We start from the raw sequence: 56,561 nt of genomic DNA on the forward strand, positions 1-56,561 counted from the left end.
AACAGACGAACCGAGGCCCGTGGAGTCACCGCTCCACGGGCCTCGGCCGTGCGGGGCGGGGGGGCCCCCCCCCCCACCCCCCCGCCCCGGGGGGGTGCGGCGGCGGCGCCCGGGCGTCGGCCGCGCCCGGGCCCCGGGCAACCCCCTCGCCCGTGCCCGGGCAGACCGTCCGGAGGGCCGGACGACACCGATCGAAACGCCCCTCACGGCCACGCGGCCACGCGATTAGACTCACCCCTGTGACCGAGAAGCCGCGCCTGTCCGCCCGTATCGCCGCCATCGCCGAGTCCGCGACCCTGAAGGTCGATGCGAAGGCGAAGGCGCTCCAGGCCGAGGGCCGCCCGGTCATCTCGTACGCCGCCGGCGAGCCCGACTTCGCGACCCCCGAGCACATCGTCGAGGCCGCCCTCGCGGCCACGCGCGACCCCAAGAACTACCGCTACACGCCCGCCGCGGGCCTGCCCGACCTGCGCGAGGCGATCGCGGCGAAGACCGCGCGCGACTCGGGCCTCGAGGCATCCGCATCGCAGGTGGTCGTGACCAACGGCGGCAAGCAGGCCGTCTACCAGGCCTTCCAGGTGCTGCTCGACGAGGGCGACGAGGCGCTCGTGCCCACCCCGTACTGGACCACCTACCCCGAGGCGATCAAGCTCGCGGGCGGCCGCCAGGTCGACGTGTTCGCGGGCAGCGACCAGGGCTACCTCGTCACGGTCGAGCAGCTCGAGGCCGCGCGCACCGAGCGTACGAAGGTGCTGCTGTTCGTCTCGCCGTCGAACCCGACCGGCGCGGTGTACGCGCCCGAGCAGGTGAAGGCGATCGGCGAGTGGGCGCTCGAGCACGGCATCTGGGTCATCGCCGACGAGATCTACCAGAACCTGACCTACGGCTCGCTCGACTCCGAGGTCGGCAGCCCCGCCCCGCGCGCCGTCTCGATCGTCGAGGCCGTGCCGGGGCTCGCGAACCAGGCGATCCTCGTCAACGGCGTCGCCAAGACCTACGCCATGACGGGGTGGCGCCTCGGCTGGATGGTCGGCCCCGCCGACGTGATCAAGGGCGCCGCGAACCTCCAGTCGCACCTCTCGTCGAACGTCTCGAACATCTCGCAGCGCGCCGCGATCGCCGCCCTCACCGGCCCGCAGGAGCCGGTGGAGGAGATGCGCCGCGCCTTCGACCGCCGACGCCGCCTGATCGTCGCCGAGCTCTCGAAGATCGACGGCATGACGGTGCCGGTGCCCGAGGGCGCGTTCTACGTCTACCCCGACGTGACCGGCCTCCTCGGCCGCGAGTGGGGCGGCGTCACGCCGACCTCGTCGCTGGAGCTCGCCGACCTCATCCTCGACCAGGCCGAGGTCGCCGCCGTTCCCGGCGAGGCGTTCGGGCCGTCCGGGTTCCTCCGCCTCAGCTACGCGCTCGGTGACGAGCCGCTGCTCGAGGGCGTGCAGCGCCTGCAGCGACTGTTCGGCTAGGCGGGATGCCTCGCGGCGACGCCCGGCTCGCACGCCTCGCAGCACGCAACAACGCGGAGTGGTGCCGAGCGGTCGCCGCGAGCCACGGGATCGCATCGGGCTTCGCCCTCGGCGGCGCCCTGTGGGTGGCGGAGGCGCCGACGCCGCTCGGCTATCCCGAGGCGGTGACCGTCGAACCCGGGCTCGACACGGCGACCGTGCTCGCGATGCTCGCGCCCGACGCGACGAGCCTGAAGGACTCGTTCGCCGACCTCGATCCGGGCGCCGCCGGCTGGGCGCCGCTGTTCGACGCGACCTGGATCGTCGCCGACGCGCACGACTCGTCGTCGAACGGCACCGATCCCGGCGACCCCGCACTCGTCACGGTGACGACGGCCGCCGGGCTCGCGCGGTGGGCGGGCGCCCACGGCCTCCCCGACGCGTTCGCCGAGCCGTTGCTCGGGGCAGCCGAGGTGGTGGTGCTCGGGTCGGCCGGGCCCGGGTCGAGTCGGGCGTCGGTGCAGGCCGCGGTCACCGCGGGCGGCGTGCTCAACCGCACGGGCGAGGTCGTCGGGCTCTCGAACGCCTTCGGCGGTGGCCAGGGACTGTACCGTGCGCTCCGACGCGAGGCCGGAGCACGGTGGCCGGGGCTGCCGGTCGTCGGCTACGAGTCGGATGGCGCCCTCGACGATGCGCTCGATGCGGGCTTCCGGCGCGTCGGCCCGCTGCGCGTCTGGGCGCGCCCGGCTCAACCCGGCCCGAGCACGACGTCGACGTTGCGCAGGTAGACGGCCCGCTCGAGGCCCACGACTCCCGCGGGGCCGGCGACACCGGCATGCAGGCCCGGCGGCTCCCGCCCGATCGGAGCCGCACCCGACGCTCCGGCCTGCACGCCGGCGAGCATGCCGACGCCGTAGGCGGCTGCGATCGCGGCGAGGGTCGCCGCTGCCACCAGGGCGGCGACCTCCCAGGTCTTCATGGGCCCCTCCCAGCCCCCGGTCGCACGCGACGCTAGCGGAGCCGCCGCCCCGGCCGCATGCGTGCCAGCACTGGAGAACGCCCGGGCGGCTCAGCCGAGCGCACGCCGCGCCTCGACGGCGAGCGCGTCGGCGACGGCGTCGAGCAGGGGCGAACTGAGGTTCCACTGCTGCCAGTGCAGCGGCACGTCGACGGGCGCCCCGCCGAGTCGCACGAGCTCGCCGCGGTCGAGTTCGGCGGACGACTGGAACTCGGGCAGCATGCCCCAGCCGAGCCCGAGCTTCACGGCGTTCGCGAAGTCGTTCGAGGCCGGAACGTAGTGGCGCGGGGCGCGCTCGGGGTCGAGGCCGGCCGCGCGCAGCGCGTCGTGCTGCAGGTGGTCGCGCCGGTCGAAGTCGACGAGTGGCGCACGGGCGATCCAGTCGGGCAGGGCGGATGCCTCGTGGCGGGCTCGGTCGCTCCAGCGGCCGACGAACCCCGGCGTGGCCACGGCCTCGTATCGCATGACGCCGAGCGGGCGCACGAGGCACCCCCCCACCGGGGTGGCCTGCGAGGTCACCGCCCCCATGACGGTGCCGGACTCGAGCAGCCCGGCGGTGAAGTCCTGGTCGTCGCGGTGCAGGTCGAAGACCACGGGATGCGTCTCGGCGACGCGCGCGAGCGCGGGCAGGAACCACGTGGCGAGCGAGTCGGCGTTGACCGCGAGCGGGATCGGAACGGGACGGAACGCCGTCGCGCCCGCCTCCCCGTCGGCCGTGGCGACGTCATCGGCGTCGAGCCCGAACTCGGCGAGCGCGTCGTGCTCGAGCAGGGCGAGCTGGCGCGCGAGCCGCACGACGGCCGCCCCGGCACCGGTCGCACGGGCCGGCTTCGAGCGCACGACGAGCACACGACCGAGCTGCTGCTCGAGCGTCTTCACGCGCTGCGACACGGCCGAGGGCGTGAGCCGCAGCCGACGGGCGGCCGCGTCGAAGGTGCCCTCGTCGATCACGGCGGCGAGGGTGCGGGCGAGGTCGAGTGGAATGTGCATCTGAAGCGATGCTAATGGTTCTGAAGGATCTTGAGCTGGATTGCAGCCTGACGCCGACGTACCGTCGAAAGGTGATCGCCTCCTCAGTGCTCGCGGGCCTCGGCCTCGGCCTCTCGCTCATCGTCGCCATCGGCGCGCAGAACGTGTTCGTGCTGCGCCAGGGCATCCGGCGCGAGCACGTGTTCGCCGTCGCCGCGATCTGCGCCGTGAGCGACCTCGTGCTCATCGTCGTCGGGGTCTCCGGCATCGGCCTCGTCATCGGCCAGGTGCCGTGGCTCATCGACGTGGTCCGGTGGGCGGGCGCGGCATTCCTCGTCGGCTACGGCGTGCTCGCCGCCCGCCGCGCGCTGCGCCCGACGGGCGAGGTGCTCGTCACGGGCGACGGCTGCGACTCGGCGGCGGACGTGCCGGGGCCGTCGGCGGACGGTGTGGGGACGCCCTCCGCCGACGGCCGCGGTGCGCCCGTCGCCGTCGAAGCACGACCGGCGATCGCCACGCGCACCACCCTCGCGAGCGCCGTGCTCACGTGCCTGGCCCTCACCTGGCTCAATCCGCACGTGTACCTCGACACCGTCTTCCTGCTGGGATCGGTGGCGAACAGCCACGGCCCCGAGGGCCGCTGGTGGTTCGCGCTGGGCGCCGGCGCGGCATCCCTCATCTGGTTCTTCGCCCTCGCCTACGGGGCGCGCCTGCTGGGCCGCGTGCTCTCGACCCCGCGCGCCTGGCGGGTGCTCGACGGCGTCATCGCCGTCGTCATGCTCGCCATCGCGGCCTCGCTCGTGCTGCCCCACTGATGGGGAATAGCCGGTCGCCGGCGACCGTGCTAGCGTTTCGGACATCGTGAGCACCCTCACCTGTCGCTGCTGTCGCCGCTAGGCGGTCGTCTCCCCGACGACCCCAGGGCGCGATTCCCCGCGCCGCCGACCGCAGCCCCGTGCTCACGCCGCATCCGACGCGTCCGCGTCAGTTCCGCGGCATCCGCCTCGAACCGATCTCGAATCGATCTCGAACACCGGATGCCACGCAGCCGACGTCAACGGATGCCGGGGCCGCCGCGTCGTCGGCGCACCACCCGGCACTCGAAAGGACCATCCCATGTCCGGCATCCCCGTTCTCGACCTCTCACTGCTCAACGGCACGACCGAGCAGCAAGCGCAGTTCCGCGACGACCTCCGCCGCGCGACGCACGAGGTCGGCTTCTTCTCGCTCATCGGCCACGGCGTGCCGACCGAGCTCGTCGATCGCGCGTATGCGGCGGCGCGGGCGTTCTTCGCCCTGCCCGAGTCGCACAAGCTCGCGATCGAGAACGTCACGAGCCCGCACTTCCGCGGGTACACCCGCATGGGCGGCGAGCGCACGCTCGGTCGCGTCGACATCCGCGAGCAGATCGACCTCGGCGCCGAGCGCCCGGCCGTGACCATGACGGCCGACACCCCGGACTACTGGATCCTCGAGGGGCCGAACCTGTGGCCCGAGGCGCTGCCCGAGTTCCGCGCGGTCGCCGAGGAGTGGATCGCCCGGCTCGACGAGGTCGGCACACGCCTCCTTCGCAGCTGGGCCGAGGCGCTCGGGGCCGCGCCCGACACCTTCGACGCCGCCTTCGAGCGCCCGTCGCCGTACCTCAAGGTCGTGCGCTACCCCGGCGTCTCGGCCGAGCAGCCCGCGCAGGGCGTCGGCGCCCACAAGGACCTGGGCGTGCTCACCCTGCTCTCGGTCGAGGACGGCAAGGCCGGCCTGCAGGTCGAGAAGGACGGCGAGTGGATCGACGTCGTCGCCCCGTCGGGCGCGTTCATAGTGAACATCGGCGAACTGCTCGAGATCGCGACCGACGGCTACCTCAAGGCGACGAAGCACCGAGTGGTCTCCCCCGCACCCGGCACCGAGCGCATCTCGATCCCGTACTTCCACGGGCCGGCACTCGACGCCGTGATCCCGACGATCGAGCTCGCACCCGAGCTCGCCGCCGAGGCGCCCGGCATCACCAGGGACCCCGCGAACCCGCTGCACGCCGTGTTCGGCGAGAACTGGCTGAAGAGCCGGCTCCGCGCCCACCCGAACGTGGTCGAGGCGCAGTACCCGAGGCTGCTCGTCGGCGCCTGACCGAGGGGCGGGTGCGCATCGAGCACGCCCGAGTCGGTGTGACCTGTCGAAAACGGTTGTCGCCGTTCGTCGTACCTGCGTAGCGTGACCGAGAGAGAGGATTCCGCCATGGAATACGCGCTGTTCTACGCCGCGGGCGACGACCCGATCGCCCCCGACCCCGCCGCCGACGACATCGGAGACTGGGTCGACGACCTCGAGGCGCGCGGCGTCTCCGAGTACGGCGAGCGGCTCCGCCCCGATCCCGATGCCACGGTGGTGCGCGTGCGCGGCGGGGAGCTGCTCGTGAGCGACGGGCCGTTCACCGAGGCGAAGGAGTCGATCGGCGGCTTCGACATCATCGACGTCGACGACCTCGACGCCGCGATCGAGATCGCGTCGCGGCATCCCGCCGCGTCATTCGGCCGCGTCGAGGTGCGCCCGTTCGTGCGGTGGCCCGACGCCGAGCCGGGCTCGCGCATCGTGCCGGCCGGCTTCGCCGAACGCGACGCGTCGGGGCGCCGCTACCTCATGCTCGTGGCGGTCGAGCCCGGCGGCGAGCGCGACGCCGATGCCGGCCCCGACGCGTGGGTGCGCGAGATGGACGGTCGCGGCACCCGGCTGTTCGGCGAGGTGCTGCGCGGGCCGGATGATGCGACCCATGTGCGCCGACGCGGCGGCGAGGTGCTCGTCGCCGACGGGCCGTTCGCCGAGGCGAAGGAGTGGATCGCCGGGTTCGACCTCATCGAGGTGGCCGGGCTCGCCGAGGCGATCGAGGTCGCGGCCGCGCACCCGATGGCGCGCGGCGGGGCGATCGAACTGCGCCCGCTGTGGCCGTTCGACGTGCACGACGACCACGTCGCGCGCGCCGAGCGCGAGGCCGACGAGTACGGGCGTCGAACGGAACCGCCGGCCGCCGAGGCCGCTGCCGCCGCCCGCGCCGGAGCCGCGGGGGTCGCGCACTGAGCCCGCGCGGGGCGTCGCCGTCGGCGAGCGGGCCGATCGGTCCGGTCGCCGATGCGGCGGCGTCCCGCCGCCCGGACACGCCGAGCGGAACCGCCGCGGTCGCCGCGGCGCCCCGTCATGCGGTCACGCCGAGCGGAACCGCCGCGGTCGCCGCGGCGCTGCGGGGTGCGGCAGGCGAGTGGGCGCGCATCGTCGCGACACTCATCCGCACGACGGGCGACTGGGACGTCGCCGAGGAGTCGGCGGCCGGCGCGGTCGAGCGTGCGGCCGAGACGTGGCCACGCGACGGCGTGCCCCGCAATCCCGGCGCCCGGCTCACGACCGCCGCCCGCAACCTCGCGCTCGACCGGCTGCGTCGGCGCGGTGTCGAGGCCGAGAAGCTGCGCGAGTGGGCCGACGCCGAACGCGACGCCGGCCGCACCGCGGGCCCACCCGACCCGGCCGAACTCGTCGCGCGCGACGAACCCTCGTGGGACGACCGACTGCGGCTCGTCTTCACGTGCGCCCACCCGGCGCTGCCGATGGAGGCGCGCGTGGCCCTCACGCTCCGCACCGTCTGCGGCCTCGAGACGCCCGAGATCGCGCGGGCCTTCCTCGTGCCCGAGTCGACGATGGCGCAGCGTCTCGTGCGGGCGAAGCGCAAGATCCGGCATGCGGCGATCCCGTACCGGGTGCCGCCTGCGGAGGCACTGTCCGAGCGGCTCGACGGGGTGCTCGCGGTGCTCTACCTCATCGCGAACGAGGGCTACCTCGCGTCGTCGGGAGATCACCTGCAGCGCCTCGACCTCGCGGCCGAGGCGATCAGGCTCGCGCGACTCGTCGTGTCGCTCATTCCCGACTCCGACGAGGCCCGGGCCCTGCTTGCACTGCTCCTGCTGCAGCACGCGCGTTCGGCCGCTCGGGTGGACGCCGCGGGCGACCTCGTGCCGCTCGCGGACCAGGACCGGACCCGGTGGGACGCCCGGGAGGTCGCCGAGGGCCTCGCGCTCCTCACGAGCCCGGGCAGCCGCTCGAGCCGGGCGGACGACGCGATCGCGGGCCCGTATCGGCTCCAGGCCGAGATCCAAGCGGTGCACGCTCGCGCGGCGACCGCCGTCGCGACCGAGTGGCCCGCGATCGTCGCCCGCTACGACGCGCTCGCGGCGCTCACCGATTCGCCGTTCGTGCGGTTCAACCGCGCGATCGCGGTCGGCGAGGCCGACGGACCCGCGGCCGGACTCGCCGCCCTCGCGGAGGTCGAGGCCGGCGGCCGCCTCGCCGGCTATCACCTCCTGCCTGCGGCGCAGGCCGAGTTCCTGCGCCGCGAGGGCCGGACCGCCGAGGCATCCGACCGCTATCGCGAGGCGATGGTCCTCGCGCCGACGGCGCCCGAGGTGCGATTCCTCGAGCGCCGACTGGCCGACCTCGACCGAGGGTGACGGCCTGCCGACCGGCGGGCCCATCCACCGATCGGTGGATGCCGGAATCGAACGGCCGGGGGCTGCCGCCGGCGCCCGGCCTCCGACACGCTCGGACTATGAAGACGACACGAACCGATGCCGCAGGCGGGCGCGAACCCGACGTCGCGGTGCGGGTGCGGGGACTCCGCAAGCAGTACGGCCACCGGGTCGCCGTCGACGGCATCGACCTCGACATCGCCCACGGCGAGACGTTCGCCCTGCTCGGCCCGAACGGCGCCGGGAAGTCGACGACCGTCGAGATCCTCGAGGGGTACCGCTCGCGCGCGGCGGGCGAGGTGTCGGTGCTCGGCGTCGATCCGGCCCGCGGCGGCCTCGACTGGAAGGCGCGGCTCGGCATCGTGCTGCAGTCGAGCGGCGAGACCGGCCAGTACACCGTGCGCGAACAGCTGCGTCAGTTCGCCGGGTACTACCCGAACCCGCGCGACGTCGACGAGGTGATCGCGGCGGTCGGGCTCGAGGCCCAGGCCGGCACGCGCCTGCAGAAGCTCTCGGGCGGCCAGCGCAGGCGGGTCGACGTGGCGCTCGGCATCGTCGGCCGCCCCGAGCTGCTCTTCCTCGACGAACCGACGACGGGCTTCGATCCGGCGGCGAGGCGCGAGTTCTGGGGGCTCGTGCGCGGGCTCAAGGCCGAGGGCACGACGATCGTGCTCACGACGCACTACCTCGACGAGGCGGCGCAGCTCGGCGACCGGGCCGGGGTCATCATCGGCGGCCGGCTCGTCGACGTCGCCCCCATCGACGTGCTCGGCGGCGAGGCCGCCCGGGTGCCGATCGTGCGGTGGCGCGACGCCAGGGGGCTCGTCCGGGAGACGCGCACCGACGCGCCGGCCCGGCTCGTGGCCTCCCTCGTCGCAGAACTCGGCGGCGAGCCCAGGGAGCTCGAGGTCATCCGCCCGAGCCTGGAGGACATCTACCTCGACCTCGTCGGCGACGCCGACGCGGCCGACGCCGACGGCGCGGCCGGCCCGGCGACCGAGACCGCGCCCGAGGAGGCACTGGCATGACTACCGTCACCACCCGTCCGATCGGCATCGCCCGCGTCGGCGGCTCGCGCGTCGCGTACGAGACGCGGGGCTACTTCCGCTCGCTCGACACGGTGTTCTTCACGTTCCTGTTCCCGCTCATCATGCTCGGCATCTTCACGACGGCGTTCAGCGCGTCGGGCGACGTCGGGCCCGTGGGCTCGCAGATCAGCGTCGGCGCGTTCTACCTGCCCGGCATGCTCGCCGCGGGCCTGCTGCTGTCGGGCCTGCAGAACCTCGCCGTCGACATCGCGACCGAGAAGGGCGACGGCACGCTCAAGCGGCTGGGCGGCACCCCGCTGTCGCCCGTCTCGTACTTCCTCGGCAAGATCGGGCAGGTGTTCGTCACGGGCGCGCTGCAGGCCGGGCTCATGCTCGTCGCCGCGGCGACCGTGTTCGGCATCGCCCTGCCGACCGACCCCGCGCAGTGGTTCACGTTCGCGTGGGTGTTCGTGCTCGGCCTCACGGCCTCGGCGCTGCTCGGCATCGCCCTGTCGTCGGTGCCGCGCAGCGGCCGGTCGGCGACGGCCGTCGTCATCCCGATCGTGCTCGTGCTGCAGTTCATCTCGGGCGTCTACCTCTCGTTCAACCAGCTGCCCGAGTGGATGCAGAACGTCGCGAGCCTCTTCCCGCTGAAGTGGATGGCGCAGGGCATGCGCGCCGCGTTCCTGCCCGAGGAGTTCGCCGCGCTCGAGCAGCACGGCGCCTGGGACCTCGGCTGGGTCGCGGTCGCGCTCGGCATCTGGCTCGTGGTCGGGCTCGTGCTCAGCCGGCTGACGTTCCGCTGGATCCGCCGCGATGCGTGACGTCGCAGCGTACGCGTCGCCCACGACCCGTGCGTGAGAGCATGGCGGCATGCTGAACCGCCGGTGGTGGGATGCCGCGGCGATCGCGGTCGCGGTCGTCACCGTGCTGTTCGGCCTGACCGATCCGCCGTACGGCCCGCCCGACTACGGGGCGTGGGCGGTCGCGGGGGTCTTCCTCGTCGTCTACTTCGCCTACCTGCGCGGCCGCCTCGACCGCGAGGATCCGACGCAGCACGTCGTCATCACGATCGTGCTCTCGGCCGTCGTCGGCGTCGGCGTCGCGTTCGACCCGGGCGCCTCGATCCTGCAGGCCTTCGCGTACCCGTTCCTCTGGGTCACCGCACCGTCGACCCGGCGCGCGATCGTCGCCAACGTCGGGCTCGCCATCGCACTGCTCGTCGGCTACGTCGTGCACTTCGGGTGGGGCGGGGTCGTCGCGGGCGTCGCAGTCGCCGGGCTCTCGCTCGGGTTCAGCCTCGCGCTCGGGCTCTGGATCACCCACATCGCCGCGATCGGCGAGGAGCGGGCCCGGCTGCTCGTGGAGCTGCAGTCGGCGCAGGGCCAGCTCGCCGCGCTGCACCGCGACGCCGGCGTCAGCGACGAACGCGCCCGGCTCGCCCGCGAGATCCACGACACGATCGCGCAGAGCCTCACCGGGCTCGTCATGGTCGCGCAGCGCGCGGGCAACCGGCTCGACGGGTCGGACGACGCATCGCAGGGCACCGCCGCCGCCCGCGCCGACATCGAGCTCATCGAGCAGATGGCGCGCGAGGCCCTCACCGAGGCGCGAGGGCTCGTCGCGACGCTCGCACCGGTCTCGGCCGACGGCGGCCTCACCGCCGCCCTCGGCCGGCTCGGCGCCGCGTTCGAACGCGAGACGGGCGTGCGGGTCGCCGTCGACGCGGATGCCTCGGGGCTCGACCGCGAACTCGAGGTCGTGCTGCTGCGGAGCGCCCAGGAGGGGCTCGCCAACGTGCGCAAGCACGCCGGTGCGAGCCGGGTGGCGATCACGGTCGCCGACCGCGGAGCGCACGAGGTCGTGCTGACCGTGCGCGACGACGGGGCGGGACCGTCGCCCGCCGCCCCGGGCGCGTCGTCGCCGGCCCCGGCCGGCTTCGGGCTCGCGGGCCTGCGCGACCGGGCGGCGCTCGTCGGCGGCACCCTGGAGTTCGGCCCCGCGAACGGCGGCGGCTCGCTGCTGCGCGTCACGGTGCCCAGGAAGGAGACCGCATGAACCCGATCCGCGTCGTCGTCGCCGACGACCACCCCATCGTGCGCGCCGGCATCGTCGGGCTCCTCGACACGGCGGCGGGCATCGAAGTCGTCGGCGAGGCGGCGAACGGCGCCGAGGCGATCGAGCTGGCCCGGTCGCGGCATCCCGATCTCGTGCTCATGGACCTGCGCATGCCGGGCATCGACGGCGCGGCCGCGACGGCCGAGATCGTCGCGACGGTGCCGGGCACGCGCGTGCTCGTGCTGACGACGTACGAGACCGACGAGCACATCCTCGCCGCGATCGAGGCGGGCGCCGGCGGCTACCTGCTGAAGGCTGCGCCGCAGGACGAGATCGTGGCCGGCATCACGGCGGTCGCAGGCGGCGAGACCGTGCTCGCCCCGTCGATCGCTGCGAAGCTCGTGTCGCGGGTGCGGGCCGAGGCCGCGGCGTCGGCCGCCCCGCCGTCGCCCGCGCCGTCGCCGCGCGAACTGGAGGTGCTGCGGCTCGTCGCGGCGGGCCGGTCGAATCCCGAGATCGCCGCAGAGCTCTTCATCGGCGAGGCGACCGTGAAGACCCACCTGCTGCACGTGTTCGAGAAGCTCGAGGTCAACGACCGTACGCGCGCGGTCACGCGCGCGATGGAGCTCGGGCTGCTGTAGCGAACCCGCCCGCACGACGATTCGCAACCCGTCGACGGTACGGCCGCCCGCGCCTACGATGACGGCGTGGGAGTTCGCGACGTGCGGGTCGCCGTGCAGCGCACGAGGATTCTGCCCGCCTGGGTGCGGCGAGCGGATGCTTCGGCGACGCGTCGCGTGAACGCCCGCCGCACTCACCCGCTCGTCGACCGCTTCTGGTCGCGCGTCTCCGGCTTCGCCGACCGCGGCGTGCTGTGGTGGACGATCGCCGGCGTGCTGGCCGTGACCGGGCGACGGCGGATCGCCGCGCGCGGGCTCGGATCACTGCTCGTCGCGAGCGCGCTCACGAACGTGATCGCGAAACGCGTGTTCGGCGGCGACCGGCCGCTGCTCGCGGACGTGCCGATCGCCCGGCGACTGCCGAAGCCGCCGATCACCCCCTCGTTCCCGTCGGGGCATTCGGCGAGCGCCGCGGCGTTCGTCACCGGCGTCGCGATCGAGTCGCCCCGACTCGGCGCCGCGCTGGCTCCGGCCGCCCTCGGCGTCGGCTACTCGCGTCTCCACACCGGGGCGCACTGGCTCTCCGACGTCGTCGGCGGGCTCGCCCTCGGTGCCGCCGTCGGCGGGCTCGGCGCGGTCGTCGTGCACCCGCATCGCCGGGCGGCAGGCGAGTCGACCGCCGCGAGCGGCACCGACCGCCGTCTTCCCGCGTCTTCCGACGGCGAGGGCGTCTTCATCGTGGTCAACCGGTCGTCGGGGACGAGCGTGCTCCGGAGCGATCCCGTGCGCGTGCTCGAGCGCCGGCTGCCGCGCGCCGAGCTGCACGTGCTCGAGGACGCCGCCGGCGACGATCCCGGCGCCGCCGCCCGCAGGGCACTCGCCCGCGCCGAGCCGCCGCGAATCCTCGGCGTCTGCGGCGGCGACGGCTCGGTCGCGGCGGTGGCCCACGAGGCGCGGGCCGCGGGCGTGCCGCTCCTCGTCGTGCCGGGCGGCACGTTCAACCACTTCGCGCGGGCCGCCGGCGCCGCCACGGTCGACCTCGCCGTCGACGCCCTGCAGCGCGGCGAAGGGGTGCGCGCCGATGTCGCCGAGCTCAGCTTCGCGGGCGGCCCGCCGATCACGGTGCTGAACACCGCGTCGGTCGGGCTCTACCCGGACTTCGTCGCCGAGCGCGAGCGCCGCGAGCACCGGTACGGCAAGTGGCTCGCCGCAGTCATCGCGGCGAACCGGGTGCTGCGCCGCTCCGCCCCCGTGAACGTCGCCGTCGGCGCCCGTCGTGCGCGCGTCTGGAGCCTCTACATCGGCGTCGGGCCGAACGACCCGGGCATACCCGCGCCGATGCGCCGGAGCAGGCTCGACGGCGGCGTGCTCGACGTGCGCGTCCTGCACGCGGGCTCGCGGTTCCGTGCAGCGGGCACGCTCGCCTTCGGCCGGCGCACGAGCGCGGTGCTCCGGCGAATGCGGCTGCTGCCGAAGCGCTTCGAGTCGTACACGACCGAGTCGATCGACGTGCTCGTGCGGCCCCGCCACGGACAGCCGCCGGGCTTCGCGCACGACGGGGAGGTCGCGATCGAGGCGACCGCCGACGCATCCGCCCGCACCGCCGCGCCAGGCTACCGCACGACGGTACGGATCGTCCCGGAGGCGCTCGACGTCTACCGCCCCGGCCGCGCGCACGAGAGCTGACGCCGGCTGCTCGGCGCAGGCGGCGGCCTCAGAGCAGGCGGCGGGCGTTCGCCCAGGCGGTGAGCTCGTGCCGGCTCGAGAGCTGCAGCTTGCGCAGCACGGCCGAGACGTGGGTCTCGACGGTCTTCGTCGAGATGTAGAGCTCGGCCGCCACCTCCTTGTAGGCGTAGCCGCGGGCGATGAGGCGCATGACCTCCTGCTCGCGCGCCGACAGCCGGTCGAGCTCGTCGCTCGCCTGCGCCGTCTCGCCGACGGCTGCGCCGAAGGCGTCGAGCACGAACCCCGCGAGCTTCGGCGAGAACACGGCATCGCCGCTCGCGACCGCGTGCACGGCACGGCTCACGTCGGCGCCCGACGAGCCCTTCGTGATGTAGCCCCGCGCGCCCGCGCGGATCACGCCGACCACGTCCTCGGCCTTGTCGGAGACCGAGAGCGCGAGGAACCGCGTGCCCGGCACCGCGGGCGCCGACCGCCGGATCACCTCGGCACCGCCGGTGGACCCCGCCGGCACGGCGGTTCCGGGTAGGTGAACGTCGAGGAGCACCACCTCGGGCGCGGCATCCGTGACGATCGCGACGGCGCTCTCGACGTCGTGGGCCTCGCCCACGACCTCGACGCTGTCGTCGAGGTCGGCCTTCAGGCCCGACCTGAAGATCGAGTGGTCGTCGACCACGACGACCCGCACCCGTTCAGCCATGCAGCGCCTCCGCTCCGTTGCGCTCGCCCGCGAAGCCGCGTTCGCCGGGGAACCGCAGTCGCACCTCGGTGCCGACGCCGCCCGCACCCGGGACGACCGTCGCCGAGCCGCCCGCCCGGCGCATGCGCCCGATGATCGACTGCCGCACGCCGAGCCGGTCGTCCGGCACCTCGGCGAGCGCGAACCCCGGTCCGCGGTCGCGAACGAACACCTCGACGGCCGCGGGCGTCGACTCGACGTAGACCGAGATCTCGCCGCCGGCGTGCCGGGCAGCGTTGAGCATCGCCTCGCGCGCGGCCGCGGCGAGCTCGCCGCTCGCCCGCTCGCGCTGCTCGCCGACCACCACGACGTCGACGGTCACGGGGAAGTCGATCTCGAGGTCGGCGGCGAACCCGCGCAGGTCGGTGCCGAGGTCGCTGTCGGCCGGCGCGTCGCCGGCGAACAGCCAGTCGCGCAGCTCCCGCTCCTGCGCACGGGCGATGCGGGCGACCTCGCTCGTCGCGCCGGCCCGGTTCTGGATGAGTGCGAGGGTCTGCAGCACCGAGTCGTGGAGGTGCGCGGCGATCTCGCTGCGCTGCTCCTCGCGGATGCGCTTGGTGCGCTCGTCGGTGAGCTCGCGCCACTTGGCGATGAGCGTCGGCACGTAGACGAGCAGGATGCCGAGCACGGCGGCGAGCGCCGCGACGAAGACGGCGACGGTGCTCATGCGTCCGTTCGCCTCGGGGTTCACCACGAAGACCAGCTCGAGCGCGGTCGCGGCGAGCACGACCGTGGCGATGCTGCGGATGACGAGTTCGTGGCGGGGGCCGCGTGCCGGGTCGGGACGATCGATGAGGGTCGCCCACGCCGACGCCGCGACCGCGAGCCCGATGCCGACGTAGGTGGCGGCGTACCACTGCCACCAGCTCGCCGCCGCGGTGAAGTACCACTGGCCGCTCTGCGTCCAGACCGCGACGAGCACCACCGTCGACGCGACCACGAGCAGCCATGCGACGGGCGCGCGGCGGGTCGGCCGGGCGTCGCCCTCGTCCCACGGGGTCAGCGCCCACAGCCAGAGGTAGAGCAGCAGCCCCGCGCCCCATGCGAAGCTCGTCACGACGAACGCGGCGCGCACGAGGGCCACGGGCCAGCCGAGGTGCGCCGCGAGCCCCGCCGCGACCCCGGTCGCCGCGCAGGCGCGCGGGCGGGTCATCCGGGGCGTCTCCATGCCAGCCATCAAACCAGACGAGGATGCCTCGGCCACGGGCCGAGGGACCGGCTCAGGGTCGAATCAGGGATCCACCCCATGGCGGGCGCCCCCGGCCGGCTGCCAGCATCGAAGCCATGGAGACGAATCAGACCGCCCCTGAGGCGGACTCGGAGACATCCGGGTCCGGCCCAGTGCCGGAGGACGCGATGGGCCCGGAGAACGCTGCGGGGGCGGCGGACTCGACGGGTCGGAGCGCGGCCGCCGGCCCGCACGCCGACGGGGCGGTCGGTTCGGCTCCTGACCCTTCGAGAGATGCGCACGGCGGCGACCCCGCCGATCGGGCTGCGGGGCCGGGCTTCTACGCCTGGCTCCGCCGGCTCGGCGTGCCGCGTCGGGCCGGGTGGCTCGGCGGCGTGTGCGCCGGCGTCGGCGCGAGGCTCGGCATCGACCCGATCGTCGTTCGCGGCATCGTGGTCGTGATCGCCGTGCTCGGCGCCCCGTTCGTGCTCGTCTACGCCGTCGCGTGGCTGCTGCTGCCCGACACCGAGGGCGAGATCCACTTCGAGCGGCTCACCCGCGGAATCGTCGACCCCGCCGTCGTGGGCATCGCGGTGATGGGCGTCATCGGCTTCATCCCGCTCGTGCAGGGCGGATGGCTCGGCTGGCGCTGGTGGCCCGAGTGGCCGGCGTACTCGTGGGCCGGCATCGACCTCGGCGGAGTGTTCCGCACGATCTGGGGCCTCATGATCGCAGCTGCGATCGTCGTCCTCGTCATCTGGCTCGTTCGCCGGGCCTCCCAGAACGCCCCGGCCGGCGGCGCGTCGCGCGAGGCTTCCGCGCCCGTCGCCGGCCCGGGGTATCCATCACCCGAACCGGACGGCGCGGCGAGTGCCGCGGGGTCCGCCGGCGCGACCGGTGCCGCCGGCGCCGCCGCGTTCACCGCCCTGGCTTCGACCCCGGTGTCCCCGGCTCCGGCTTCCGCCACGGCATCCCCGGCGCCCGCCGGTGAACCGCCGGTGCCCGCCGAGGGCGCCGACGCGGCGACGATCGCCGAGTGGCGCGCCCGGCACGAGGCGTGGCGCGAGTCGCACGCCGAATGGAAGGCCGGCCAGGCGGAGGCCCAGCGCGCCGCGCGCCAGCAGGCCGCCGAGGAGACGCGGGCGCGGGCGCTCGAGTTCCAGGCCGCCGCGGCGGCGGCACGTGAGGCACGGCGTGCGGCGCGCCCGCGGGCGAGCGCGGCGTTCGTGTTCACGATGCTCGGCCTCGCGCTCGTCGCCGGCGCGGGCGCCGCGATCTGGGCGCTCGGCGTTCCAGATGCGGCGCAGTACGCCGTCGCGATCGCCTTCGCCACGGCGACCCTCGTGCTCTCGGCGGCCATGATCGTGGCCGCCCTCTGGCGGCGACGCAGCGGCGCGCTCGCGACGCTCGCCTCGGTGAGCGTCGTCGCGATGCTGATCGCCACCAGCTCATCGGCGATGGCCCCGTTCGGCACGCTGCTCGCCCCCAGCGCGAGCGTGTCGCTCGGATACCCGCAGCAGCTCGTGCAGCCGGTCGGCGACGCGTGGATCTCGATCGGTGCGTACGACGGCTATCCGGACGAGGCCCAGACCGTCACCTTGACCCAGGTCCTCGGGAACGCCTATGTGACGATCGACCCGCACACGTCGATCGTGCTCGACGCGACCGACGCCGGCGACGTCACCGTCTTCACCTACGACGCCGACGGCTACGGGAGCGCCGAGGAGCTCACCGACTCCGACTCGCGGGTCTACACGATCACCTCCGAGGGGATCACCCGATCGGAGAGCGATGACGCCGATGCGCGCCTCGTGCTGCGGCAGACCTCCGGCTACGTGGAGGTCAACGTCTGGGAGGGACAGGAATGACCGGGAACGACGAGAACGTCGGCGCGCTGCCCGAGCGTGCCGGTGCGCCCGCCATCGACACCGAGGTCGTCGAGGCCGAGCTGCTCGACACCGAGGTGGCCCGGAGGGAGCCGGCCACCGGCCTCGAGCCGCCCGCACCCACCGAGGTGCTCACCCCGATCGCCGGGCCGGGCGACGACGACCGGCCCGCCGCCGCTCCGACGGCGCCGGCGGCCGCCGCGACCGCACCGCGTCCGACCATCCGCTGGGGCGCACTCGTCTGGGCGTTGATCTTCGGCTCCGTCGCCGGGCTCACCCTCTGGGTGCTCTCGAATCTGCAGCACCGCGACGACGCGCTCGCCTGGCTCGAGTCGATCCCGCTCGGGCTGCTGCCGCTCTACGGCCTGCTCGTGGTCGGCGTCATCGTCGCGCTCTTCGGAGGGGTCGGGCTCATCCGGCGCGGCGAGCGCAGGCGCCGAGCCGCCCGCGGGTGACGCGCCGAGGCATCCGCCCGTTCCGCCCCCTCACCAGGCGGGCAGCTCGCGATCGCCGAGCGGCGTGAGCTCGGGCGGCATCGGCCACCCGAGCTCGAACCGCATGAGCGGCACGTCGATCGCGCCGAAGTCGTCCTTCTTCACGACGATGCGGTCGGCGCTCACCTCGGTGATGCGCACCCGCAGCTCGGTGCCGTCGCCGAGCAGCAGCACGTACGGGTCGGCGAGATAGGCCAGACCGCGCGCTTCGAGCTGCTCCTCGCCCGTGAGCCAGTCGACAGAGTCGCCGAGCTCGCGGCCGAGCAGGTCGACGGGCACGAAGCCCTCGCCCTCGGGGCGCAGCCAGCCGACGAGCTCGCCGTCGGGGCGGCGGTGTTCGATGAGGTCGGGGCGGTTCACCCGTCCGACCCTAGCGCGGCGAGCTGTCACCGGCCCAGTACGATCCGGCGCGCGGAATGTAGGAAGTTCCTCCGCTTGCACGGCGCGTCGCGGAGCGGTCGGCGGCGTGTCGGGCGATTCTTCCTACATTGCGTGAACGTCACCGAACGCGCACAGCCGGCTGCTCGACCACGCGGCGGACTCCGGGTTCGTCGATGCCCGCAACCCGGCTACAGCTCGACGCCGACGAGCACCGGCTCGGGGTGCAGCACGATGCCGAACTCGGCCTGCACCCGCTGCTGCACGAAGCGCGCGAGCTGCACGAGCTCCTCGGCGCTCGCTCCCCCGCGGTTCGTGAGCGCGAGCGTGTGCTTCGACGAGATCGCCGCGCGCGAGCCCGGCAGCGCGAAGCCTCGCCGGATGCCCGCCTGCTCGATCAGCCACGCCGCCGAGAGCTTCACGAGCGGGCCCGGCACCGAGGCCTCCGCCGGGTTCTCGACCTCGGATGCCTCGAGCGAGGCCTGCAGCTCGAGGAACGCGTCGAGCGGGGTGCCCGAGGCGAGCGTCGACAGCGGCGTCACCTCGTCGGGCTCGTCGGGCTCGACGTACCAGCGCGGGGCGGCGGCGGGCATCGTGCGCGCCACCCGCTCGGTCACGATCGGGTTGGTGAAGAACGAGCCCGCGCTCACCGAGTCGGCGTCGTCGGGGTCGAGCACCATGCCCTTCGACGCGCGCAGCGCGAGCACCGTCTCGCGCACTCGCGCGATCGGCACGCGGTCGCCGAGCTGCACGCCGAGCGCGCCGGCGAGCTGGGCGTATGCGATGGGCTGCCCGATCGACTCGCCGAGCACCGCGTGCTCGGCCGACGTGTCGTGCAGGTCGAGCTCGACCGAGACGACGATGCCGCGAAGGCCCTGCTTCAGCACGGAGGTGCGGTAGCCGAGCTCGAGCTCGTCGGCCGCCATGCGGCGCGGGGCGTCGGCGCCCTCGTCGAGGAACTCGATCGCGACGAGCACGGCCTCGAGCTCCTGGCCGTAGGCGCCGATGTTCTGCACGGGCGCCGCCCCGACCGAGCCGGGGATGCCGGACAGCGCCTCGATGCCCGAGTAGCCCTGCTCGACCGTCCACGCGACGAGGTCGTCCCACGTCTCGCCGGCCTGCACGCGCAGGCGCACCGATCCCTCGGCGGGCGGGTGGTCTCGATACGCCCCTTCGTCGCTCCTCGACCCGAGCCTCGACCGACCGGTCGGCAGCACCTCGATGCCGCGCGTCGCGACGCGGATGACCGTGCCCTCGAACCCGCCGTCGCCGACGAGCAGGTTCGATCCGCCGCCGAGCGCGAGCCACGGGTCATCCGACTGCCAGGCTTCGCGCGCGAGGTCGACGAGGTCGCGCTGGGTCGTCGCGGTGACGAGGCGGGCGATCGGCCCGCCGACCTGCAGGGTCGTGAGCTCGGAGAAGCGGGGGGCGTCGGTCATGTCAGCCGAGCGCGACGCGGACCTGGGCCTTGCCGAGCACCGTCGCGCCGTCGTACGTCACGGTGAGATCGATGCGAGCAGCGGATGCCTCGGCGTCGAGCTGCCCGACCTTCGCGACCACCGACACGGCGGCGCCGTGCTCGGGGTCGACGACGACGGGGCGCGTGAAGCGCACCTGGTAGTCGACGACGCGGGCGGGGTCGCCGACCCAGTCGACGACCGGCTGCACGGCGAGGCCCATGGTCAGCATGCCGTGCGCGAGCACGCCCGGCAGGCCGACCGACGCGGCGACGTCGTCGCGGTAGTGGATCGGGTTGAAGTCGCCCGAGGCGCCGGCGTAGCGCACGAGCGAGTCGCGCGTGAGGTCGAAGGTCCGCTCGGCGACGACGTCGCCGACGGCGAGGGACGCGAGGTCGGGGGTCGGCATCAGTCTTCTCCTCGGATGACGAGCGTCGAGATCGCGGTGACGACGTGCGCGCCGCCTTCGTCGGTGATGACCGACTCGGCCGTGACCATCGAGTGGGCGCCGAGCGTCTTCACGCTCGAGACGGTGAGGGTCGCGGTGAGCAGGTCGCCCGCGACGATGGCGCGGGTCGACGTGAAGCGCTGGTCGCCGTGCACGACGCGCGAGAAGTCGATGCCCGCGTCGGGGTCGGCGAGCAGCTGGGCGAGGGTGTGCTCCTGCACGACGACGGCGAAGGTCGGCGGGGCGACCACGTCGGCGTGGCCCGCGGCGCGCGCAGCCTCGGGGTCGAGGTTGATCGGGTTCGTCGCGAACACGGCGCGGGCGAACTCGCGCACCTTCTCACGACCGACGAGGTACGGCTCGGTGGGCGGGAAGACCCGCCCCTGCAGCTCGGGGTTCACAGACACCCCGTCAGTCTATTCGGCGTGCGCGGTCGGGCTCGGCGGCGTCAGTCGTCGCGCAGGCGGGCCAGCCGCAGGCGCAGGGCGTCGAGCAGGAGCTCGAGGCCGAGCTCGAAGACCCGGTCGGAGCGCGCGTCGCCGCGTTCGGCCGAGGCGATGAGTCGGCCGAGGCTCTTCGTCGGCACGCCGGGCTGCCAGATGTCGTCGGGCGAGGCGTAGTCGAGCCCGAAGCCGAGGGCGAACGAGTCGAGCACGGCGACGACCGGCAGCACCTCGTCGTCGGGGAATCCGCCCTCGACGAGCGCCGTCGCGAGCGAGTCGTAGCCCTCGATGACGGTGTCGTCGGTGATCGTCTTGCCGACGAGCAGCGGCACGATCGCCGGGTGCTCGGCGTAGAGCCGTCGCATGCGCTGCATCGTGGCGACGACGACCTCGTCCCAGGTGCCGCCCGCCGTCTCGAGCAGGTAGCGGCGGCCGAGCCGACCGCGCATGAGCTCGATGATGCCGTCGCGCCCGTCGACGTGGTTGTACAGCGACGACGGCGTCACCCCGAGGCTGCGGGCGAGCGCGTTGACCCCGAACGGGGCGCCCGAGTCGACGAGGTCGATCGCCGCATCGGCGATGCGGTCGGCCGACAGGAGCGGCACCTTGGGCCTCGCCATGTGCTCCTCCTCGGGTCGGTCGTCCGTGATCGGACGTCATCGGGCAATCAGGTCAGCCTACGCGGATGCCTCGGGCCGAGGGTTGCGGATCGGGCCGCCCCGTGCATAATAAACGAACACCATTCATTTAAGCGGCTGCCCCCGGCCGCGTCATCCCCGGCACGCCGAAGTGCCCCGATCCCCCACCGGAGCCCCGATGTCGCACTCCGACCTCAGCGCACGCGTTCCGCTGCGCCCGCCCACCGCTACCGCGACCTTCGCGATCGCCATCGCCGGCTACCTCGGCGTCAACCTCTCGCCCTACATGATCACGGCGCTGCAGTCGGCGCTCGACGCCGACGTGCTCACCGCGAGCTGGATCGTCACGGGCGCCCTGCTGGCGACCGCGATCGTCGGCCTCGCTGCGGCGCCGCTCTGCGCCGGACCGCGCCGGCTGCTCGTCGCCCGCGCCGGGCTCGTGCTGGGCGTCGTCGGCTTCGGTGCAGCGGCGCTCGTGCCCGAGCCCGGCGTCGTCGTCGGCGGACTGCTCGTCGGCGGCGCCGGCGCCGGCGGCGCGGTCGCCGCGGCGGGCGCGGCCATCGCGGCCTTCCGCAACCCCGACCGGGTCGCGGGCTTCAACGGCCTCGCGAACCGCGGCGTCATCACGATCGTGCTCCTCGTCATCCCGCTCGTCGGGCTCGCCCCGATCGACGTGTTCGGCGCGCTCGCGCTCTTCAGCCTCGCCGCACTCGCGGTGAGCGGCTGGCTGCCCGCCGCGCCCGTGCACGCGCCGCAGGCCGGCGCCGCGGTCGCCGAGGCGGTGCCCGTCGAGGTGCCGCCGACCGGCGTCGTGCGCGCCCTGCCCGAGCGGAGCCCCGCGACGACGCGCCTCGTCACGATCGCCGGGTTCGTGCTGCTCGTGACGTTCGCGCTCTGGGCGGCGAGCGAGGACTCGCTCTGGGCGATGGCCGGCGTCATGGGCGCCGAGCAGGCCGGGCTCACCGACGCCGGTCTCGGCCTCGCACTCAGCGGCGCGACCGCGGGCGGGCTCGTCGGGTCGGTGCTGCTCATGATCGTCGGCGACCGCTTCGGACGCGCGCTCCCGCTCGGCATCCTGCTCGCACTCGGTGGCATCCTGAAGATCGTGGAGGGCTTCACGACCGACGAGACGAGCTTCATCGTCGTGTTCATCGCCTGGAACACGGTCTACGCCCTCGCCTTCATGTACTTCGTCTCGACCTCGGCCGCGCTCGACGCCGACGGCCGGTGGTCGGGACCCCTGCTCGCCGTCTACCTCGTCGGCTCGAGCCTGACCCCGGTCATCGGGGCCGCGCTCGTCGAGGCGCTCGGCTACCAGGGCTTCGTCGTCGCACTCGGCGTCGCGAGCTTCGTGCTCGCGGTTCCGGCGGTCGCCGTCGCCCGCCTGTCCACGCGCCTCCAGCGCGCAGAGGCCGGCCCGCCGGCCGGCGCGTCGCCCGAGGCATCCGCCCAGACCCAGGAGGTCACCGCGTGAGTCGCACGCTCGTCACCAATGCCCGCATCTTCACCGCGAACCGCCCCGGCGACGGGGCCGAGTGGGCCGAGGCGCTCGTCGTCGACGGCGAGTCGCTCGCCTTCGTCGGGGATGCCGCGACCGCCGCCTCGGCGGCAGGCCCCGACGCCGAGGTGCAGGATCTCGGCGGCCGGCTCGTCGTGCCCGGCTTCCTCGACGTGCACACCCACCTCCACATGCTCGGCGACGCCCTCGGCCGGGTGCAGCTGCGCGACGCCCGCGACCTCGGCGAGATCCAGGCGCGGCTGCGCGCCGCACGGGATGCCGTGCCCGACGCCCCTCGCCTGCTCGGCGTCTCGTGGCTGTTCGACTCGGTACCGGGCGGCTCGCCCACCCGGCAGATGATCGACGAGGTCGTCGCCGACGTGCCCGTCTACCTCGACGCGAACGACCTGCACTCGACCTGGGTCAACTCGGCCGCCCTCGCCGAGCTCGGCATCACGCGGAACACGCCCGATCCGCTCGGCGGCCGCATCGGCCGCGACGCCGACGGCGAGCCCGACGGCATGCTGTACGAGACCGCCTCGCAGTACTACGTCTGGGCCCACCTCGCCGAGGTCGCCACCGACGCCGACCGCGACGACGCCGTCGAGCGCGCGCTCGACGCCTACCTCGCGACGGGCGTCACCGGAGCGGCCGACATGGCGTTCGGGGAGCGCGAGCTCGCGTCGTTCGAACGCGTCGTCGCCCGCCGCGGCGGGCTGCCGTTCCACCTCGTCGGGTACTGGCTCATCGACAACACGGGCGACGACGCCGAGAACCTCGCGCAGGTCGCCCGCGCCGTGGAGCTCGCGCAGGGCGGCGGCAGCCCGTGGCTGCGCATCGCCGGCATCAAGCTCATCACCGACGGCGTGATCGACGCCTGCACGGCCGCCATGCAGTCGCCGTACGCCGACGGATCGAACGCCGACCCGATCTGGCCCTACGAGCAGATGGCCCCCGTGGTCGCCGCGGCCGACGCCGCGGGCCTGCAGGTCGCACTGCACGCCATCGGGGATGCCGCGAGCTCGTCGGCGCTCGACGCGATCGAGCACGCGATCGAGGTCAACGGCGACCGGCCCGGCGACCGCCCGCGCCGGCACCGCGTCGAGCACCTCGAGTACGCGGCGCGCGGCACGGCCGAGCGGATGGCGCGGCTCGGCGTCACCGCATCGATGCAGCCCGTGCACTGCGACCCGTCGATCATGGACAACTGGATGGCCCGCCTCGGCGACGACCGCGTCGACCGCGGCTTCGCGTGGCCCGAGTACCGCGACGCGGGCGCCCTGCTCGCGTTCTCGACCGACGCGCCGACCGCGCCGCACCTCGCGCTGCCGAACCTCTACATCGCGACGACCCGCAAGTCGGCGCTCGACCCGTCGCTGCCCGCGTACGCGCCCGAGTTCGCGCTGCCGCTCGCCGAGGCCCTCGGCCACGCGACGCGCGACGCCGCCGCGTCGATCCGCGAGGAGGACGAACGCGGCCGGCTCGCCGCAGGGCTCGCCGCCGACTTCGCCGTGCTCGACCTCGACCCGTTCGAGGCCGGCGCGCCCGCGCTGCTCGACGCCCGAGTCATCCGCACCGTCGTCGCCGGCCGCACCGCCTACGAGGCGTAGGGCGAACAGAACGAGGCCGCACCCTGGTGTCGCAGGGTGCGGCCTCGTCGTGCGCTCGGAGGAACCGGCTCGAGGGCGAGTCGAGTCAGTCCTCCGCGACCGCGCGCGAGAGCGTCTCGCCGCGGAAGTAGGCCGGGCGCTTCCAGCGCTGCCAGAACATGACGACGACGCCCGACAGCAGGATCACCATGCCGAGCACGAACACGAGGCCGAGGCCGAAGATGTTCGAGCCCGAGCCGTAGGCCGGGTCCATGCTGTCGATGAGCGTCGTGAAGAAGAGCACCGCGAGGATCGTGCCGCCGACGAGCGGGGCGATCAGCCGGAAGAACACGTTGCGCGCACTCGCGAAGAGCGTCCTGCGGAAGAACCACACGCACGCGAACGCCGTGATGCCGTAGTAGAAGCAGATCATCATGCCGAGCGTCTGGATCGTGTCCCACAGCACCTCGTCGCTGACGAACCGCATGATCGTGTAGAACACCGCCGCGACGATCGCCGCGACCACGGTCGCGTAGCCGGGTGTGAAGAAGCGGGGGCTGACGGTCGCGAACTTCTGCGGCAGTGCGCCGTAGTGGCCCATCGCGAGCAGCGTGCGCGCGGGCGAAACGAAGGTCGACTGCAGCGAGGCCGCCGAGCTCGACAGCACGGCGATCGACATGAAGATCGCGAGCGGGCCGAGGACGGGCCCCGCGAGGTAGAAGAACGCGTTCTCCTGGATCTCCTCGTTGCCGAGGCCGACGCCCGAGGTGCCGACACCGGCGAACGCGAGCGCGCCCATCGCGACGAACAGATAGATCGCGACGACGATCGAGACCGTGAGGGTCGCCGCCTTGCCCGGCGTCGTTCGCGAGCCCTTCGTCTCCTCGTTCATCGTGAGCGTGACGTCCCAGCCCCAGAACACGAACAGCGAGACCGACAGGCCCGCGACGACGGCCGAGAACGACCCGACCTCGAACGGGTTGAACCAGCTGAGCTCGACCGGCGTCGCATCGAACGCGGTGCCGTTCGCGACATGCCAGAACGCGGCGACGCCGAATCCGATCATCACGAGCAGCTGGAAGCCGACGAGCCAGTACTGCACCTTCTGCGTCGTCTGCATGTCGCGGTACGAGATGAGCGTCGCCCCGAGGATGAACACCAGGCAGGTGGCGACGTTGACGAACGGGTTGCCGACGAGGTCGGCGACCGCCGCGGCGTCCCCGCCGAAGAAGCCGACCACCTGCGAGACCGCGAGGTAGAAGAACTCGACCGCGATGCCCGCGAGGTTCGAGAGCACCACCACCGTCGCGGCGATGAGGCCCCAGCCGCCCATCCAGCCGAGCCACGGCCCGAAGGCCCGGGTCGCCCAGGTGAACGAGGTGCCCGAGTCGGGCATCGCGCTGTTGAGCTCCCGGTAGCCGAACGCGACGAGCAGCATCGGGATGAACCCGAGCAGGAAGATCGCGGGCAGCTGCGTGCCGACCTCCGCGACGGTCGGACCGAGCGCGCCGGTCAGCGTGTACGCCGGGGCGATGCACGAGATGCCGATGACGATCGCGCCGATCAGGCCCACCGAGCCGGCCGACAGGCCCTTCTTCGTGAGGCCCGGGTCGGTGCCGTCGACCATCGCGCTCGCGGTCGTGAGCGGCGCGTGCGGTTCGGTGTGGTGCTCGTGCGGGTGGGTGCTCGCGTGTGCGGGCGTGGCCGCCTGCGCTGCGCGCTCGTGCTGTTGGTGTTGCGACATACGGGGTCTCTCAGTCGGTGGGGCGCGGCACGACGATCATCGGCACCGGCAGTTCGCGGAGCATCTTCGAGCCGGTCGACCCGAGGAAGAGGCGGCTCGGGGTCGCGAGCCGGCTCGATCCGACGAGCACGATCTCGCCGGCGTGCCACTCGAGCGCGCGCACCGACTCCTCGATGCTCGAGCCCGTCGCGGTCGAGACGGTCGCGTCGACGCCGGCGGGCAGCGCCCGCTTCGCGGCGAGCAGCACCTCCTCGGCGTGGGCGGTCGACGTGAGGTCGGCGAGCTCCTCGTCCATGCCCGAGGGCAGGTCGATCGGCACGAGCGACACGAGGCGCAGCGGCGCGTGCGCGGCACGGCCCAGGCGAACGGATGCCTCGAGCACGGCGCTCGCCCCGGCGCGCAGTCCGATCGCGGCGGTGATGCGGGTGATGCCCTGGGCGGTCGCGACCTCGCGCGAGCCCGAGGGTGCGAGCGCGACGGGCACGTCGGAGGAGTGCAGCAGGGCGCTCGCGACCGAGCCGATGCGCGAGCGGCCGAGGAGGCCCCCGCGCGCGGCCCCGACGACGATGAGCGCCGCGCCGAACTCGTGCGCCGCGGCGAGCAGGCCCTCGGCGAACGAGTCCGCGTAGCGGATGTGCAGCGACTGGGCGATGTCGTCGCCGAGCCGCGCACTCGCCTCGGCGAGCCAGCCCTGCGACCGCTCCTTGACGTGGCGCTCGTACCCGGGGTCGCGGGGCACGACGCCGCCGCGGGCCTCGATCGGCAGCACCATGACGACCTCGAGGAACGCCTCGGTCGCCGCGGCGATGCGTGCGCCGAGCGCGAGCGCGTCGGCGCCCGAGTCGTCGGCCGTGTAGCCGACGACGATGCGCAGGGATTCGGTCATGCGGGTCTCCGCTTCAGTGTTGCTGCGCTCCGGGGCCTCGCGGCCCCGGAGCACGGGACGGCTCGGCGCTCAGGCCGCGAGGATCTGCTCGGCGACGAGGCGGCCCATGCGGATCGCGCCGTCGACGTGCTGGTAGCCCTTGCCGGCCAGGTCGGAGCACGCGAAGTGGATCGGCCCGACGTTCTTGCGGAGGTCGGCGCCGTAGCGGGCGAGACCGCCCATGTCGAAGCTCGCCGCGTAGGCGCCGCGGGTCCACTCCTCGCTGCCCCAGTCGCTCTCGTAGTAGACGACGGGGTTCAGGGCCTCTGGGCCGTAGTAGTGCGACAGCGACTCGAGGATCGCGGCCTTGCGCTCGTCGGCGCCGAGCTTGAACACGGCGTCGGCCTCCTCGTCGGAGACGAAGCCGACGAGCGTGCCGCGGGGGTCGCCGTGGTTCGTGTTGTCGTACGCCTCGTGGCACAGCTCGTAGGGGCTGAAGGCGGTGCCCGACAGGCCCTGCTCGCGCCAGAACGGGCGGTCGTAGACGGCGTGCACCTTGATGACGAAGCCCATCGAGATGTGCTGGTGCAGCTGGTGCTGGCGACGGGGCAGCGGCGGCTCGTACGAGATGCGGCTGTAGAGGATCGGCGGCACGGCGAGGATGACGCGCTTCGCGTGCACCTCGAGCGAGTCGGTCACGGCGACGACGCCCTGGTCGGGGTGCTCGGGGTTCCAGCGCAGCGTGCGCACGGCCTGGTTCAGGCGAACCCGGTCGCCGAGCTTCGCGGCGAGGCCGATCGGCACCTGCTGCAGGCCGCCCACGACGCGCTGGTCGAGGATGAAGTCGGCGTCGACGAGGTGCGAGAACGAGCCGGCCGAGGCGGCCATGAGGAGGGCCTGGAGCGCGGAGAACGCGTGCGCGGGCTTCGTGAGCATCGCACCGGCGATGAACATGCCGATGTTGAGCTTCGCCTCCTCGTCGTCGGTCTGGGTGCCGAGCCACTCGGCGAACGAGACCTCGTCGAGCTCCTTGGCGCGCGGGTGCGCCCACGGGGCGTCGGGGTCGATCTCGGCGACGAGCTCGTCGAGCTTCTCGATGAGGCCGACGATCTCGCCCTCGGTCTTCGCCGGCACGGGGAAGATCTCGCCCTCGAAGAGGCGGCGCTCGCCGTCCTCCGCGATGTAGACGTTCTCACCCTCGCGGTAGCGCGAGTAGGTCTCGAGGCCGAGCTCCTCGATCGTCTCGATCAGGGCGTCCTGGTCGGGCGAGACCCACTGGCCGCCGATCTCGAGCATGGCGCCGTCGATGTCGTCGGTCCAGAGGCGGCCGCCGATGCGATCGCGGGCCTCGAGCACGACGACCGACTCGCCGGCGTCCTTGAGCCTGTTCGCGGCGGTGAGGCCGGCCGCGCCGGCGCCCACGATGACCACGTCGGTATCGATGCGTTCCATGATGCTTCTTTCTTGCTCGCGCGAGACTCGCGCTGTGATCGCTGTTCAGAAGGAGGTGCGGGCACGCAGGGCGGAGACGCCCGTTTCCGGGCGCGGCTACGCCCACCTTCCCACACACGTCGCTGAAAAGTGAGGAAAATACGAAGGCGGATGCCGCAGCGCGAGGCCGCGGCATCCGCCCGCGTCGCTCAGCCCACCGGGATGAGCGTGTACTTCGTGTCGAGGTACTCGTGGATGCCCTCGAGGCCGCCCTCGCGGCCGATGCCCGACTGCTTGATGCCGCCGAAGGGGGCGGCCGCGTTCGACACGAGGCCCGTGTTGAGGCCCATCATGCCGGTCGCCAGGCGGTCGATCATGCGGTGGCCGCGTGCGAGGTCCTGCGTGAACACGTAGGAGACGAGGCCGTACTCGGTGTTGTTGGCGAGGTGCACCGCCTCGTCCTCGGTCGAGAACGTCGTGATGCCGAGCACCGGCCCGAAGATCTCCTCGCGCAGCAGTCGCGCGTCGGCCGACACGTCGCCGAGCACGGTGGGCGCGTAGAACGAGCCCGCACCGTCGATGACGGTGCCGCCGGTGAGGACCTTCGCGCCCTTGCCGACCGCGTCCTGGACGAGCTCGTCGGTCGAGGCGACCGCCTTGTCGTCGATGAGCGGGCCGATGCCCACGCCGTCCTCGGTGCCGCGGCCGACCTTGAAGGCGGCCACGCGCTCGGCGACGCGCTTCGAGAACTCGGCGGCGACCGACTCGTGCACGATGAAGCGGTTCGCCGCGGTGCAGGCCTGGCCGATGTTGCGGAACTTCGCGAGCATCGCGCCGTCGACCGCCTTGTCGAGGTCGGCGTCCTCGAAGACGACGAACGGCGCGTTGCCGCCGAGCTCCATCGAGGTGCGGAGGATGCCCTGGGCGGCCTCCTTCATGAGGCTGCGGCCGACCTCGGTCGACCCCGTGAAGGAGAGCTTGCGCAGGCGCGGGTCGGCGATGATCGGGCCCGAGACCTTCGACGAGGTCGACGTCGCGATGACGTTGACGACGCCGGCCGGCAGGCCGACCTCCTCGAGCAGTTGCACGAACGCGATGGTCGTGAGCGGCGTGAGTGCCGGGGGCTTGATCACGACGGTGCAGCCGGCCGCGAGCGCGGGCGCGATCTTGCGGGTCGCCATCGCGAGCGGGAAGTTCCACGGCGTGATGAAGAACGACGGTCCGACCGGGCGCTGCGAGACGATCATGCGACCGGTGCCCTCGGGGTTCAGGCCGTAGCGGCCCGAGATGCGCACGGCCTCCTCGCTGAACCAGCGGAGGAACTCGCCGCCGTAGGCGACCTCGCCGCGCGCCTCGGCGAGCGGCTTGCCCATCTCGAGCGTCATGAGGAGCGCGAACTCCTCCTTGCGCTCCTGGAGCAGGTCGAAGGCGCGGCGCAGCAGCTCGCCACGCTCGCGGGGGGCGGTCGCCGCCCACGCGTCCTGCGCGGCGACGGCCGCGTCGAGGGCCTTCTTGCCGTCGGCGACCGAGGCGTCGGCGATCTCCTTGATGGTCTCACCGGTGGCCGGGTCGGCGACCGCGAGGGTCTTGCCGCCCTCGGCCTCGACCCACTGGCCGCCGATGAAGAGCCGGGCCTCGACCTTGTCGAGCACCGAGGCTTCGAGCGTTGCGTTCGTCATGTGTGTGCTTTCCGTTCGATGATTGCGTGGCGTGGGCGACGCATCGATCAGGGGTAGAGGCCGCGCAGCTTGTGCGCTTCGGCGACGCGCTCGACCGCGAGGGCGGTGGCGGCGGTGCGAAGCGACAGGCCCCGCGAGGTCGCGTAGCCGAGCACGTGCTGCCACGCGCTGAGCATCCGCTCCTCCAGTCTGGCCTCGACCTCGTCGACGCGCCACCAGTACGCCTGGTTGGCCTGCACCCACTCGAAGTACGAGACGATGACACCGCCCGCGTTCGCGAGGATGTCGGGGACGACGAGGATGCCGCGCTCGCGCATGATGCGGTCGGCCGCCGGGGTGGTGGGGCCGTTGGCGCCCTCGACGATGACCTTCGCCCGGACGTCGGCGGCGTTGTTCTCGTGCAGCACGCCCTCGACCGCGGCGGGCACGAGCAGGTCGACCTCGAGCTGCAGCAGCGCCGAGCCGTCGAGCTCCTCGGCGCCGGCGAAGCCGACGACCGCACCGGTCTCGCGCACGTGGGCGCTGAGCGCCTCGATGTCGAGGCCGGCCGCGTTGAAGACCGCGCCGTACTGGTCGCTCACGGCCTGCACCTTGACGCCCGCCTCGGCGAGGAAGCGCGCCGCGTCGGCGCCGACCTTGCCGAAGCCCTGCACGGCGCCGGTCGCCTGCGACGGCGTGATGCCGGCGTGACGGAGGGCGGCGAGCGCGATGTGCGTGACACCACGGCTGGTCGCGCTCGCACGCCCCTGGGAACCGCCGAGCGCGATGGGCTTGCCGGTCACGATGCCGGGCACCGTGTAGCCGCTGTTCACGGAGTAGGTGTCCATGATCCAGGCCATCGTCTGCTCGTCGGTTCCGATGTCGGGCGCGGGGATGTCGCGCTCCGGGCCGATGATCGGCAGGATCTCGCTCGTGTAGCGACGGGTCACGCGCTCGAGCTCGGCCTTGGAGTGCTCGCGGGGGTCGATCGCGATGCCGCCCTTCGCGCCGCCGTACGGCACGTCGAGCAGGGCGCACTTCCAGGTCATCCACATGGCGAGCGCGCGCACCTCGTCGATGTCGACGTTCGGCGCGTAGCGCAGGCCGCCCTTGGCGGGGCCGCGGCTGAAGTTGTGCTGCACGCGGTAGCCCGTGAAGAGCACGGTCTCGCCCGAGTCGCGGCGCAGCGGCACGCTCACCGTGAGCTCGCGACGCGGGGTCGCGAGCATCTGGTGGGTGCCTTCCGAGAACCCGAGCAGCGCGATGGCCTCGGCCAGCTGCGAGCGCGCGTCGGTGAGGGGCGTCGCGATGGGGGCGGATGCCTCGTGCGAGACGGGGTGGGCGACGGCGCTGTCGATCAAGGTGCTCATGCCTGCTTGAGCCCCTCGGCCACGACGCCCAGGCCCTCGACGAGCAGCTCGTCGGAGATGGTGAGCGGCGGCAGGAAGCGGATCACGTTGCCGTAGGTGCCGCACGTGAGCAGGATGACGCCCTGCTCGTGCGCGAACTTCGCGACCTTGTTCGTGAGCGCGGCGTCGGGGGCGCCGGTGGCGGGGTCGACGAGCTCGATCGCGACCATCGCGCCGCGGCCGCGGACGTCGCCGATGCGCGGGTCGGCCGTGCGCAGCGCGTTGAGGCGGCCGATGAGCACCGAGCCGATCTCCTTCGCGCGCTCGACGAGGCCGTCCTGCTCGTAGGTCTCGATCGTCGCGAGTGCGGCGGCGCAGGCGATGGGCGAGCCGGCGTAGGTGCCGCCGAGGCCGCCCGCCATGGCGGAGTCCATGATCTCGGCGCGGCCGGTGACGGCCGAGAGCGGCAGGCCGCCCGCGATGCCCTTGGCTGTGACGATGACGTCGGGCACGATGCCCTCGTGCTCGCTCGCGAACCAGGCGCCGGTGCGGGCGAAGCCCGTCTGCACCTCGTCGGCGATGAAGACGACGTCGTTCGCCGTCGCCCACTCGACGAGCGCGGGGAGGAACCCGGCGGCGGGCACGATGAAGCCGCCCTCGCCCTGGATGGGCTCGATGATGATCGCGGCGAGGTTCTCGGCGCCGATCTGCTTCTCGATCATGGTGATCGCGCGGGCCGCGGCCTCTCGGCCGTCGAGGCCGCCGTCGCGGAAGGGGTAGCTGAGCGGGGCGCGGTACACCTCGGGGGCGAACGGGCCGAAGCCGTTCTTGTACGGGATGTTCTTCGCGGTGAGCCCCATGGTGAGGTTCGTGCGGCCGTGGTAGGCGTGGTCGAAGGCGACGACGGCCTGCTTCTTCGTGTAGTGGCGCGCGATCTTGATCGCGTTCTCGACGGCCTCGGCGCCCGAGTTGAAGAGGGCCGAGCGCTTCTCGTGGTCGCCGGGGGTGAGCTCGTTGAGCTTCTCGGCGACGGCGACGTAGCCCTCGTACGGCGAGACGGTGAAGCAGGTGTGCGTGAAGGCGCCCAGCTGCGCGCTCACGGCCTCGACGACGCGGGGGGCCGAGTTGCCGACGCCGGTCACGGCGATGCCCGAGCCGAGGTCGATGAGCGAGTTGCCGTCGGCGTCGACGACGACGCCGCCGCCCGCGGCGACGACCGAGATCGGCAGGGTGTGGCCCACGCCCGCGGCGACGGCCGCGGCCTTGCGGTTCATCAGCTCCTGCGAGCGGGGTCCGGGGATGGCGGTGACGAGGCGGCGCTCCTGGGTGAGGGCGGGGCCTCCGGTCGTGGTGGCCGGGGTGTCGACGAGGGTCATGTCTGCTCCGATGCAAGTGACGACGGTGGCGTGATGCGTCGATGCTAGGTCGAGAGCCGTGGATGCCTCAGGGCCGCGGTGTACGGTCAGGGGCACCTTCTTCGCCACAACGTACAAGTGAGCGACCTCACGCAGAGGCATCCGCCTGAATCCGGAATGCAGGAACTTCCGGGCGCCGTGCGGCGCGCCGAGCCCCGACACGCCGCCGCGCCCCCGAAAGCTCCTGCACACTCGTCCGGGGCCTCGCCGAACGTGCCCTCGCAGCCCGTTGACGGGCGGGGAGGGCACTCTCGACTGGGGCGGCGAACGCCGTCGCTACTCGGCGACGGAGGCGAGCTCGCGCTGCTCCTCGAGGCCCTGCGCGGCGACCGCGCGGGTCGCGGGCGCCGGCGGGTCGTTCGGCACCGCCGCGGTGGCGCGCGCGCCGAGGCCGGGGATCGTCAGGCGACGCCGGGCGCGCCCGATCGCCCGCAGCGACACCGCCCACTGCAGTCCGTAGCCGATCGCGAACACGAGCAGCGTGAAGATGAGCGCCATCGCCGCGCCCTGGTCGGGTTGGTAGAGCTGCGCCGACCGCGGGCTGATCATGGCGTACATGTAGACCGAGAGTGGGCGCGACTCGGGCGTCGCGAGGAACGCCGGCAGCGTGAACTCGTTGGTGCCGAGGATGAACATCTGGATCCACACCGCGAAGACCGTCGGCAGCAGCAGCGGCACGACCACCCGGCGGAAGCCCTCGAGCGGGCTCGCGCCGCTCACGAGCGCGGCCTCCTCGAGCTCCTTGCGGATCTGCAGGGTCGCGCTGTAGCCCGAGCGGTACGCGATCGAGACCCGGTACGAGTAGGCGATCACGAGCGCCACGATGGTGCCGGCGAGCGGGATCACCGGGTTGATCACGAGGAAGGTGAGGAACATCGCGAAGCCCGCGATGACCGCCGGGATCGCGACCGACGACGAGGCGAAGAGGTCCATGCCCTTCGACCAGCCGGTGCGACGGCCCCGCGCGATGCCGTAGGCGAGCACGGTCGCGGCGACGCACGCGATCGTGGCGCTCGCGCCCGCGATGAGGAGCGTGCGGCCGAGCGACGCCCAGAACTCGGGGTCGGCGAGCACCTCGCCGAAGGCGCCCCACTGCGTCTGCGACGCGAGCGCCTCGAACGAGAACGCGATCGGGTACGGCGTGATCGCCGACCAGAGCAGCGCGAACATCGGCAGGATCGCGGTGAGCAGCACGAAGACGAAGACGGCGACGAGCACCGGGACCTTCCACGCGCCGAGCTTCATGATCGTCGGCCTGAAGCCCTTGCCCGATATCGAGGCGCGGCGCTCGGCACTGCGGGTGGCGCGGAGGTAGATCACGAAGGCGATCGTCGTGATGACGAGGAACACGCATCCCCATGCCGCGGCGAGTCCGTACTGCGGCAGCTCGCCGGCACCCGCGCTGATGAGGTTCCAGAGCTTGAGGGCGAAGATGTTCTTGCCCGCCTCCTGGCCGAACAGCAGCGGGATCTCGAGGCTGCCGAGGCCGAGGATTCCGGTCAGCACCGCGACGCCGAGCAGGCCCGGCCAGAGCATCGGCAGGGTGACGCGCCTGAGGGTCTGGCCCCACGACGCTCCCGAGACCCGCGCCGACTCCTCGAGCGAGCCGTCCATCGACGTGAGGATCGGCACGATCATGAGGAACGGGAACGTCACGTTCGTGAGCGACTGCACGACGGTCATCGTCGCGAACGAGTACGGGTCGATGACGAGGTCGCCCGGCAGCAGCCGCAGCAGCTGGTTCAGCACGCCCGACTCGGGCGAGAGCATCAGCTGGTACGCCTGCGCCTTCACGATGGGCGGGATGATGAACGGCACGACGACGAGCACCGAGATCACCCGCCGGAACGGCACGTCGGTGCGCACCGTCACCCAGGCGAGGCCGAAGGCCAGCAGCAGCGAGATGATCGTCGAGCCGCCGACGAAGACGGCGGTCGAGCCGAGCACGGCCCAGAAGTCCTCGCGGAGCTCCCACAGGGTGACGAAGTTGTCGGCCGACCACTTCGCCGTCGACACGCCGAACGGCAGGAACGGACCGCGGAACGCCGTGATCACCTGCACGGCCAGCGGGATCGCGAGGAGGAGGAAGATCACCGCTCCCGCGATGACCGTCGCGATCTTCATTCCGGTCGGCCGGGTGCGCCCGACCTCCGTGGTCCGTCCTGCCGTCGACATGTCCTTAGCCGTTCAGTGCCGCGTCGGCGGCGTTGATCATCGCGATCCACTCGTCGCGGTTGTCGGGCGACTCGATGTTCGTCGTGCCGTCGAGTCCCTCGAGCAGTGCGTCGGCGTTCGTCTTCATGAGGCCGGTCGCCTCGTCGAAGACCGTCGACGGCAGGCCCGCGTAGGGCACCTGCGTCGTCGAGAACTGCTCGTCGGTCATGCGCAGGTGCAGCCAGTCGGGGTTGTACGCGTTCCAGAGCACCCAGAGCATCGCACCGGCCTGGTTCTTCGCGTCGACGTTCACGCCCGAGAACTGCGCGAAGACGGGTCCGTCCTCGTAGGGCTGCACCGTGAGGCTCGGGTTCGGGTTGAAGAGGGTCTGACCGAGCGCGATCGGCACGTCGCCGTTCGAGAGCGGCGAGTCCTGGTCCTCGAGCACCTGCAGGGTGCCCGAAGACTTCAGCTCGTCGATGAGGTCGACCATCGCGTCTTCGCCGTCGGCCATGCCGACGCCCGAGAACACGTTCGCGTTGTAGCTCGCGACCGAGACCTTGCCCTCGTACTCCGGGTCGAGCAGGCCCTCGAGCGTGGGCGGCGCCTCGACCTTGTCGGTGTTGACCTGCATGAGCGAGCCGTTGATGCTGTCGGGCAGCATGCCGGTCGAGCCGAGCGTCAGGAACTCCTCGGGCACGCCGAACTTCGTCCAGTCCACGTCCGCCCAGTAGCCTTCGTCGGTCATCGCGGCCGACGAGACGATCGACCCCGAGATGACGTCGGTGTTGCGGGCGCCGGTGGCCTTCGCCGAGATGATCGCCGACGACAGGTTGTAGGTGAGGCCCTGCGTCTCGATCGTGAGGTCGGGGTACTTCTTGTTGAACTCCGCGATGACCTCGGGCGAGAGCTCGTACCAGTCCCAGATGACGAGGCGACCCCCGTCGGTCTCCTTCGCCTGCTCGTAGAGCGCGTCCATCTGCTCGTCGATCGCGGGCCAGAGGTCGTCGTAGAAGTTCTCGCAGCGGGTGACGGGGCCGACCTCGACCGACTCGCACGCGCCGGCCTTCGCGGCGTCGCCGGAGGGCTCGATGGCCTGGGGGGTCGACGACGGCGTGCTGCACGAGCTGAGCAGCAGCATGCCGGTCGCGGCGAGGGCGATGAGTCCGCCTCGTGCTGTGGGTGTTCTCATGATCCGGATGTCCTCTCTGACGTGGATCTCGGTGGGTGGGGTGAATCGGGTGGAACTCCTAGTCGGCGAGCACGCGGCACGCCGGGGGCGCGAGCTCGATGAACACCGAGCTCCCGTTCGCGGGCGAGTCGAGGGGCGCGCCGCGCGCGACGAGCGTGCCGGCGACGCCCTGCCCGTCGAGCACCTCGACTTCGACCTCGACGATCTCGCCGAGGAACTCGACGCGCACGACCCTGGCGGGCAGCACGTTCGGCCGGTCGGGCGCGGTCTCGTGCCAGCGCACGCTCTCGGGCCGGAAGGTGACGGTGACCTCGCTGCCCGTGCCGAGCTCGGCCGGGCAGGGGGTCACGAGCTTCGTGCCGAACGCCGAGACGATCGCGTCGCCGTTCGCGTCGCGCCCCTGCACGACCGCGGGGATCATGTTGACCCGTCCCACGAAGTCGGCGACGAAGCGGTCGGCCGGCTGGTAGTAGAGCTCGCGCGGCGTCGCCTCCTGCACGATGCGGCCCCCGTTCATGACCGCGACCCGGTCCGACATCGACAGCGCCTCCGACTGGTCGTGCGTGACGTAGAGCGCGGTGATGCCGAGCTGCTGCTGCAGCCGGCGCAGCTCGTTGCGCATGGTGTCGCGGAGCTTCGCGTCGAGGTTCGAGAGCGGCTCGTCGAGCAGCAGCAGCTTGGGCCGGTGGGCGAGCGCGCGGGCGAGCGCGAGGCGCTGCTGCTGCCCGCCCGAGAGGGCGGTCGCGGGCCGGTGCGCGTAGCCGTCGAGCTGCACGAGCTCGAGCGCCTCCATCGCGCGCTTCCTCGCCTCCTGCTTCGGCAGCCGGCTGCCCGACACCTGCAGCGGGAACACCGCGTTGGCGAAGACGCTCATGTGCGGCCAGATCGCGTAGTTCTGGAAGACCATGCCGACGTCGCGCTTGTCGGGCGAGACGTGCGACGACGCGGTCGAGAGCACCCTGCCGTCGAGCGAGATGGTTCCGCCGTTGCTCGTCTCGAGCCCGGCGACGCACCGCAGCGTGGTCGTCTTGCCGCAGCCCGAGGGGCCGAGCAGCGACGTGAACGTGCCGGGCTCGATCGTGAAGGTCACGCCCTTGACGACGGGCACGTCGGCACCGTCGAGCGAGTAGTGCTTCTCGAGGCCGTCGACGATCAGGCGTCCGCCTCCGTCTGCTGCGGTCGTGGGGTGCGGCGTCGTCACTGACGGCCTCCTTCGGTTTCGTATTCAGGATCCAGAAGAACGGTGCGGATGCCTCGGCGAGGCGTTGCGACGGCCATCAGTGCTCGGCGCCCGAGGTCGAGACGGCGGTGCTGCCGGATGTCGCGGCCGTCGTGGTCGCCGATATCGCCGACTGCGACGCCGACGTTCGCTCGCCCCATCCGACGGTGACCTTCGGCTTCGCGAAGAACGCCACGACCCCGGCGCACACCACGAACCCGGCGACCGCGAGCAGCAGCGACTGCGACATCGCGGCCGAGAACCCGCCCGCGAGCCCGGCCGGCAGCGCTCCCCCGCCCGCCCGGGCCGCGTCGGCGTCGAAGCCCGGCAGCTGCGCCGCGAGCGTGAGGCTCATGAGCGCGGCGATCGCGGCCGAGCCGAGCACCGACCCGACCTGGCGGGTCATCGTGTACACGCCGGACCCGGCACCCGCCTGGTCGCGCGGCAGGTTGCGGGTCGCCGTCGACGCGAGCGGGGCGAAGACCCCCGAGATGCCGAGCCCGAGCACGGCCGACGGCAGGAGCAGCAGCCAGAGCGAGACATCCGGGCCCATGAGGGCGCTGTACCAGGACAGCGCGAGCGCCGACGTCGAGAGCCCGGCGAGCGACACCCACTTCGGGTCCACCCGATCGCTGAGCCGGCCGACGAGCGGCGCGAGCACGCCCGAGATCACGGCCATCGGGATGAGCATGAGCGCCGCCTGCGTCGGCGTGAGCCCGCGCGCCACCTGGAAGTAGAACGCGAGCGGCAGCGGCATGGCCGTCATCGCGAGCCCGACGAGCGAGATCGCGACGTTCGAGAGCGAGAAGTTGCGGTCGCGGAAGAGCCCGAGCGGCAGCAGCGGCTCGGCCCGGTTGAACGCCTGCCAGACCACGAACCCGGCGAGCACCACGATGCCGGCGACGATCATGCCCCACACGGTGACCGGGCCCGCGATCGTGCCCCAGTCGTACGTCTGCCCCTCCTGGACGCCGAAGACGACGAGGAACATGCCGACGGCGCTCAGCACGACGCCCAGCCAGTCGAAGCGGTGCGCCCGCGTCTCGAGGTCGGGCACGAGTCGCCACGCGGCGACGAAGGCGACGATGCCGACCGGCACGTTGACGAAGAACACCCACTGCCAGCCGAGGGAGTCGACGAGCACGCCGCCGAGGATCGGGCCGACGAGCGTCGCGACCCCCGCGACCGAGCCCCAGAGGCCCATCGCCGCGCCGCGCTGCTGGGGCGGGAAGACGCGCGTGATCACGGCCATCGTCTGCGGGGTCATGAGGGCGGCGCCGAATCCCTGCAGGGCGCGCGCCGCGATCAGCAGCGCGATCTCGCCCGAGAGCCCGCACCACAGCGAGGCGAGCGTGAACACGACCAGCCCCACGAGGTAGACCCGCTTGGGGCCGAACCGGTCGCCGAGGCGGCCCGTGATCAGCAGCGGAACGGCGTAGGCGAGCAGGTACGCGCTCGTCACCCAGATCACCGAGGTCAGGTCGGCGTCGAGGTCCTCGAGGATCGCCGGGTTCGCGATCGACACGATCGTCGTGTCGACGAGGATCATGAAGAACCCGATGACGAGCGCCCACAGGGCGGGCCACGGCCTGGCGGTCTGGTTCATGGTCGGCTTTCGCACGGGTCGGCTCTCACAGGGGGATGTCTCTGAGCCGACTAGCTCGCGGCGGCGGCGCCCGCGTCGGGCAGGCCGGTGACGGGCTCGCCCAGCAGGGGCGTCGACACGGCGTAGATGCCGTGGTTCGCGAAGAGCCAGATCAGGTTGCGGTCCCACTCGACGAAGATGCCGTGCACCGGCGCTGCGAGATCGTCGTCGTCCTTGAGGCCCATCGGCGGCACGAAGTAGGCGCCGACCTTCGGGTCCTCGGGGTCGCGGACGTCGAAGATCTGCAGCCCCGCCGCGTAGAACGCGTAGGGGATCACGCCGCCGTGCGGGGTGCCGGTGTTCGTGAAGTAGCCCGAGCGCTTCGGCCCGAACGACCCTCGGCGCTGCGCCCAGTCGGTGAAGGCGGCCTCGGCCGGCGGAAGCGGCCGGGGCAGGGTGCGCACGACCCGCGGGTTGGTCGGGTCGCTGACGTCGACCTGGTAGATCTCCTTCGCCGGCTCGTAGCAGTCGGTGTTCATCGGGTAGCCCGAGACGTAGACGTAGCCGGTCTCCTCGACCTGCGTCGTGTCGACGTTGTCGCCCTCCGTGCCGGCGACGCTCGTGGGCAGCTCGCACCATCCGACGTGGTGGATGTTCGCCGGGTCCGAGACGTCGAGCACGAAGAAGCCCTGGCCGCCCTGGGCGGCGTAGCCGTACTTCCAGCCCGACTCGACCGAGCGCGGCATGAACACGCCCATGCGCGAGCCGAACCAGCTCGTCTTGTTGTTCCACCGGTCGTTGCCGGCGAGGACCTCGGAGTCGTCCTCCTCACCCGCGCGGGTGCCGGGCACCCACCACTGCGAGAGCAGCTCGGGGTTCGCCGGGTCGGAGACGTCGTAGGCGGCGTGGCCGGCGGCCCACAGCGTCGTCCTGTACGGCTGGTTCGTGAAGGTGTTGTCGGGGGCCGTCGCGACGAAGAGGTACTTGTCGCCGTAGTAGACGGGCAGGTCGAGTACGCCGTTGCCCTCCTGGATCTCGTCCGGCCCGTGGTTCGGGTCCGTCGAGATCTCGGTGAGCAGCGTCCAGTCGCGCGGGCTCGGCCCGTTCATCTCCCAGGTGCGGAAGCCGCGCAGGCCCTCCCACTCCAGCAGCTGCCCCTCGACGGTGTCGTCGGTCCACTTGTTGGCGACGCGCCCCTTGAGGAAGTAGCGCGGGGTCTCGCTGGCCTGGATGGCGATGTGCTTGCCGAGCTGCTCGTTCCACTGCACGGTGGTCGCGCCGAACTGCGGGCGGGGGTCTGTCCAGCCCCACTGCTCCTCGTCGACGATCTTCAGGTCGCGCGGGTCGGTGATGTCGTAGAGCTTCCAGTGGTTGCCGCCGCCGTAGTGCAGCATGTACCGGGTGCCGTCGACGTCGTAGATGCACTGCCACGAGTGGCTCGTGTTGACGACGATCGGGTAGAACGCCTCGGCCTGCGCGTTGAGGGCGTAGGTCTCGGGGTCGCGGTAGTCGAGCTGGCCGGGCCAGTCGACGAACACGTCGCGCGGGACCGAGGGGGTCGAGGCCGGCGGCAGGAAGGTGCCGTCGGGCTGCATGCCCCAGCTCGCGGGGTCGGGGTCCGCCGGCTCGCCGGCCACCCGCTCGAAGTCCTCGGGGCGGTACTTCTTCGCGTCGGGAACGTAGGGAGAGCCGGCCATGTCGCCTCCATTGGCAGCAGGTGAGTGGGATCGTGACGACGCGGGGGCGCCGTAGATTCAGCGTCATCCGATCCAGCGATGCTGTCCAATATCAATACGGCTCGGAGCCATGACCAATCGGGCATATCGCCCAGCGTTCATCAACCCGCGGAGTGCGCGTGCTCGCGCTCGAACTCGGCGAGCCGGGCACCCTCCTCCCGCAGGTGGGCGAGCAGCGCCGCCGCGGCGGCCGACGGCGCGCGGTCCTTCGGCATCGTGACCCCGACGGACCGCCGGATCGAGCTCAGCGCCGTCGGCAGGAGGCGCAGCTCCTTGTCGTCGACCGCGATGAACATCGGCAGCGCCGCGATGACGTCGGTCGTCACGAGCAGGTTCCGCAGCGTCAGCATCGAGGTGCACTCGACGCGGTCGGCGGGCAGCGGCAGCCCCTCGTGGAAGAACACGGCCTCGAGCTCGGCGCGCAGCGCCGTCTGGGCGACGGGGAAGATCCACGGGTACGCGACGAGGTCGGCGAGCGCGGTCGAACGATGGTGCACGGGATGCCCCGCCCTCGCGACGAGCCGGATCGGCTCCTGGTGCAGCCGCTCCTGCTCGAGCCTGACCGGCACGCTCGACGAGAGCCGGCCGACGGTGAGGTCGAGGTCGCCCGCGAGCAGCAGCTGCTGCAGGGTGTCGGGCGTGCCCTCGCGCACGACGACGGTGAGTCGCGGGTGCTCCCGCTTGAGCCCGGCGATCGCCCTCGGCAGCAGCAGGTTCGAGCCCGCGAGGTGCGTGCCGACCGTCACGGTGCCGAGCTGGCCCGACTGCAGCAGCCGCACCTCCTCGCCCGCGACGCGGAGCTCGGCGAGCACCGACCTGGCGCGCTCGATGAACGGACGGCCGTACTCGGTCGGCGTCACACCCCGCGGCAACCGCTCGAACAACGGCACGCCGAGGATCTCCTCGGCCTCGCGGAGCCCGCGGGTCACGACGGGCTGGGTGATGTGCAGCGCCTCGGCGGCGCGCACGAGCGTGCCCTCGTCGGCGATGGTGGTGACGAGCACGAGATGCCGGATCTTGAGCCGGCCGTCCAGGAGTCGATCGGTGGCCATGCCGCAGGACTATAGCCGAAAGGGCATGGCAGTGCAGCAAGAGAGTATTTGTCGGCATCCCTCCGCCTTCCTAGCCTGAAGCCATGCCAACGCAGACGACGACGTCGGCGGTGACGGCGACCGCCGCCCCGCCCGCCCCGAACCGGCTCCGCAACTTCATCGGGGGCGAACCCGTCGACGGCGTGCGCGGCTTCGACAAGACGAACCCGGTCGACGGCTCGCTCGTCGCGATCGTGCACGAGGCGGGCGCCGACGAGGTCGACCGTGCGGTCGCCGCGGCGAGGGCCGCGCTCGAGGGCCCGTGGGGACGCATGACGGTCGCCGACCGCACCCGCCTGCTGCGCCGGGTCGCCGACGTCATCGACCGCCGGGCCGACGAGCTCGTCGCGGCCGAGGTCGGCGACACCGGCAAGCCCGAGACCCTCGCCCGCGACCTCGACGTCGCCCGGGCGTCGGCGAACTTCCGCGCCGCGGCCGACACGGTCTCGTCGGCCGGCCTCGACTCGTACCTCACCGAGATGCCCGACGGGCGCCGCGCGCTGAACTACGCCGTGCGCAAGCCGCTCGGCGTCGTCGCGGTGATCGTGCCGTGGAACCTGCCGCTGCTGCTGCTGACGTGGAAGCTCGCCCCCGCCCTCGCCGCGGGCAACACCGTCGTCGTGAAGCCCTCCGAGGAGACGCCCTCGTCGGCCACGCTCCTCGCCGAGATCCTCGTGGAGGCGGGCGTGCCCGCCGGCGTCGTGAACGTCGTGCACGGATTCGGCACCCGCTCGGCGGGCGAACTGCTGACGAGGCATCCCGGCATCGACGGGGTCACGTTCACGGGCGAGTCGTCGACCGGGTCGGCGATCATGCGAGCGGTCGCCCCGCGGGTGCGGCCGGTCTCGTTCGAGCTCGGCGGCAAGAACGCCGCCGTCGTCTTCGCCGACGCCGACCTCGATGCCGCGATCGCCGGACTCGCCCGCTCGACCTACCTCAACACGGGCCAGGTCTGCCTCTGCACCGAGCGCATCTACGTCGAGCGCTCGATCTTCGCCGACGTCGCGGCCGGGCTCGCCGAGCAGGCGTCGCGCCTGCGGCTCGGTCGCCCCGAGGACCCGGCGACGACGACCGGCCCGCTCATCTCGCAGGCGCACCGAGACAAGGTGCTCGGCTACTTCGAGCTCGCCCGCGAGGAGGGCGCGACGGTGCTCGCGGGCGGCGGCGTGCCGACCCTCGGCGACGGCCTCGACGGCGGCTCGTGGATCGAGCCGACCCTGTGGACAGGGCTCGACAACTCGCACCGCACGATGCGCGAGGAGGTCTTCGGACCGGTCACCGCGCTCGTGCCCTTCGACACCGAGGAGGAGGCGATCGCGCTCGCGAACGACACCGACTACGGGCTCGCCGCCGTCACCTGGACGAGCGACCTCACCCGCGGCCACCGCGTCGCGCAGCGCATGCGCGTCGGCATGTCGTGGGTGAACACCTGGTACCTGCGCGACCTGCGCAGCCCCTTCGGCGGCGTCGGGCTCTCGGGCGTCGGCCGCGAGGGCGGCCGCCACTCGCTCGAGTTCTACACCGAGCCGACGAACGTGTGCGTGCAGCTGTGAGCGGGCAGGCGACGCCGGCCTGGCCTGGCGAGCACGAGGTGACGGATGCCTCGGGCGCGACGAGCTCGACGATCGGGGCCTCGAACGCGGATGCCTCGTGGCGCGACGCCGACGAACGGCTGCGCGCCGCCGCCCGCACCGGCGTGGCGTGCGCCCCCGTGCGCGAGCTCATCGGCGAGACCGACGAGCGCGCGGCCTACGCCGTGCAGTCGCTCGGCGTCGAGCGGCGCCTCGCCGAGGGCCGCCGCATCGTCGGCCGCAAGATCGGGCTCACCTCGCCCGCCGTGCAGGCGCAGTTCGGCGTCTACACGCCCGACTACGGGGTGCTGCTCGACGACATGGTCTTCGCCGACCGCGAGCCGATCGACCTCGGCCGCTTCCTGCAGCCCCGCGCCGAGGCCGAGGTCGCGTTCGTGCTCGGCCGCGACCTCGACTCCCCCACGGCGCACGTCGCCGACGTGATCCGCGCGACCGAGTTCGTGCTGCCCGCGATCGAGGTCGTCGACTCCCGCATCGCGGGCTGGGACATCCGCATCACCGACACGATCGCCGACAACGCCTCGAGCGGGGCGGTCGTGCTCGGCACCACCCCGCACCGCCTCGACGGGCTCGACCTCGCGGGGGTGGGCATGCGGCTCGACCACGGCGGCGAACCCGTGTCGACCGGGTCGGGTGCCGCGTGCCTCGGCAACCCGGTGATCGCCGTCGCGTGGCTCGCCCGTGCCGTCGCGCGGCACGGCCGGCCGCTCCGTGCGGGCGAGGTCATCCTCTCGGGCGCCCTCGGCCCGATGGTCGCCGCCGCCGAGGGCGTGTTCCACGCCCGGCTCGACGGCCTCGGCGAGGTGCGGGCCGACTTCATCACGACCACGGAAGGAGCCGCGGCATGACGACCGGCGTCGCCATCATCGGATCCGGCAACATCGGCACCGACCTGCTCATCAAGGTCAAGCGCCTCTCGTCGACCCTGCGGGTCGTCGCGATGGCCGGCATCGACCCCGACTCCGACGGGCTCGCCCGCGCGCGCCGGCTGGGCGTCGCGACGACGCACGAGGGCGTCGACGGCCTCGTCGCCATGCCCGAGTTCGAGGACGTCGAGCTCGTCTTCGACGCGACGAGTGCGGGCGCGCACGCCCGGAACGACGCGCTGGTCCGCGACGCCGGCCGCGTCATGGTCGACCTCACCCCCGCCGCGATCGGCCCCTACGTCGTGCCCGTCGTGAACCTCGGCGAGCACCTCGGCGCGACGAACGTCAACATGGTGACGTGCGGCGGCCAGGCGACGGTGCCGATGGTGGCGGCGGTCTCGCGCGTCGCGCCCGTCGCCTACGCCGAGATCGTCGCCTCGATCTCATCGCGCTCGGCGGGCCCCGGCACGCGCGCGAACATCGACGAGTTCACGCAGACCACGGCACGCGCGCTCGAGGTCATCGGCGGCGCCGAGCGCGGCAAGGCGATCATCGTGCTGAACCCGGCCGAGCCGCCGCTCATCATGCGCGACACGGTCTACTGCCTCGTCGAGCACGACGACGGGGCCCCGCTCGACGAGGCAGCCGTGCGCGCCTCGGTCGACGCGATGGTCGCCGACGTGCAGGGCTACGTCGGCGGCTACCGGCTCAAGCAGCGGGTGCAGTTCGACCCGGTCGACGAGCCCTACGTGCCCGCGCTCGACCGGCCGTTCCGCGGCACGCGCGTGACCGTCCTGCTCGAGGTCGCCGGAGCCGGCCACTACCTTCCCGACTACGCGGGCAACCTCGACATCATGACCTCGGCGGCGCTGCGCACCGCCGAGCGCCTCGTCGCCGAACGCGCGACCGCCGAACCGCAGGGAGCGAGCGCATGACCGAGATCACCCCCGACGCGACATCCCCCGACGGCCCGAAGGTCTACGTGCAGGACGTCACCCTGCGCGACGGCATGCACGCCATGGCCCACCGCTACACGCTCGACCAGGTCCGCGACATCTCACGCGCCCTCGAGGCCGCGGGCGTCGACGCGATCGAGGTCGCCCACGGCGACGGCCTCGGCGGCTCGAGCGTCGCCTACGGCCAGGGCGCGCACAGCGACTGGCAGTGGATCGAGGCGGCCGCCTCGGTGCTCGAGCGTGCGAAGCTCACGACGCTGATCCTGCCCGGCATCGGCACGATCGACGACCTCGCCCGTGCCCGCGACCTCGGCGTCGCGAGCGTGCGCGTCGCCACCCACTGCACCGAGGCCGACGTCGCCGCGCAGCACATCGGCTGGGCGCGCGAGCACGGCATGGACGTCTCGGGCTTCCTCATGATGAGCCACATGAGCGACCCGCGCGGCCTCGCCGAGCAGGCCCGGCTCATGGAGTCGTACGGCGCCCACTGCGTCTACGTCACCGACTCGGGCGGGCGGCTCACGATGCGGGATGTCGCCGACCGGGTCGACGCGTACCGCGAGGTGCTCGCCCCCGAGACCCAGATCGGCATCCACGCGCACGAGAACCTCTCGCTCAGCGTCGCGAACAGCGTGACCGCCGTCGAGCACGGCGCCTTCCGCGTCGACGCCTCGCTCGCGGGGCAGGGCGCGGGCGCCGGCAACTGCCCCATCGAGGCGTTCGTCGCCGTCGCCGACCTCGTCGGCTTCGAGCACGGCTGCGACCTGTTCGCCCTGCAGGATGCCGCGGAGGAACTCGTCCGTCCCCTCCAGCGCCGGCCCGTCCGGGTCGACCGCGAGACCCTCACGCTCGGCTACGCGGGCGTGTACTCGAGCTTCCTCCTGCATGCCGAGCGGGCCGCCGAGCGGCACGGGCTCGACGCCCGCGACATCCTCGTCGAACTCGGCAGCCGCCGCATGGTCGGCGGCCAGGAGGACATGATCGTCGACGTCGCGCTCGACCTCGTCGAGGCGCGGTCCGCGGCCGCCGGAGGTGCGGCGTGACCGCCGCCTCGGCCTTCGCGGCGGCCCTCGACCGCGCCCAGCGCACCGCATCGCCGACGACCCAGCTCGCCGCCGACGCGGCGATCGGCCTCGACGCCGCCTACGCGACCCAGCACGCCCTCCTCGCCCGCCGGGTCGCCCGCGGCGAACGCATCGCGGGCTTGAAGCTCGGCTTCACCTCGCGCGCCAAGGCGCAGCAGATGGGCGTCGACGACGTCATCATCGGCACCGTCACCGACGCCATGCGACTCGAGAACGGCGGGGTGTTCGACGTCTCGACGGCGATCCACCCCCGCATCGAACCCGAGGTCGCCTACCTGCTCGGCGACGACCTCGACGACCCCGCGCTCGCCGCGTCCGACGCGGTCGGCGCCGTCGCCGGGGTCGCGCCCGCGCTCGAGGTCATCGACTCGCGCTACCGCGACTTCACGTTCAGCCTCGACGACGTCGTGGCCGACAACGCCTCGGCCGCGGCGTTCGCGATCGGACCGTGGCGGTCGCCCGAGGCGGTCGGGCCGCTCGACAACCGGGCCGTCCGACTCGAGATCGACGGCCGGCTGTCGCAGGCCGGCTCGACCGCCGCGATCCTCGGCGACCCGGTGCGGGCGCTCGACGCCGCGCTCCGTCTCGCCCGCCGGCACGGCTTCGCGCTGCGCGCCGGCATGGTGCTGCTCGCGGGGGCGGCGACCGTCGCGGTGCCGCTGCCGGCCCGCGGCGTCGTCACGGCGCACGTCGCCGGGCTCGGCGAGGTCTCGGTGCGCGCGAACGGCGACGGGGGTGCGCGATGACCGACGCCCGAGGCATCCTCGTCACCGGCAAGGCGACGCCGCGCGGCCGGTTCCCGCACGCCCGGGTCTCGGGCGACCTCGTGTTCGTGTCGGGCACCTCGAGCAGGCGCCCCGACAACACGATCGCGGGCGCGGAGGCCGACGAGTTCGGCGCGACGCGGCTCGACATCGCCGTGCAGACGCGCGCCGTCATCGAGAACATCCGCGAGATCCTGTCCGAGGCGGGCTGCACGCTCGACGACCTCGTGCAGGCGACGAGCTACCTCGTCGACATGAACGACTTCGCCGGCTACAACGCGGTCTGGGCCGAGTACTTCGACGAGCGCGGGCCCACCCGCACGACCGTCGCCGTGCACCAGCTGCCGCACCCGCACCTGCGCATCGAGATCCAGGCGATCGCGCGACGCCCCGACGCATCCCACGACCCCAGCGCCACAACTCTCGAGGAGGAGAACCAATGAGCACCATCCCACCCGTCATCGATTTCGCCGCGTGGATCAAGGAGCACGAGCACCTGCTCCAGCCCCCGGTGAACAACAAGCAGGCGTTCATCCCGATGAACGACTTCATCGTGCAGGTCGTCGGCGGCCCGAACCAGCGCACCGACTTCCACTTCGACCCGTACGAGGAGTGGTTCTACCAGTACCGGGGCAACATGCACGTCAACATCCAGACCGAGGACGGCCCGCAGCGCATCGACATCCGCGAGGGCGAGATGTGGCTGCTGCCCGGCAACGCGTACCACTCGCCCCAGCGCCCCGAGGCCGGCTCGATCGGCATCGTCATCGAGCGCATCCGCGAGGAGGGCACCCTCGAGAAGTTCGCCTGGTTCTGCCCGAACTGCAACGAGAAGGTGCACGAGGTCGAGCTGCAGGTGCGCGACATCGTCGAGGACCTGCCGCCCGTCTTCCGCGAGTTCTACGAGAGCGAAGAGGGTCGGACGTGCCCGAAGTGCGGCACCGTCCACCCCGGCAAGGGCTGAACCCGTTGGGCACGATCGACGTCCACACGCACTTCGTGCCGCACGCCTGGCCCGACCTCGCCGCCGAGGTCGGGCCCGGCGTCTGGCCGACGCTGCGGGTGGACTCCGAGCGCGAGGCGATGATCATGCTCGGCTCGAGCGAGTTCCGGCGCATCGACGACCGCTGCTGGAACGCCGAGGCGCGCCTCGCCGACATGGACGCCGACGGCGTCGAACTGCAGGTCGTCTCGCCGACCCCGCTCTTCTTCTCGTACACGGCGGCGGCCGACGAGGGCGCGAAGGTCGCACGCATCTTCAACGACCTCGCGCTCGAGCTGTGCGAGCAGGCGCCCGACCGGCTCGTGCCGTTCGCACAGGTGCCGTTGCAGAGCACCGACGCCGCGTGCGCCGAGGCGTCGCGCGCGATCGCCTCGGGCCACGCCGGCGTCGAGATCGGCAACCACGTCGGCGATCGCGACCTCGACGACGAGGGCGTCGTCACCTTCCTGCAGCACTGTGCGGCCGAGGGCATCCCCGTGTTCGTGCACCCGTGGGACATGGCGAACTCGCCCCGCCTCGACCGCTGGATGGCGCGCTGGCTCGCGGGCATGCCCGCCGAGACCCACCTGTCGATCATCTCGATGATCCTCGGCGGCGTCTTCGACCGGGTGCCCGCGTCGCTCCGCATCGCGTTCGCGCACGGCGGCGGGTCGTTCGCGTTCTGGCTCGGCCGCTTCGAGAACGCCTGGCACCAGCGGCGCGATCTCATCGGCGTCAGCGAGCGGCCGCCCTCGGACTACCTCGACCGGTTCAGCGTCGACTCCGTCGTGTTCGACCCGCCTGCGCTGCGGCTGCTCGTCGACACGCTCGGCGCCGAGCAGGTCATGGTCGGCAGCGACTACCCGTACCCGCTCGGTGAACGCCCCGTCGGATCGGTCGTCGACCGCGCCGAGTTCCTCAGCCCCGCCCAGTGCGAGGCGATCCGCCGCGGAAACGCGCTGCGGTTCCTGGGGCGGTAGCGCCCCTCGGCCACCCCTTTGGCCTCGCCTCGACCCACGATCCGGAGAACCGCACATGAGCCTCGCGACATCCCCCCAGCTCACGATCGACCGCGCGACATGCGCCGCCCTCGACGCGGCCGACCCGCTCGCCGGGTTCCGCGAGCGATTCGACCTTCCCGCGGGCGTCGTCTACCTCGACGGCAACTCGCTCGGAGCGCTGCCGAGGGCGACGCCCGCGCATGTCGAGCGGGTCGTCCGCGAGGAGTGGGGCACCGGGCTGATCCGCAGCTGGAACGACGCGGGCTGGTTCGACAAGCCGCGCGCGCTGGGCGACCGCATCGCCCCGCTCATCGGTGCCGCCCAGGGCGAGGTCGTGCTCGGCGACTCCACGTCGTCGAGCCTGTTCCAGGTCGCGGTCGCGGCGACCAGGCTGCGACCCGGCCGACGGGTGATCGTGTCGGAGCGCGGCAGCTTCCCGACCGACCTGTACATCCTCGAGGGCGTCCAGGAGCTCGCGGGCGCCGACGCCGGCGGGCCGCTCGAGCGACGGCTCATCGACGACGAGGCCGACCTCGACGACGTTCTCGGCGACGACGTCGCGGTCGTCGTGCTCACTCACGTGAACTACCGCACGGGGCGCATGTACGACCTGGCCGACGTCACCCGGCGGGTGCACGAGGCCGGCGCGCTCATGGTGTGGGACCTCTGCCACTCGGTCGGCGCCGTGCCGGTCGACCTGGCCGGCGCCGGCGCCGACTTCGCGATCGGGTGCACGTACAAGTACCTCAACGGCGGACCGGGCTCGCCCTCGTTCATCTGGGTCGCGGAGCGGCACCAGGCCGAGGCGCGCCCCGCGCTCACCGGGTGGCACGGGCACGCGAGGCCGTTCGACTTCGGCCTCGACTACGCGCCGGCGGACGGGGTCGCCCGGTTCCGGGTGGGCACCCCGCAGCTGCTCTCGGTCGCGGGGCTCGAGGCGAGCCTCGACGTGTGGGCCGACGTCGATCTCGAAGCGCTGCGCGAGAAGAGCCTGCGCCTCACCGAGCTGTTCATCTCGCTCGTCGACACCCGGCTCGCGCGGTGGGACGTCGAGGTGGTCTCGCCCCGTCAGTCCGCTCGCCGCGGCAGCCAGGTCGCGCTGCGGTTCGGCGGCGACGACGGCGTGCGCGACGGGCTGCCCGAGACGGCCGACGGCTACGCGGTCATGCAGGCGATCATCGGGCGCGGCGTCATCGGCGACTTCCGCGCGCCCGACCTCATGCGCTTCGGCTTCGCCCCGCTCTACGTCTCGCACACCGATGTCTGGGACGCGGTCGCGGTGCTCGAGGACGTGCTCGCGAGCGAGACCTGGCGCGAACCGCGCTTCGCACGCCGCAGCGCCGTCACCTGACGGGCGCTCCGGCGCTCGGCGACGGCGCGCCTCCCCGAGCGTGCATTCGCCGCCCGAGACCGGGCGACGAATGCACGCTCGAGTGCGGTCGCGCAACACAGCTGGATGCCTCGGCGCCGATGTGTACACTCAGGGCATGATGTTCGCCGGCGTGTACACCAGCGTCGGCCGGGCAACCCCGACGGTCGAGTAGGCCGGCCGGGGCCGAGTCGAGACACCGAGGCACCCCCGCATGAAGCCCACCGTGCAGACACTGCTCGCCCGCCCCGAGCTGGGCCTCGGCCTCCTCACGCCCATCGAGTCGCTGTCGGCCGGCGCACTCGACGCGCCCGTCGTGTGGGCGCACAGCTCCGACCTCGCCGACCCGACGCCGTTCCTCGACGCCGGGCACGTGCTGCTCACGACCGGCACCCAGTTCGCCGAGGGCGTCGTCGGCGACGATGCGGGCGAAGCCGGGTTCGCCGACGCGTACGTCGCCCGCCTGCGGGCGACCGGCATCGCGGCGCTCGGCTTCGGCACCGAGGTCATCCGCGCCGGCACGCCCGAGGCGCTCGTGGCCGCGTGCACCGCGCAGGGCCTCCCGCTCTTCGAGGTGCCGTACCGGGTGCCGTTCATCGCCATCGCCCGCACGGTCGCCGACCTCATCGCCGAAGACGCGTACGCCCGTCAGGCGTGGGCGCTCGCGGCGCAGCGCGCGATCTCGCTCGCCGCCCTCCGGCCCGACGGCCTCTCGGCCACCCTCGCCGAGCTCTCGAACCGGCTCGGCGCCTGGGTCGGGCTCATCGACGCGACCGGCACGCTCGACCGCGAGGCGCCGGCCGACGGACTGCCGCAGCCCGCGCTCGGCGAGGTCGTGGGCGAGGCCCGCTCGATGATCCGGCGCGGCCAGCGCGCGAGCCGCACCCTCGTCGCCGGCGAGTCGACCGGCGCTCCGCAGCGCATGACCCTGCAGACCCTCGGCGGCGGCGGGGCCCTGCGCGGAGTGCTCGCGATCGGCGACTCCGCCGAGCTCGACGCCGCCGGCCGGGAGGTCGTGAACGCGGTGATCGCCCTCGCCGGGCTCGCGCTCGAGCAGAACCGCGACCTCGACCGCGCCCGCGGTCACCTGCGATCGGGGCTGCTCCGCGGCATCCTCGACGGCGACACGGCGCTCGCCGAGCGCGTGTCGGCCGAGATGTGGGGGCCGCTTCCCGAGGCACCCGTGCGCGTCATGGTCACGGATGCCCCGGCCCAGGTCGACCGACTGACCGAACTGCTCGAACTGCGCGTCGAGGAGCGCGGCGGGCGACTGTTCTTCGGGCGGGACGACGAACGGTTCGTGCTCATCGTCGAGGAGGGCGACGCCCCGCTGGCCGAGGAGCTCGCGACCGAGTTCGAGCTTCCGGTCGGCGTCTCCGACCCGGTCGCCGAGGCGGGCGTTCCGCAGGCGCACGAGCAGGCGCTGCGCGCCCTCGACCGGGCGCGCGAGAGCGGCGCCGGCGTCGTCAACTTCGACGAGATCAGCCGGCAGGGCGTGCTCGCCTTCCTCGCGCGCACCGACGCACGCGCCGTCGCGCTCGCGACGCTGGCCCCGCTCACCGAGCACGATGCCGCGAACGGCACGACGCTCGTCGAGACCACGCGGACCTGGCTCGAGCACGGCGGCCAGTTCGACGCCACCGCGCAGGAGCTCGGCGTGCACCGGCACACGGTGCGCAGCCGCATCGCCCTCGCCGAGCGGCTGCTCGGGCGCGACCTCTCGGGCTTCCACGCGCGCGCCGACCTGTGGGCGGCACTGCTCGCGGTCGAGTAGCGCGGCGCTCGGCGCGCACCCCGCTCGGGAGGTCCCCGCGGCCGGGCGGCAGGTCACCGGGCCCGGCTGCGATGCCGCTCCGGCGCCATTGCGCGCGGGCACTCCGTCCACCCCGAGCCACTGACGCATCCTGCTCGAAGAGCAGTCTTCACATTCAGAAATCGTCAGGTCAACCCTTGCCGCTGACGCAGAGAATCGCTACGGTCATCCTATCTTTCCCTACGAAGGAGCCCGCAATGATGCGAATCTGGCCAGTGAAGACGCTGATTTCCACCTCAATCATCGGAGCAATGATCGGCGCGGCGGCGATCGTCGCCGCACCGGCGAATGCGGCTCCTGATGTTCGAACGATCACTCCGGCGTCGGCGGGGCCGACCGGCATCGACGCTGTCATCCCCCGCCCGACCGACTGGACCGCGGGTGACGGGACCGTCGGCCTCACCCGCGCCTCACGGCTGCTCGTCGACGGGCCGTCGCGCGACCTCGCACTGCTGCCCGGGGGCGAGGCCGCCTTCCCCGGCCCGGTCGCCGAGGTCACCCAGGATCTCGCGAAGCGCGTCGCGGCCGAGCTGCGAGACCTCACGGGGCTGCCGCTCAAGACCACGGGCGAGGTCGGCAAGGCCGCCGAGGGCGACATCGTGCTGCGGCTCGTCGACGACGAGGCGCTCGGCGCCGAGGGCTATCGCTGGTCGAGCGACGGCCCGATCGTCATCGAGGCGTCGACGACGAACGGCCTCTTCTACGGCACGCGCACCCTCGTGCAGCTGCTCGAAGCCGACGACGACCACCGCGACGTGCCGCGGGCGACGTCGACCGATGTGCCGACGCAGGCCGTGCGCATGATCCAGCTCGACGCCGGCCGCAAGTACTGGTCGATGGAGTCCCTCGAGAACCTGCTGCGCCGCATGGGGCAGCTCAGGCTCAACACGCTCTTCCTCCAACTGTCCGACTCGGAGGGCTTCCGCCTGTACAGCGAGAAGTTCCCCGGGCTCGCCGACCCCGAGCACTCGTACAGCCGGGAGGACATCGACCGGCTCAAGGCCCTCGCCGCCGAGCAGCACGTGCAGCTCATGGGCGGCATCGACGTGCCCGGGCATGCGACGGTCATCAGCGACGCGTTCGGCATCGGCTTCGGCTCGGGCGATGGCGCCTGCACGCAGGCGCACACCCACTCGCACCTCACCCCCGACTGGATCATCGACATGACCCGCGAGGACGCGGTCGCGAAGACCGTCGAGATCGTCGACGAGTTCTCGTCGTGGTTCGACGCCCCGCTCTTCTCGATCGGCGCCGACGAGCTGCCCGGCCAGCTCGCGAACTGCCCCCGTGTGGCGCAGGCGATCGCCGACGATCCCGAGATCGACACCCTCGGTGACCTGCTCACGAGATACATCAACACCCTCGACGCGGTCATCACCGAGAACGGGGCGCGCACCGCGATCTACAACGGCGTCGAGCACATGTCGACGCCGAAGCAGGATCTCAACGCCTCGGTGGTCGACCTCACCTGGGAGGGCACGGGCGCAGGCCCGGCCATCCCGGGGCACGACGAGATCGCGATCGGTCCCTTCTACCTGACGCCGAACAACTACCACAACCTCTACCCCGACGTCGCCTGGATGTACGACGAGTGGGCGCCGAACACGGAGGCGGACCTGCTCGGCTCGGGCATGCCGCACTGGGCCGACTACAACTTCTGGTCGGAGGACGCGTACTGGGAGCAGCTGAGCGCGCTGCCCCGGGCGGTGCTCGCCGACCGCTCGTGGAACGGCTCGGCGACGCCCGACGACCTCGCTGCGTTCACCGCGCGCTTCGACGCCCTCGCCGCTCCGGCCGGCCTCACGACGCCCGATCGGCCGAAGCGGGTCGACGACGGCGAGCCGTCGCACCGCTGGACGTTCGACGAGGCCGAGTACCCCTCGGGCTGGACGTGGGCCGGCAGCCCGGGAAACACGATCTTCGCCGAGGACGCGGCGGGCGACCTGCCGGGCTCGACCTACATCATCAACAACCCGACCCTCGTCGACGGCGGGGTGAAGGGCGAGGCGTTCCGGTTCGACCACAACCGCGACGGCGTCGGGTTCGGCGGGGTCGACGTCGCCGAGCCGTGGACGGTCTCGACGTGGGTCAAGCTCTCGTCCGACGCGGGCGAGCAGGTGCTGCTGACCTCGAAGGCGGGCGCGCTCAAGCTGCGCCAGACCGGCACCGGCAAGGTCGGATTCACCGAGTACGGCGTCGCCGACCACTCGTTCGAGTTCACCCTTCCGGCCGGGCGGTGGGTGCAGCTGACCTGGGTCGCGACGGAGGGCGAGACGACGCTCTACGCCGACGGCGCACGCGTGGGTCGGATCGCCGCGTCGATCCCGCTGCCCCTGCGCTCGGTCGGCACCCCGTCGGCGAGCCTGCGCGGCGACCTCGACGAGCTGACCACGTGGGACGAGGCGCTCGACGGCGACCAGGTCGCCGGCTGGTTCGACGGGTACGACGTACCGGCGTGGGACTACACCGCGTCGACCGCCTCGCTCAACTCGCACGAGAGCCCCGAATGGTTCGACGACGACAAGTTCGGCATCTTCGTCCACTGGGGCCCGTACTCGGTGCCCGCCTGGGGGCCGCGCGGCTCGTACGCCGAGTGGTACTGGAACTACATGAACTCGAACGGCTCGGCGACGAACCAGTATCACCGGGCGACGTACGGCGCCGACTACCCGTACGACCGGTTCATCGACGAGTGGAAGGCCGAGGAGTTCGACCCCGAGGCCTGGGTCGACCTCTTCAAGGACGCGGGTGCGAAGTACTTCGTGCTCACCTCGAAGCACCATGACGGCACCGCCCTCTGGGACAGCGATGTGAGCGGACGCGACACGGTCGACCTCGGCCCGAAGCGCGATCTCGCCGGTGAACTGTTCTCGGCCGCCCGCGACGACGGCGAGCTCAAGGCGGGCTTCTACTACTCGCTCTACGAGTGGTACAACCCGGCCTACACGGGCAAGCCGGCCCGCAATCCGTACACCGGTGCCGAGGTGCCGTACACGGGCGCCCCGACGGGGGTGGACTACGTCGACGACTACATGCTTCCGCAGATGCGCGAGCTCATCGACAAGTACGACCCCGACATCCTGTGGTGCGACGGGCAGTGGGAGAAGCCCGCCTCGTACTGGAAGACAGCGGGCGTCATCGCCGAGTACTACAACCGGGCGAAGAACGGCGAGGAGCCGCACGAGGTCGCCGTCGCGAACCGGTGCAAGATCGACTCCGGATCGCTCGACTCGACGGAGCTCGACTTCCAGACGCCCGAGTACACGGTCAAGCCCGACATCGACACGAACAAGTGGGAGTCGAGCCGCGGCATCGCGCACTCGTACGGCTACAACCAGAACGAGCCGATCGAGGACTACCTCACGAGCGACCAGCTGGTCGAGTCGCTCGTCGACATCGTGAGCAAGAACGGCAACCTGCTGCTCGACGTCGGCCCGAAGGCCGACGGCACCATCCCCGAGCTGCAGGCCGAGCGGCTGCGCGACATCGGCGCCTGGCTCGACGTGAACGGCGACGCGATCTACGGCACGACCTACTGGAACCGCGCGGACGAGCCGGCGTCCGACGTGCCGGTGCGGTACACGCAGCGCGACGGCTCGCTCTACGCGACCGCGCTCGACTGGCCCGGCGAGCGGCTGACCCTCGGCGACGACCTGCCCTTCGGCGACGACACGGAGGTCGAACTGCTCGGTTCCGACGGGAAGTCGCTCGACTGGGAGCGCAACGACGCCGGCGAGATCGAGATCGAGATGCCCGAGGAGGGCGCCGAGGCCACGACCTCGACCCATGCGTTCACCTTCGAGATCTCGAACCCCGGCCTCGACAGCCTCCTGCGCACGATGGTGCGCGTACCGGAGGCCGTGCAGCGAGGTGCGACGGTCGTGGGGTCGGCGGTGATCGCCAATCCCTCGTCGGAGCGCTCGGAGACGTCTGCGATCGAGATCACCGGGCCCGAGGGCTGGACGGTGACGGCGGGCACCGCCTCGGTGCCCGCACTCGCGCCCGGTGAGTCGTACGTCGTGCCGATCACGATCTCGGTGCCGGCCGGTGCCGAGGCCTCGAGTGGGCGGATCGTCGTCACCACGACGAGCGGTGGCGTGTCGACGTCCGCCGGCGCGACCGTGAAGATCGCGCTGCCGAACCTCGCGAAGGGCAAGCCGGCGACGCAGTCGAGCATCGCCTGGGACGGCGTGCCCGAGCGAGCGGTCGACGGCAACCGCAACGGCGCCTTCTCGGGCAACTCGGTGACGCACACCGCTGAGCCCTCGAAGGAGGCCTGGTGGCAGGTCGACGTCGGTGAACTCGCCGCACTCGACCGGGTCGAGATCTACAACCGCACGGACTGCTGCGGCGAGCGCCTCTCGAACTACTGGGTGATGACGTCGGACGAGCCGTTCACGGCGAACGCCCTCGCCGACGCGCGAGCCGAGGCCGACACGGCCACCCGAGTCGCCGAGCAGGCCGGCCGCCCGGCGGTCATCGACCTGCCCGACGGCACGACCGGCCGCTACGTGCGGATCCAGCTCGAGTCCGCCACCCTGCCGCTCTCGCTCGCCGAGGTCGAGGTGCTCGGGACACCGGCGGGCGGCTGAGGCCGCCCGTGGGACGGGGCCGGGGACGCGTCGAGCGTCCC

47 protein-coding genes are annotated in these 56,561 nt (G+C 72.6%); 26 read left to right on the top strand and 21 right to left on the bottom strand.

The window, feature by feature from the left end:
- The first annotated feature begins 239 nt into the window (after nucleotides 1–239).
- Together ACWGPE_RS07280 and ACWGPE_RS07285 are read left to right on the top strand one after the other, a co-directional pair.
- The gene (locus ACWGPE_RS07280; protein WP_452048423.1) at nucleotides 240–1,466 is read left to right on the top strand and encodes a pyridoxal phosphate-dependent aminotransferase; all 1,227 of its coding nucleotides are present in this window, start codon (nucleotides 240–242) and stop codon (nucleotides 1,464–1,466) included.
- 5 nt (nucleotides 1,467–1,471) lie between these two features.
- A complete protein-coding gene (locus tag ACWGPE_RS07285) occupies nucleotides 1,472–2,233 on the top strand; it encodes a hypothetical protein (protein ID WP_231432159.1) in 762 nt (253 codons plus the stop codon).
- Here ACWGPE_RS07285 and ACWGPE_RS07290 read toward each other — a convergent pair.
- Nucleotides 2,194–2,424 carry a hypothetical protein gene (locus ACWGPE_RS07290; protein WP_452048424.1) on the bottom strand — a complete coding sequence of 77 codons (231 nt, stop codon included), beginning with the start codon at nucleotides 2,422–2,424 and terminating at the stop codon, nucleotides 2,194–2,196. The two genes, ACWGPE_RS07285 and ACWGPE_RS07290, sit on opposite strands and share 40 nt — an antisense overlap.
- Before the next feature lie 90 nt (nucleotides 2,425–2,514).
- Nucleotides 2,515–3,453 (bottom strand): LysR family transcriptional regulator ArgP, encoded by a 939-nt coding sequence (locus ACWGPE_RS07295; protein WP_452048425.1) that lies wholly within the window; start codon nucleotides 3,451–3,453, stop codon nucleotides 2,515–2,517.
- 74 nt (nucleotides 3,454–3,527) lie between these two features.
- Here ACWGPE_RS07295 and lysE point away from each other — a divergent pair, with 74 nt between their 5' ends.
- The 9 genes from lysE to ACWGPE_RS07340 all read left to right on the top strand — a co-directional run bounded on the left by lysE (nucleotide 3,528) and on the right by ACWGPE_RS07340 (nucleotide 13,326).
- On the top strand, nucleotides 3,528–4,247 hold the full coding sequence (lysE, locus tag ACWGPE_RS07300) for an L-lysine exporter (RefSeq protein ID WP_275506786.1): 720 nt from the start codon (nucleotides 3,528–3,530) through the stop codon (nucleotides 4,245–4,247).
- 301 nt (nucleotides 4,248–4,548) lie between these two features.
- On the top strand, nucleotides 4,549–5,553 hold the full coding sequence (locus tag ACWGPE_RS07305) for an isopenicillin N synthase family dioxygenase (RefSeq protein WP_275506243.1): 1,005 nt from the start codon (nucleotides 4,549–4,551) through the stop codon (nucleotides 5,551–5,553).
- A 108-nt stretch (nucleotides 5,554–5,661) separates the two neighbouring features.
- Nucleotides 5,662–6,498 carry a YciI family protein gene (locus ACWGPE_RS07310; RefSeq protein WP_308191668.1) on the top strand — a complete coding sequence of 279 codons (837 nt, stop codon included), beginning with the start codon at nucleotides 5,662–5,664 and terminating at the stop codon, nucleotides 6,496–6,498.
- A 290-nt stretch (nucleotides 6,499–6,788) separates the two neighbouring features.
- Nucleotides 6,789–7,916: an RNA polymerase sigma factor gene (locus ACWGPE_RS07315; protein ID WP_452048426.1), complete on the top strand. Its 1,128-nt coding sequence runs from the start codon at nucleotides 6,789–6,791 to the stop codon at nucleotides 7,914–7,916.
- A 98-nt stretch (nucleotides 7,917–8,014) separates the two neighbouring features.
- Entirely contained in the window at nucleotides 8,015–8,962 is a 948-nt protein-coding gene (locus ACWGPE_RS07320) for an ABC transporter ATP-binding protein (protein ID WP_452048427.1), read from the top strand.
- Nucleotides 8,959–9,786 carry an ABC transporter permease gene (locus tag ACWGPE_RS07325; protein ID WP_231432166.1) on the top strand — a complete coding sequence of 276 codons (828 nt, stop codon included), beginning with the start codon at nucleotides 8,959–8,961 and terminating at the stop codon, nucleotides 9,784–9,786. Before ACWGPE_RS07320 ends, ACWGPE_RS07325 begins: the two co-directional genes overlap by 4 nt.
- 49 nt (nucleotides 9,787–9,835) lie before the next feature.
- Complete coding sequence (locus tag ACWGPE_RS07330; RefSeq protein WP_452048428.1) at nucleotides 9,836–11,020, top strand: sensor histidine kinase; 1,185 nt, start codon at nucleotides 9,836–9,838, stop codon at nucleotides 11,018–11,020.
- The gene (locus ACWGPE_RS07335; protein WP_231432168.1) at nucleotides 11,017–11,661 is read left to right on the top strand and encodes a response regulator; all 645 of its coding nucleotides are present in this window, start codon (nucleotides 11,017–11,019) and stop codon (nucleotides 11,659–11,661) included. The genes ACWGPE_RS07330 and ACWGPE_RS07335 overlap by 4 nt, the downstream gene beginning before the upstream one ends.
- 66 nt (nucleotides 11,662–11,727) lie before the next feature.
- Nucleotides 11,728–13,326 carry a phosphatase PAP2 family protein gene (locus ACWGPE_RS07340; RefSeq protein WP_452048429.1) on the top strand — a complete coding sequence of 533 codons (1,599 nt, stop codon included), beginning with the start codon at nucleotides 11,728–11,730 and terminating at the stop codon, nucleotides 13,324–13,326.
- 28 nt (nucleotides 13,327–13,354) lie between these two features.
- Here the strand turns inward: ACWGPE_RS07340 and ACWGPE_RS07345 are convergent, their stop codons facing one another.
- Together ACWGPE_RS07345 and ACWGPE_RS07350 are read right to left on the bottom strand one after the other, a co-directional pair.
- Nucleotides 13,355–14,023 (bottom strand): LuxR C-terminal-related transcriptional regulator, encoded by a 669-nt coding sequence (locus ACWGPE_RS07345; protein WP_231432171.1) that lies wholly within the window; start codon nucleotides 14,021–14,023, stop codon nucleotides 13,355–13,357.
- Entirely contained in the window at nucleotides 14,016–15,230 is a 1,215-nt protein-coding gene (locus ACWGPE_RS07350; protein ID WP_452048430.1) for a PspC domain-containing protein, read from the bottom strand. Before ACWGPE_RS07350 ends, ACWGPE_RS07345 begins: the two co-directional genes overlap by 8 nt.
- A 116-nt stretch (nucleotides 15,231–15,346) precedes the next feature.
- On the opposite strand from ACWGPE_RS07350, the gene ACWGPE_RS07355 reads away from it, so the two are divergent.
- Both ACWGPE_RS07355 and ACWGPE_RS07360 read left to right on the top strand, forming a co-directional pair.
- Complete coding sequence (locus ACWGPE_RS07355) at nucleotides 15,347–17,098, top strand: PspC domain-containing protein (protein ID WP_452048431.1); 1,752 nt, start codon at nucleotides 15,347–15,349, stop codon at nucleotides 17,096–17,098.
- Nucleotides 17,095–17,571, top strand: coding sequence for a hypothetical protein (locus ACWGPE_RS07360; RefSeq protein WP_231432174.1), 477 nt, complete (start codon nucleotides 17,095–17,097; stop codon nucleotides 17,569–17,571). The genes ACWGPE_RS07355 and ACWGPE_RS07360 overlap by 4 nt, the downstream gene beginning before the upstream one ends.
- 30 nt (nucleotides 17,572–17,601) lie before the next feature.
- Here the strand turns inward: ACWGPE_RS07360 and ACWGPE_RS07365 are convergent, their stop codons facing one another.
- The 5 genes from ACWGPE_RS07365 to ACWGPE_RS07385 form a co-directional block, all read right to left on the bottom strand.
- Nucleotides 17,602–17,970 carry a hypothetical protein gene (locus tag ACWGPE_RS07365; protein WP_231432175.1) on the bottom strand — a complete coding sequence of 123 codons (369 nt, stop codon included), beginning with the start codon at nucleotides 17,968–17,970 and terminating at the stop codon, nucleotides 17,602–17,604.
- Between the two features lie 209 nt (nucleotides 17,971–18,179).
- Nucleotides 18,180–19,427: a UDP-N-acetylmuramate dehydrogenase gene (locus ACWGPE_RS07370; RefSeq protein WP_452048432.1), complete on the bottom strand. Its 1,248-nt coding sequence runs from the start codon at nucleotides 19,425–19,427 to the stop codon at nucleotides 18,180–18,182.
- A gap of 1 nt (nucleotide 19,428) precedes the next feature.
- The gene (locus ACWGPE_RS07375) at nucleotides 19,429–19,854 is read right to left on the bottom strand and encodes a MaoC family dehydratase (protein ID WP_231432177.1); all 426 of its coding nucleotides are present in this window, start codon (nucleotides 19,852–19,854) and stop codon (nucleotides 19,429–19,431) included.
- The gene (locus tag ACWGPE_RS07380) at nucleotides 19,854–20,300 is read right to left on the bottom strand and encodes an FAS1-like dehydratase domain-containing protein (RefSeq protein ID WP_231432178.1); all 447 of its coding nucleotides are present in this window, start codon (nucleotides 20,298–20,300) and stop codon (nucleotides 19,854–19,856) included. The genes ACWGPE_RS07375 and ACWGPE_RS07380 overlap by 1 nt, the downstream gene beginning before the upstream one ends.
- 41 nt (nucleotides 20,301–20,341) lie before the next feature.
- Nucleotides 20,342–20,956, bottom strand: coding sequence for a TetR/AcrR family transcriptional regulator (locus tag ACWGPE_RS07385; RefSeq protein WP_452048433.1), 615 nt, complete (start codon nucleotides 20,954–20,956; stop codon nucleotides 20,342–20,344).
- A gap of 196 nt (nucleotides 20,957–21,152) precedes the next feature.
- Here ACWGPE_RS07385 and ACWGPE_RS07390 point away from each other — a divergent pair, with 196 nt between their 5' ends.
- Complete coding sequence (locus ACWGPE_RS07390; protein WP_275506233.1) at nucleotides 21,153–22,448, top strand: MFS transporter; 1,296 nt, start codon at nucleotides 21,153–21,155, stop codon at nucleotides 22,446–22,448.
- Complete coding sequence (locus ACWGPE_RS07395; protein ID WP_452048434.1) at nucleotides 22,445–24,082, top strand: amidohydrolase; 1,638 nt, start codon at nucleotides 22,445–22,447, stop codon at nucleotides 24,080–24,082. The genes ACWGPE_RS07390 and ACWGPE_RS07395 overlap by 4 nt, the downstream gene beginning before the upstream one ends.
- 85 nt (nucleotides 24,083–24,167) lie before the next feature.
- Here the strand turns inward: ACWGPE_RS07395 and ACWGPE_RS07400 are convergent, their stop codons facing one another.
- The 12 genes from ACWGPE_RS07400 to ACWGPE_RS07455 form a co-directional block, all read right to left on the bottom strand.
- On the bottom strand, nucleotides 24,168–25,688 hold the full coding sequence (locus ACWGPE_RS07400; RefSeq protein ID WP_452048446.1) for an APC family permease: 1,521 nt from the start codon (nucleotides 25,686–25,688) through the stop codon (nucleotides 24,168–24,170).
- Nucleotides 25,689–25,815: 127 nt separating this feature from the next.
- The gene (locus ACWGPE_RS07405) at nucleotides 25,816–26,691 is read right to left on the bottom strand and encodes a universal stress protein (protein ID WP_231428667.1); all 876 of its coding nucleotides are present in this window, start codon (nucleotides 26,689–26,691) and stop codon (nucleotides 25,816–25,818) included.
- Between the two features lie 69 nt (nucleotides 26,692–26,760).
- On the bottom strand, nucleotides 26,761–28,122 hold the full coding sequence (locus tag ACWGPE_RS07410; RefSeq protein ID WP_231428668.1) for a flavin monoamine oxidase family protein: 1,362 nt from the start codon (nucleotides 28,120–28,122) through the stop codon (nucleotides 26,761–26,763).
- Nucleotides 28,123–28,310: 188 nt separating this feature from the next.
- The gene (locus ACWGPE_RS07415; protein WP_231428669.1) at nucleotides 28,311–29,780 is read right to left on the bottom strand and encodes an NAD-dependent succinate-semialdehyde dehydrogenase; all 1,470 of its coding nucleotides are present in this window, start codon (nucleotides 29,778–29,780) and stop codon (nucleotides 28,311–28,313) included.
- Between the two features lie 47 nt (nucleotides 29,781–29,827).
- A complete protein-coding gene (locus tag ACWGPE_RS07420; protein ID WP_275506231.1) occupies nucleotides 29,828–31,129 on the bottom strand; it encodes a Glu/Leu/Phe/Val family dehydrogenase in 1,302 nt (433 codons plus the stop codon).
- Nucleotides 31,126–32,484, bottom strand: coding sequence for a 4-aminobutyrate--2-oxoglutarate transaminase (gene gabT, locus ACWGPE_RS07425; RefSeq protein WP_231428671.1), 1,359 nt, complete (start codon nucleotides 32,482–32,484; stop codon nucleotides 31,126–31,128). The genes ACWGPE_RS07420 and gabT overlap by 4 nt, the downstream gene beginning before the upstream one ends.
- Before the next feature lie 315 nt (nucleotides 32,485–32,799).
- Nucleotides 32,800–34,698: an ABC transporter permease gene (locus ACWGPE_RS07430; RefSeq protein ID WP_452048435.1), complete on the bottom strand. Its 1,899-nt coding sequence runs from the start codon at nucleotides 34,696–34,698 to the stop codon at nucleotides 32,800–32,802.
- A 4-nt stretch (nucleotides 34,699–34,702) separates the two neighbouring features.
- On the bottom strand, nucleotides 34,703–35,869 hold the full coding sequence (locus ACWGPE_RS07435; RefSeq protein WP_275506228.1) for a type 2 periplasmic-binding domain-containing protein: 1,167 nt from the start codon (nucleotides 35,867–35,869) through the stop codon (nucleotides 34,703–34,705).
- Between the two features lie 58 nt (nucleotides 35,870–35,927).
- Nucleotides 35,928–37,070 (bottom strand): ABC transporter ATP-binding protein, encoded by a 1,143-nt coding sequence (locus ACWGPE_RS07440; RefSeq protein WP_275506227.1) that lies wholly within the window; start codon nucleotides 37,068–37,070, stop codon nucleotides 35,928–35,930.
- 76 nt (nucleotides 37,071–37,146) lie between these two features.
- On the bottom strand, nucleotides 37,147–38,694 hold the full coding sequence (locus ACWGPE_RS07445) for a DHA2 family efflux MFS transporter permease subunit (protein WP_452048436.1): 1,548 nt from the start codon (nucleotides 38,692–38,694) through the stop codon (nucleotides 37,147–37,149).
- A gap of 50 nt (nucleotides 38,695–38,744) precedes the next feature.
- Nucleotides 38,745–40,370, bottom strand: a complete 1,626-nt coding sequence (locus tag ACWGPE_RS07450; protein WP_231428676.1) for an LVIVD repeat-containing protein — start codon at nucleotides 40,368–40,370, stop codon at nucleotides 38,745–38,747.
- Nucleotides 40,371–40,510: 140 nt separating this feature from the next.
- A complete protein-coding gene (locus ACWGPE_RS07455; RefSeq protein ID WP_275506225.1) occupies nucleotides 40,511–41,461 on the bottom strand; it encodes a LysR substrate-binding domain-containing protein in 951 nt (316 codons plus the stop codon).
- Nucleotides 41,462–41,544: 83 nt separating this feature from the next.
- On the opposite strand from ACWGPE_RS07455, the gene ACWGPE_RS07460 reads away from it, so the two are divergent.
- The 11 genes from ACWGPE_RS07460 (at nucleotide 41,545) to ACWGPE_RS07510 (ending at nucleotide 56,520) form a co-directional block, all read left to right on the top strand.
- Nucleotides 41,545–43,053, top strand: coding sequence for a 2-hydroxymuconic semialdehyde dehydrogenase (locus ACWGPE_RS07460; RefSeq protein WP_376930880.1), 1,509 nt, complete (start codon nucleotides 41,545–41,547; stop codon nucleotides 43,051–43,053).
- A complete protein-coding gene (locus ACWGPE_RS07465) occupies nucleotides 43,050–43,940 on the top strand; it encodes a 2-keto-4-pentenoate hydratase (RefSeq protein WP_452048437.1) in 891 nt (296 codons plus the stop codon). The genes ACWGPE_RS07460 and ACWGPE_RS07465 overlap by 4 nt, the downstream gene beginning before the upstream one ends.
- Nucleotides 43,937–44,893: an acetaldehyde dehydrogenase (acetylating) gene (locus ACWGPE_RS07470; RefSeq protein WP_452048438.1), complete on the top strand. Its 957-nt coding sequence runs from the start codon at nucleotides 43,937–43,939 to the stop codon at nucleotides 44,891–44,893. The genes ACWGPE_RS07465 and ACWGPE_RS07470 overlap by 4 nt, the downstream gene beginning before the upstream one ends.
- A complete protein-coding gene (dmpG, locus tag ACWGPE_RS07475) occupies nucleotides 44,890–45,957 on the top strand; it encodes a 4-hydroxy-2-oxovalerate aldolase (protein ID WP_452048439.1) in 1,068 nt (355 codons plus the stop codon). The genes ACWGPE_RS07470 and dmpG overlap by 4 nt, the downstream gene beginning before the upstream one ends.
- Nucleotides 45,954–46,745, top strand: coding sequence for a 2-keto-4-pentenoate hydratase (locus tag ACWGPE_RS07480; RefSeq protein WP_376930876.1), 792 nt, complete (start codon nucleotides 45,954–45,956; stop codon nucleotides 46,743–46,745). Before dmpG ends, ACWGPE_RS07480 begins: the two co-directional genes overlap by 4 nt.
- Nucleotides 46,742–47,206, top strand: a complete 465-nt coding sequence (locus tag ACWGPE_RS07485; RefSeq protein ID WP_452048440.1) for a RidA family protein — start codon at nucleotides 46,742–46,744, stop codon at nucleotides 47,204–47,206. The genes ACWGPE_RS07480 and ACWGPE_RS07485 overlap by 4 nt, the downstream gene beginning before the upstream one ends.
- Nucleotides 47,203–47,727, top strand: coding sequence for a 3-hydroxyanthranilate 3,4-dioxygenase (locus ACWGPE_RS07490; RefSeq protein WP_452048441.1), 525 nt, complete (start codon nucleotides 47,203–47,205; stop codon nucleotides 47,725–47,727). The genes ACWGPE_RS07485 and ACWGPE_RS07490 overlap by 4 nt, the downstream gene beginning before the upstream one ends.
- Before the next feature lie 5 nt (nucleotides 47,728–47,732).
- Nucleotides 47,733–48,725, top strand: coding sequence for an amidohydrolase family protein (locus ACWGPE_RS07495; protein ID WP_231428684.1), 993 nt, complete (start codon nucleotides 47,733–47,735; stop codon nucleotides 48,723–48,725).
- Nucleotides 48,726–48,780: 55 nt separating this feature from the next.
- The gene (gene kynU / locus ACWGPE_RS07500; protein ID WP_452048442.1) at nucleotides 48,781–50,097 is read left to right on the top strand and encodes a kynureninase; all 1,317 of its coding nucleotides are present in this window, start codon (nucleotides 48,781–48,783) and stop codon (nucleotides 50,095–50,097) included.
- 232 nt (nucleotides 50,098–50,329) lie between these two features.
- Nucleotides 50,330–51,889 carry a PucR family transcriptional regulator gene (locus tag ACWGPE_RS07505; RefSeq protein WP_452048443.1) on the top strand — a complete coding sequence of 520 codons (1,560 nt, stop codon included), beginning with the start codon at nucleotides 50,330–50,332 and terminating at the stop codon, nucleotides 51,887–51,889.
- 290 nt (nucleotides 51,890–52,179) lie between these two features.
- Complete coding sequence (locus ACWGPE_RS07510) at nucleotides 52,180–56,520, top strand: alpha-L-fucosidase (RefSeq protein ID WP_452048444.1); 4,341 nt, start codon at nucleotides 52,180–52,182, stop codon at nucleotides 56,518–56,520.
- The last annotated feature ends 41 nt before the right edge of the window (nucleotides 56,521–56,561 follow it).

The organism is Agromyces sp. NPDC055658, from assembly GCF_053618155.1.

Bases quoted from the DNA above. Each gene is read 5' to 3' on its own strand.
- ACWGPE_RS07285 (WP_231432159.1), top strand. From the start codon at position 1,472: ATGCCTCGCGGCGACGCCCGGCTCGCACGCCTCGCAGCACGCAACAAC.
- ACWGPE_RS07290 (WP_452048424.1), bottom strand. From the start codon at position 2,424: ATGAAGACCTGGGAGGTCGCCGCCCTGGTGGCAGCGGCGACCCTCGCC.
- ACWGPE_RS07295 (WP_452048425.1), bottom strand. From the start codon at position 3,453: ATGCACATTCCACTCGACCTCGCCCGCACCCTCGCCGCCGTGATCGAC.
- ACWGPE_RS07305 (WP_275506243.1), top strand. From the start codon at position 4,549: ATGTCCGGCATCCCCGTTCTCGACCTCTCACTGCTCAACGGCACGACC.
- ACWGPE_RS07310 (WP_308191668.1), top strand. From the start codon at position 5,662: ATGGAATACGCGCTGTTCTACGCCGCGGGCGACGACCCGATCGCCCCC.
- ACWGPE_RS07320 (WP_452048427.1), top strand. From the start codon at position 8,015: ATGAAGACGACACGAACCGATGCCGCAGGCGGGCGCGAACCCGACGTC.
- ACWGPE_RS07325 (WP_231432166.1), top strand. From the start codon at position 8,959: ATGACTACCGTCACCACCCGTCCGATCGGCATCGCCCGCGTCGGCGGC.
- ACWGPE_RS07330 (WP_452048428.1), top strand. From the start codon at position 9,836: ATGCTGAACCGCCGGTGGTGGGATGCCGCGGCGATCGCGGTCGCGGTC.
- ACWGPE_RS07335 (WP_231432168.1), top strand. From the start codon at position 11,017: ATGAACCCGATCCGCGTCGTCGTCGCCGACGACCACCCCATCGTGCGC.
- ACWGPE_RS07345 (WP_231432171.1), bottom strand. From the start codon at position 14,023: ATGGCTGAACGGGTGCGGGTCGTCGTGGTCGACGACCACTCGATCTTC.
- ACWGPE_RS07350 (WP_452048430.1), bottom strand. From the start codon at position 15,230: ATGGAGACGCCCCGGATGACCCGCCCGCGCGCCTGCGCGGCGACCGGG.
- ACWGPE_RS07355 (WP_452048431.1), top strand. From the start codon at position 15,347: ATGGAGACGAATCAGACCGCCCCTGAGGCGGACTCGGAGACATCCGGG.
- ACWGPE_RS07360 (WP_231432174.1), top strand. From the start codon at position 17,095: ATGACCGGGAACGACGAGAACGTCGGCGCGCTGCCCGAGCGTGCCGGT.
- ACWGPE_RS07370 (WP_452048432.1), bottom strand. From the start codon at position 19,427: ATGACCGACGCCCCCCGCTTCTCCGAGCTCACGACCCTGCAGGTCGGC.
- ACWGPE_RS07375 (WP_231432177.1), bottom strand. From the start codon at position 19,854: ATGCCGACCCCCGACCTCGCGTCCCTCGCCGTCGGCGACGTCGTCGCC.
- ACWGPE_RS07385 (WP_452048433.1), bottom strand. From the start codon at position 20,956: ATGGCGAGGCCCAAGGTGCCGCTCCTGTCGGCCGACCGCATCGCCGAT.
- ACWGPE_RS07390 (WP_275506233.1), top strand. From the start codon at position 21,153: ATGTCGCACTCCGACCTCAGCGCACGCGTTCCGCTGCGCCCGCCCACC.
- ACWGPE_RS07400 (WP_452048446.1), bottom strand. From the start codon at position 25,688: ATGGTCGACGGCACCGACCCGGGCCTCACGAAGAAGGGCCTGTCGGCC.
- ACWGPE_RS07405 (WP_231428667.1), bottom strand. From the start codon at position 26,691: ATGACCGAATCCCTGCGCATCGTCGTCGGCTACACGGCCGACGACTCG.
- ACWGPE_RS07410 (WP_231428668.1), bottom strand. From the start codon at position 28,122: ATGGAACGCATCGATACCGACGTGGTCATCGTGGGCGCCGGCGCGGCC.
- ACWGPE_RS07415 (WP_231428669.1), bottom strand. From the start codon at position 29,780: ATGACGAACGCAACGCTCGAAGCCTCGGTGCTCGACAAGGTCGAGGCC.
- ACWGPE_RS07420 (WP_275506231.1), bottom strand. From the start codon at position 31,129: ATGAGCACCTTGATCGACAGCGCCGTCGCCCACCCCGTCTCGCACGAG.
- gabT (WP_231428671.1), bottom strand. From the start codon at position 32,484: ATGACCCTCGTCGACACCCCGGCCACCACGACCGGAGGCCCCGCCCTC.
- ACWGPE_RS07430 (WP_452048435.1), bottom strand. From the start codon at position 34,698: ATGTCGACGGCAGGACGGACCACGGAGGTCGGGCGCACCCGGCCGACC.
- ACWGPE_RS07435 (WP_275506228.1), bottom strand. From the start codon at position 35,869: ATGAGAACACCCACAGCACGAGGCGGACTCATCGCCCTCGCCGCGACC.
- ACWGPE_RS07445 (WP_452048436.1), bottom strand. From the start codon at position 38,694: ATGAACCAGACCGCCAGGCCGTGGCCCGCCCTGTGGGCGCTCGTCATC.
- ACWGPE_RS07450 (WP_231428676.1), bottom strand. From the start codon at position 40,370: ATGGCCGGCTCTCCCTACGTTCCCGACGCGAAGAAGTACCGCCCCGAG.
- ACWGPE_RS07455 (WP_275506225.1), bottom strand. From the start codon at position 41,461: ATGGCCACCGATCGACTCCTGGACGGCCGGCTCAAGATCCGGCATCTC.
- ACWGPE_RS07460 (WP_376930880.1), top strand. From the start codon at position 41,545: ATGCCAACGCAGACGACGACGTCGGCGGTGACGGCGACCGCCGCCCCG.
- ACWGPE_RS07470 (WP_452048438.1), top strand. From the start codon at position 43,937: ATGACGACCGGCGTCGCCATCATCGGATCCGGCAACATCGGCACCGAC.
- dmpG (WP_452048439.1), top strand. From the start codon at position 44,890: ATGACCGAGATCACCCCCGACGCGACATCCCCCGACGGCCCGAAGGTC.
- ACWGPE_RS07485 (WP_452048440.1), top strand. From the start codon at position 46,742: ATGACCGACGCCCGAGGCATCCTCGTCACCGGCAAGGCGACGCCGCGC.
- ACWGPE_RS07490 (WP_452048441.1), top strand. From the start codon at position 47,203: ATGAGCACCATCCCACCCGTCATCGATTTCGCCGCGTGGATCAAGGAG.
- kynU (WP_452048442.1), top strand. From the start codon at position 48,781: ATGAGCCTCGCGACATCCCCCCAGCTCACGATCGACCGCGCGACATGC.
- ACWGPE_RS07505 (WP_452048443.1), top strand. From the start codon at position 50,330: ATGAAGCCCACCGTGCAGACACTGCTCGCCCGCCCCGAGCTGGGCCTC.
- ACWGPE_RS07510 (WP_452048444.1), top strand. From the start codon at position 52,180: ATGATCGGCGCGGCGGCGATCGTCGCCGCACCGGCGAATGCGGCTCCT.